Genomic DNA, 55354 nt, shown 5'->3' with positions numbered 1-55354 from the left:
GGTCGCCGTCCAGGCGGGCGACTACGGCTCCCTCACCGTCTCCCTGGGCTCCGTCGCCACCGCCAGCACCGCGGCCCTCGGCCTGGTCTCCAACGGGACCACCGGCGACAACCTCGCCAGCTCCACCGCCGCCGGCAGCGTCGTCAGCAAGCTCGCCGCCGCCCTGGAATCCGTCAGCGGCATGCGCGCCAGCATCGGCGCCAACGAGGCCCAGCTCAACGCCACCTCCGACATCCTCGGTGTCCAGGTGCAGAACTTCACCGCCGCCAGCAGCCAGATCATGGATGCCAACATCGCGGACGAAGTGGTCAACCTCACCAAGTTCCAGATCCTCAACCAGTCCGGAACGAGCGCCCTGGCGAAGTCCAACCAGAGCTCCCAGCAGATCCTGGCCCTCCTTCAGTAAGTACTGACTCCATCGGATAGCTAACATGGGGGGAGGGCCGCAAGGTCCTCCTCCCATGCCCATGGAAATCCAGGAGGAATCCATGTCTGATCCCATCAGTCCCACCGGAAGTCCGGGTCCAAGCCCTCCAGCCGCGGCCTACGCGGCGGCCCAGGCGGAGTCCGTCCAGGGCGCAGTCAGGCCCACCACCACCACCGCCACGCCCACCACCGTCGCCTCCGCTTCCGGCAAGGCCATCCAGGAGGCCGCCGCGACGGCCCAGGCGGCCACCAAGCTGGAACTCTCCACCGCCTCGGGGGTATCCAACAAGCAGGTCTCCCCGGAAATGACCATGGAGGAGGCGGCCCAGGCCTTCCAGTCCTATCTGAAGAGCCTGCCCTCCAACCTCCAGTTCCAGCCCGACTACCAGGCCGGCATCGTCGTGTTCAGGGTCGTCAACCCGGTCACCAACAAGGTGATTCGCCAGCTCCCGCCCGAAGAGGTGGTGCAGCAGGCCCGGAACCTCCGCATGGCCGAGAAGCAGGGTCACTCTGGCATTCTTCTTGATAAGAGTCTCTGAGGCAGCAGTTTTTGCCCCGCACCGGGAAAGGAGGGTCCAGTGGCATCCGGAATCAGCTTCCAAGGCTTGTCGACCAACCTGCCCACCGACCAGCTCATCGCCGCGATCATCAATCAGCAGAGCCAGCCGATGGTCCGGATGCAGACCCAGCAGACCGTCAACAACTCCAAAACGGCCGCCCTGCAGACCCTCTCCACCGACCTGACCAGCCTCTCCATCTCCATGGCCACCCTGGGCACGAGCGGCTTCCAGAGCAACAAGGTGACCAGCACGGACTCCACCGGCGCCTACGTCACCGCCACGGCCAGCGGGGCCGCCCCGGGCCAGTACGACGTCATCGTCAAGAGCCTGGCCACCCGGGCCAGGCTCGTGATGCCCACCACCATGCTCCCCAACGCGGCCATCGGGGTCGGCGACTACACGCTCACGGACATGGACGGCAAAGCCTTCACGGTGACCGTCAGCGCCGGCAACGACAGCCTTGCCGGACTGGCGGCGGCCATCAACAACGCCAAGGACGCCAACGGCACGGCCATCAATGTCAACGCAGCGGTCATCCAGACCGGCGCCGACGGTTCCAGCCAGCTCGTGCTGAGCGCCAACAACACCGGCCAGGGGGCCTCAGGGGCCACCTCCTTCTCCTTCACGGCCCCCGCCGGCAGCACGCTGGGCGCGGGGACGTCGACCTCCCAGGCCGCCACCAACTCCGACTTCATCCTCAACGGGGTGGAGCTCCACCGGTCCTCCAATTCCGTCAGCGACGCGGTGCAGGGCGTCACCTTCAACCTGAACCAGGCCCAGACGGACCTCACCAAGGCCACGACCCTCTCCGTCACCCAGGACCAGGACGCCGCCGCCAAGGCCATGCAGGACGTGGTGGACAAGTTCAACACCTTCTACAACGACTACAAGTCCAAGACCACCTTCACCCAGAACTCGGATGGATCCTATACCAAGGGCCTGTTCAACATGGACATGGGCCTGCGCCAGATGGTGGCCCAGGTCTCCAGCACCCTCATGGGGGCCCCCTCGGGCCTGCCCGGCACGGCCACCTTCACCACCGCGGCGGGCGTGGGCCTCAAGACCAACCAGGACGGCACCATCAGCCTGGACACGACCGCCTTCAAGGCCGCCCTCACCAAGGACCCCGCGGGCGTCAGCAACCTCTTCGCCAACTCCGCCACCTCGACCAGCCCCCTCCTGACGTTCGTCGGATCCGGCAGCAACACGACGAAGTCCCCCATCTCCTTCAACGTGGCCACCGTGAACGGGGTCCTCACCGGTACCTTCCAGAACCAAAAGGCCGACGGGACGACCGAGACGAACACCCTGACCAGCACCGACGGCTACTTCTACGGCGTGACCGGCACCTCCCTGGAGGGCCTTGTGGTCAAGGCCTCCAGCGGGGCCTCGGGCACCCTCGGCGTCTCCACCGGAATCTCGAGGCTGCTCCAGGACCTGGACACCAGCCTCACCTCCGTGACCTCGGGCAACATCGGCGGCATCATCCAGGACCTGAGCGCGTCCAACTATACGCTTTCCCAGCAGATACTCCAGCAGCAGGACTTCCTGGCCCGAAGCAAGGCCAGCCTGGAGAAGCTCTATTCGAACCTCGAAGCCACCGTGGGACAATTGAACGCGGCAGGACAAAGTCTCTCGGGGATCTAGCCATCACCTCCGGAAGACGAAACTCAAGTGGGGGATCCCGATGAACCCGAACTACGGCGGTGCTGTCGCCAACCAGTACCTCATGCAGCAGATCAACGGCGCCACCCCCGAGCACATCATGTTCATGCTCCTGGAAGGGGCCCAGAAGTTCCTCATCCAGGCGGTGGCGGCCATCCGCCGCCGGGACATCGCCACCCGGGCGCGCATGGTGAACCGGGTCTCCTCCATCGTCGAGGAGCTGGCCATCCGCCTCGACCACGAGGGCGGCGGCGAGCTGGTCGTGAACCTCACCCGCATCTACGACTGGTGGCTGAAGGAGCTCTTCGACGCCAGCCAGAAGAACCAGGCCGAGCGCCTCGAGGTCCTGGAGCGCCAGATCGGCGAGATGAAGGCCGCCTGGGCCGAGCTGGACCAGCGCCAGGGCACGGCCCAGCCTCCCGCCTTCTCCCCCCAGGGCATGGTGGGATGAGCGACAGCAGGATAGCGGCTTCGCTGGACGACCTGGAACGGCTCCTGGCGACCCTCATCGACGACCCCGACCCGGCCAAGGTGGCCGGGTGGCACGCCGCCTTCCAGGAGGCCCTGGCCGGCGCCGAGAAGGGCCCCCGGTGGCCCGACATCCTCGCCCGCGCCCAGGAGCTGGGCCGGCGCCTGGAGACCCAGGTGAACCACCTCAACGCCATCCGCGGGGCCGTCCGGGACGAACTCCTGGCCCGCAGCAAGGGCAGCCGGGCCCTGAGCGGCTACAAGCCTGCCCGGGGTTGATTGCCAGGATTTTTTCAATCCTTTCCCATCCCCGTCCATCCCCGGCCAATTGAGGCCTGGGCTCCCGCGGCGCGCCAGAGCGTTGCGCCGCGGGTCGCGTCGGCCCCTTGCCGGGGGTGGACGGGGATGAAAAGGGAAGGAAGCCGGGCTTGGTTCCGGCGCCGGAATGGCCCTGCCCTCACCCTGGAAGGCCCCCAGGAGCCCTCCGGGGAGGCTGCCATGGCATCGGTGCCCGGAAGCCCCCCCCGGGCTTCCTAGAGCGTCCCGAAGAGGCGGTCCCCGGCGTCGCCGAGGCCCGGGAGGATGTACGCCTTGTCGTTGAGCTCGCGATCCAGCGCGGCGACGAAGATGCGGATGTCGGGGTGGTCCTGCTGGAGGCGGGCGACGCCCTCGGGCGCCGCGAGCACCGAGGCGAGGGTGATGCGCTGGGCGCCGGCGACCTTCAGCTGCCTCACGGCCTCCGAGGCGCTGCCGCCGGTGGCGAGCATCGGGTCGAGGATGAAGACGTACCTCTGGTCGAGGAGGGGCGGGAAGTTGCGGTAGTAGGGCACGGGCACCAGCGAATCGTGGTCGCGGTAGAGGCCGAGGTGCCCGACCTTCGCCGTGGGCAGGAGCTGGAGGAACGGGGGCAGCAGCCCGAGTCCGGCGCGGAGGACGGGTACCACCACGGGATCGAGGGACGTGAGGCGGCGCCCCTGGGTCCGCTCCAGGGGCGTCTCTACGGCGACGGGCTCGGTCGGCAGATGGCGCGTGCACTCCACCGCGAGGATGAGGCCGAGCTCTTCGAGAACCCGCCGGAACAGGATTCCAGGCGTCTTCCGGTCCCTCAGCAGAGAGATCTTGTGGTCGCAAAGTGGGTGGTCGAGAACGGTGGCTTCCATGGGCGCGCTCCTGTATGCCCCTAGTTTGGGGCATCCGGAGCGATTCCGAAAATGGTCCTTCGATGAAAAAATCTCGGGCGCAATCGCGAAAAGAATTCACAATTCTGTTGACCTCTTTAGGAACGCTGGTTTAGTGGTTTGTAGTAAGAACATTCTCATGAGGCTCCTGGTACAAAAACGTGTCTGGAAGCAGTGAGATCCGGGGGTTGTAAATGTTGAAAAAAGTCCAGATATTTAAGGCGCTGGACATCGAGATCAAAAAGCAAAAAGGCCCTGCAGCGGTGAAGGACGCCTACAAGGGGCACCACTCCCTCAAGGAGGAGTTGAGCCAGCCCGGCATTTCCATCATCGCCGAGACCGCCGGAGGCAACCCGCTCCGTGGCCAGGTGAGGGAAGCCTACAGGGCCTCCACCCACGCCAAGAGCCTCGTGGAGAACGGCGCCAGGGCCATCTCGGTCGCCACCGACCGCTTCCTCTTCTTCGGCGAGGACAAGCACCTGTCCGAGGTGCGGTCCGCCGTGAAGGTGCCCCTCATCCGGCACGACTTCATCTTCGAGGAGTACCAGATCGAGGAGAGCAAGATCCTGGGAGCCGACGCCGTGATGCTCATGGCCGCCCTCCTGGAGCCGGACCGCCTCGCGGCCCTCTCGAAGCTCGCCCGGGCCAAGAGCCTGGACGTGATCGTGGAGGTGGCCAGCGAGGCCGACCTGAAGCGGGCCCTGGAGGCCGATGCCGATATCGTGTGTGTGCTGGGCCGTGACCTCGACACATGGGAGCCCCGGTGGGAGGAGGCGCTCACCCTGATGAAGAAGGTCCCTCAGAGCAGATGCCTGCGAATCCTGGAAGCCGGCGTCTGTACCCTCCAGCAGATCCAGCAGCTGGAGGGGATGGGAGTACATGGCGTCATCGTCGGGGACGCCCTGCTGGATGAGTTCTATCCCGGCAAGCGACTGGCGCAGATCCTGGCCGGTGTCGAGGTGATCAAGAAGCCCGTCAAGTCCAAGGGCAAGCAGGAAGCGCAGCAAGGCCCCGCGGCCAAGGGCACCAGGCCCGCCAAGGCCGCGGCGGGTGTCGTCGAAAGCGACAAACCGAAGGCGGGTGGTTCGGTTCCAACCGGCAAACCACAGTCAACCACCCAATCCCCCCAACCCGCCCGCAAGGGCAAAAAGGAGTTCCCAATGGAACACATCAATCAGCCCGACGAGACCACCGCTCCCGTCGAAACGGCCGCCGAGCCGGTCGCCGCCAAGAAGCCGGCCGCCAAGAAGGCCGCCGCCAAGAAGCCCGCGGCGAAGAAGCCCGCCGTGAAGAAGGCCGCGGCCAAGAAGCCCGCCGCCAAGAAGCCCGCGGCCAAGAAGCCCGCCGCCAAGAAGCCCGCGGCCAAGAAGCCCGCCGTGAAGAAGGCCGCCCCCAAGAAGGTCGTCGCCAAGAAGGCCGCCCCCAAGAAGGCCGTCGCCAAGAAGGCCGCCCCCAAGAAGGTCGTCGCCAAGAAGGCCGCCCCCAAGAAGGTCGTCGCCAAGAAGGCCGCCCCCAAGAAGGTCGTCGCCAAGAAGGCCGCCCCCAAGAAGGTCGTCGCCAAGAAGGCCGCCCCCAAGAAGGTCGTCGCCAAGAAGGCCGCTCCCAAGAAGGTCGTCGCCAAGAAGGCCGCCCCCAAGAAGGTCGTCGCCAAGAAGGCCGCCCCCAAGAAGGCCGTCGCCAAGAAGCCGGCCGTCAAGAAGGCCGTCGCCAAGAAGCCGGCCGCCAAGAAGGCCGTCAAGAAGTAATAATGTCCCTACTTTAAGCTAGTTAGGACATTCCTCCCCGTCTTAAACCCCGTACGAAAGCAGACCCGGATAAAGCCATGAAATTGATAGATCGAATTTCCGCCCTCGAAGTCCTGGATAGTCGAGGAAATCCGACGATATTGGCCCGGGTCAGACTGAATGATGGAACCATCGGCCAGGCGATGGTTCCGTCCGGGGCCTCCACCGGCAGCCGCGAGGCCCTCGAACTCCGGGACGGCGACAAGAAGCGCTACCTCGGCAAGGGCGTCCTGGGCGCCGTGCAGGCCATCAACACCGAGATCAACGACGCCCTCGAGGGCATGGATCCCTTCCAGCAGTCCGAACTGGACGAGCTCCTCCTGGACCTGGACGGCACCGAGAACAAGTCCAACCTGGGGGCCAACGCGCTCCTGGGCACCTCCATGGCCATCGCCTGCGCCGCGGCCAACGCCTGCGGCCAGCCCCTGTACCGCTACCTGGGCGGCGCCTCGGCCCGCACCCTCCCCGTCCCGATGATGAACATCCTCAACGGCGGGGCCCACGCCGACAACAACGTCGACATCCAGGAGTTCATGATCCTCCCCGTGGGCGCCCCCTCCTTCCGGGAGTGCGTCCGCTGGTGCGCCGAGGTCTACCACAACCTCAAGGGCGTGCTCAAGGCCAAGAAGCTCTCCACGGGCGTGGGCGACGAGGGCGGCTTCGCCCCCAACCTCGGCAGCAACGAGGAGGCCCTCACCCTCATCGAGGAGGCCATCAAGAAGGCCGGCTACAAGCCCGGCAAGGACTTCTACCTGGGCCTGGACTGCGCTTCCAGCGAGTTCTACAAGGACAAGGGCTACGAGATCGACGGGAGCCGGAAGACCGGGCCCCAGCTCGTGGACTACTACGCGGGCCTCGTGGACCGGCACCCGGTCCTCACCATCGAGGACGGCTGCGACGAGAGCGACTGGAAGAACTGGAAGCTCCTCACCACCAAGCTCGCCGACAAGATCCAGCTGGTGGGCGACGATCTCTTCGTCACCAACCCGGCCATCCTTGCCCGGGGCATCAAGGAGGGCATCTCCAACGCCATCCTCATCAAGCTCAACCAGATCGGCACCGTCACCGAGACCCTGAAGGCCGTGGACATGGCCCACAAGGCCGGCTTCCGCGCCGTCATCAGCCACCGCTCCGGCGAGACCGAGGACACCTTCATCGCCGACCTGGTGGTCGCCACCGGGGCCGGGCAGCTGAAGACCGGCGCCCCCTGCCGCTCCGACCGGGTGGCCAAGTACAACCGCCTTCTCCAGATCGAATGGGAGCTGGGCGCCGCCGCGCGCTACGCGGGGGCGGAAGCCTTCGGCGCCTTCGTCGGCAAATAGGACCCCCATGAACACGTCGCTCCTCCTGAAGTCCAGCACGCTCTGGGGCGTCCTGGCCTTCTCGGGGCTGGCGTCCACGGGGATCCTGCTCTTCTCGCCCAGCGGCATCGGGAGCCTCCACAAGCGCCAGGCCGAGCTCCTCGACCAGCAGCGCCAGCTCCTGAAGATGCGCAGGGCCAACCTCGAACTGGGCGAGGAGGTCAAGCGGCTCGCCGCCCGGGACCCCGAGCTCTACGAGGCCCTGGCCCGCCAGCAGGGCCTCGCCCGCCCCGGCGAGACCATCTACACCTTCCGCGAGCGGGGCGCCCGGCGCTGATGTTCACCGTCGCCTCCGCTTCGGGCAACACCTTCGCCTACGCCTGGGACGAGCTCCCGCCCGGGGGCGACGGCCCCGCGTGGGCCCGCGCCCTCTGCCCCGGCCGGAAGCTGGACGGCCTCTTCCTCCTGGCCCGGCCCCTCCCGGGCCGGCCCTGGGGCATGGAGCACTGGGACGCCGACGGCGCCGCCACCTTCTGCTCCAACGGCACCCGCGCGGCCCTGGCCCTTCCCGGCGCCCCCCCGGGCAGCGAGATCGCCGTGGTCTCCAGCGGCGAGCCTGTCCGCCTCCGCCGGGAAGGCGACGCGGTGGCGATCCTCATGCCGTCGGGCCCCGGCACCGGGTTCCGCCCCTTCCCCGCCCCCCTCGAAGGCCCCCACGCCTTCGGCTGGGTGGGCAACCCGCAGCTGGTCCTGGAGCGTCCCGGCGTGGCGACCCTCGACCTGGGCCTCCTGGCCGTGCCCCTGCGGCGCCACCCGGCCCTTCCGGGTGGCACCAACGTCAACGTCCTCGAGGTGCTCGGGCCCGGAGCGGCCCGCATCCGCAGCTGGGAGCGCGGGGTGGAGGGCGAGACCCTCTGCTGCGGCACGGGGTGCGCGGTGGCCGGAGCCTGGCTGGCGCGGCGCACCGGCATCCGCACCTGGCGCCTCCTGCCCCGGGGCGGGGAGGTCACCGTGACCGCCAGCCCCGAGGGCGAAGGCTGGCGCGAGCTCTGGCTCTCGGGGCCCGTGGCCGTGATGGGGGCCTTCGCCGCCGACCCTTCGTTGCTATCCTGAAGCCCGGAGGCGCCCCCATGGAGGAACCCAGGCCGGAAATCATCTCCTGGCTCCAGGAGGCCCTGGCCAAACAGCGTTCCGGCAACCTGGGCGGGGCCCTGCTGACCTACAGGCGGGTCATCAGCCGGGATCCCTCCCTGGCCGACGCCTGGTGCAACATGGGGTCCATCCTCCACGCCCTCGGGCGCGACGAGGAGGCCCTGGAGGCCTGCCGCAGATCCCTGGACCTGGTCCCCGCCAACCCGGCGGCCCACACAGGCCTGGGCAGCGTCCTGGACGCCACGGGGGACCTGGAGGGCGCCCTGGGCCACTTCCGCCAGGCCCTGGCCCTCGACCCCGGGAACCTCGTGGCCACCTCCAACCAGGCTGGCGTCCTGGCCCGCCTGGGGCGCCTGGACGAGGCCCTTGAGGCCGACCGCGCCGCCCGGGCCATGCGCCCGGAAAGCCCGGAGCTGAATCTCAACCTGGGCTTTACCCTCATGCGCCTGGGCCGGTTCGGGGAGGCCGAGGCCCTGCTCCTGGAGTCCCTCCGCCTGGACCCGGGCATGCCCAAGGCCCGGTGGAACCTCGCCTACCTGCGCCTCCTCCAGGGCCGCTACCGGGAGGCCTGGCCCGACTTCCACGCGAGGCTCGACGTGCCCCAGGGCATGGACAACCAGCGCGGGTTCCACGAGCCGGCCTGGGACGGGGGCCCCTTCCCCGGAAGGACGCTCCTGGTCTGGGTGGAGCAGGGCCTGGGCGACACCCTGCAGTTCGCGCGGTACCTGCCCATGGCCCGGGCCCTGGGCGGCCGCGTCCTGTTCCAGACGTACGCCTGCCTCATGGGCCTGCTCGGGGCCGTCCCCGGCGCGGACCAGGTGCTGGCCGAAGACGACGAACTCCCCCCCTTCGACCTCCACGCGCCCCTCCTGGACCTGCCCGCGATCTTCGGAAGCACGCCGGGGGACCTGCCGCCCCCCGCGCCCATGGGCCCCCCGGCGGGCCACGTCCCCCCGGAGGCCCTTCGCCTGAAGCTCCAGGGCCCCGGGCTCAAGGCCGGGCTCGTGTGGGCCGGCAGCCCCGCCCACAAGGACGACGCCCGCCGCAGCCTGGACCCGGCGCTCCTGGCGCCCCTTGCCGCGGTGCCCGGCACCCGCTGGCTGAGCCTGCAGATGGACCCCCGCGCCTTGCCGCCCCTGCCGGGCCTGGCCGACCTGGCCGCCGAGTTCAGGAACTTCTCCGACACCGCGTGGGCCCTGGCCCAGCTGGACCTCGTGGTCACGGTGGACACCGCCGTGGCCCACCTGGCCGGATCCATGGGCGTGCGGACGCACCTGCTCCTGCCCTTCTTCCCCGACTGGCGGTGGCTCATGTCGGGTTCGGCCTGCCCGTGGTACCCCTCCGTGCGGATCCACCGGCAGCCTTCCCCCGGCGCCTGGGCCCCGGTCCTCGCCAACCTCGCCCGGGAGCTCGCCGATGGATCCTGAAACCCAGGCCAGCCTCCAGGAAGCGAGGCGGCTCGACCGGGAGGGACAGCCCGGCCGCGCGGCCCTGGCCTACAAGCTGGTCCTCCGCACGGATCCGGGATGCCTGGAGGCCAAGGTCGACCTCGCCGGCCTCCTGCTCCAGATGGGACGCTACCCCGAGGCCCTGGACCTCTGCACCGAGGCCCTGGAGGCCCGGCCCGGACACCGGGGCGCTTTGCAGAACCTCGCCGGGACGCTCCTGGCCCTGGAGCGCTACGACGATGCCGAGCGCCACTGCCGGGGCCTGCTCCAGCTCGATCCCCGCTGCGCATGGGCCTGCCAGGGCCTCGGCCTCTGCGCGGCGGCGCGCGGGGAGACCCTCGAGGCCGAGGCCCTGTTCCGGAAGGCCCGGGAGTTCGATCCGGAGGATCCCGGAATCCGCATCGCCCTTCTGCGGTCCCTGTACCAGCGGAGGGCCTGGTCCGAAGTCCGGCCCCTGTGGCTGGAGGTCATCGAACGGACCATGGAGGGCCCCTTGGCGCTCTTCGAGAAGGCCATCCTCCATCTCACCTACGGGAACCTGGAAGAGGGCTGGACCTGCTACGAAAGCCGCTTCACCCCGCCGAACCGCGCGGCGCCGAGGCTCGAACCGACGGTGCCCCTCTGGGACGGCTCCCCCTTCGAGGGCAGGACCCTCCTCCTCCACTACGAGCAGGGTTTCGGCGACACCCTCATGTGCATCCGCTATGCCTCGCTGGCCCGGGCCAAGGGCGGGCGGGTGGCGGCCCTGGTCCAGCCCGAGCTCCTGCCGGTGCTCCGATCGTGCCCGGGCGTGGACCACTGGTTCACCCTCGCCGATCCCGTTCCTCCCTTCGACCTCCACCTGCCGCTCATGTCCCTCCCCCGGGTCTTCGGCACCCGCCTGGCGTCCATTCCGGCCCCCATCCCCTACCTCCGGGCACCCCGGGGGGCCTCCCCGGCGGACGGCGCCGTCGAGCCTTCGCCCAACCTGAAGGTCGGCCTGGTGTGGGCCGGGAATCGGATCCACACCCTCGACTTCCTCAGGACCCTGCCCCTCACCGGGCTGGAAGCCCTGGCCGGAGTCCCCGGCGTGGACTGGTACGGCCTGCAGGTCGGCTACGAGGGCGGCCTCCCCTTCGAGGGGTTGCGCGACCTGGCGCCACGGCTGCGGGACTTCGGGGATACGGCGCGCGTCCTGGAGCAGCTGGACCTCCTGGTCACCGTGGACACCGCCGTGGCCCATCTCGCCGGCGCCATGGGCCTCCCCGTCTGGTTGATGCTTCCGCTCCTGCCGGATTGGCGCTGGCTTCTCGAAGGGGAGGACACCCCCTGGTACCCCACCCTGCGCCTGTTCCGTCAGCAGAACGGCAGCCGGTGGGATGATGTGGTGGCGAGAATCGTAGAATCCCTCAACCGCCTCGCGAGCGAACGCCATGGATCCTGATTCCGCCCTCAAGGAAGCGCGCCGCCTGGACCGGGAGGGGGCGTCCGGCAGGGCCGTTCTCGCCTACAAGCTCCTGCTCCGCACCGATCCCGGGCGCATCGACGTCAAGGTCGACCTCTCCAGCCTCCTGGTCCGCCTGGGCCGGCACGAGGAGGCCCTCGCCCTCGGCGGGGAGGTCCTGGAGGCCTGTCCCCGCCATCCGGCGGCCCTCCAGAACGTCGCCGGCGCCTGCCTGGGCCTTGGGCGCTACGCCCAAGCCCAGGCCTACGCCAGCGCCCTCCTCGAGCTGGAACCCGGGAACGCCTCCGGCCACCTGGCCCTGGGCCTGAGCCTCGCCGGTCAGGGCGCCTCGGCGGACGACCATTTCCGCAGGGCCAGGGCCCTGGATCCCCGGGATCCCGGGATCCGCCACTACCTCATCGACCAGCTGCTCCCGCGCAGGGCCTGGGCCGAACTCCTGCCCCTGTGGAAGGAAGTGATCGACCAGGAGATGACCGGGCCCAAGGCCCGCATGGAGATGGCCTTCCTCCAGCTCACGTACGGCAACTTCCAGGAGGGCTGGGACGGCTATGAAAGCCGCTTCGAGCCTCCCAACGAGGTCTTCCCCCGGGTCGAGACCCCGGCGCCCCTGTGGGACGGCTCCCCCTTCCCGGGGCGGACCCTGCTCCTTCATTACGAGCAGGGCTTCGGCGACACGCTGATGTTCATCCGCTACGCGGCCCGGATCCGGGCCCTCGGCGGCCGGGTGGCGGCCCTGGTCCAGCCCCAGCTCGTCTCCGTCCTGGCGTCGGTCCAGGGCGTGGACACCTGGTTCACCCTCGCGGACCCCGTGCCGCGCTATGACCTCCACCTGCCCCTGCTCTCCGTCCCCCGGGTGCTGGGCACGCGCCTGGACTCCATTCCCGCCGAAGTGCCCTACGTCTTCGCGCCCCCCGAGCCCTCCCCCGCGTCCGACGCGGTGCTCCCCTCCCCGAACCTGAAGGTGGGCCTCGTGTGGGCCGGAACCCGGGACCATTCCCTGGATGCCCTGCGCACCCTGCCCCTCGCCAGCCTGGAAGCCCTCGGCCGGGTCCCCGGCGTGGACTGGTACAGCCTCCAGGTGGGCTACGAGGGCGGCCTCCCCTTCGACAACCTGCGCGACCTGGCCCCGCTGTTGCGGGACTTCGGCGACACGGCCCGCGTCCTGGCGAAGCTCGACCTCCTGATCACGGTGGATACCGCCGTGGCCCACCTGGCGGGCGCCATGGGGGTGCCCGCCTGGCTTCTCCTGCCTCTGGTGCCGGACTGGCGCTGGCTCCTGGACCGGGAAGATTCCCCCTGGTACCCGACCTTCCGCCTTTTCCGCCAGCTGGACGGCCACACCTGGGACGGCGTGCTGGCCCGGGTCGAGGAATCCCTTAACGACCTAATGAACACCCGCCGTGGAACCTGCTAGACTTTTCGTTGTTCCACGCAGAGGTTTCCCAGGTGCCCCCAATCCCGAACCCCGCCGCCGAGGTCCTGTCATGACCGCCAGGATCATCGCGTTGGCCAATCAGAAGGGCGGCGTCGGCAAGACGACGTCCGCCATCAATCTGGCCGCATCCCTGGCCATGATGGAAAAGCTCGTGCTCCTGGTGGACTTCGACCCCCAGGGCCACAGCACCACGGGTCTGGGCTTCCCCAAACCCGACCACCGCGCGGGTTCGTACGCCCTCATGAAGGGCGCGCCGGTTGAGGCCCTGGTCCTGACCACCGAGGTGCCCATGCTCCAGGTGGTGCCCGCGGGCAAGGACCTGGCCCAGCTGGAATTCGAGCTCTTCGAGCTGCCCGAGCTGCAGGTGCTGCGCCGGGCCCTGAAGCCCGTCCTCGGGAAGTACGACTACATCCTCATCGATCCCCCGCCCAGCCTCGGCATGATCACCCTCAACGCGCTGACGGCCGCGGACGAGGTGATCATCCCCATGCCCTGCGAGTTCCTCGCCATGGACGGGCTGGCCGAGCTGGTGGAGACCATCCGCCGCATCCAGGCCGGGCCCAACCCCGCCCTCAAGCTGGGCGGCATCCTCCTTACCATGGCCGAGGAGCGCACCAACCTGGGCTCGGCGGTCGCCTCGGAAGTGCGCGCAGCCTTCCCCGGCAAGGTCTTCCAGACCCAGATCCCCCGCAACATCCGCCTGGCCGAGGCGCCCAGCCACGGCAAGCCCGTGGCCTTCTACGACCTCCGTTCCAAGGGGGCGCAGGCCTACCTGAATCTGGCCAAGGAGTGGCTGGGGATCGAAGAACCCCTCATCCCGCGAGGACCCGCATGACCACCCCCAAACGACCCGCCCTGGGCCGGGGCCTCACCTCCCTCATGAGCCAGCTGGCTCCCGAGGACACCAGCAACCGCGAGGTGCCCGTGGGCTCCCTGGTGGCCAACCGCCACCAGCCCCGCCTCCACTTCGACGAGGCGCTGCTCGACGATCTGGCGGCCAGCCTCAAGACGCACGGCATGGTGCAGCCCATCGTCGCCCGCAAGGTGGGCGACCGCTACGAGATCATCGCCGGCGAGCGCCGGTGGCGCGCCGCCAAGAGGGCCGGCCTGGCCACCGTCCCGGTGGTCATCAAGGACGTCCCCGACGACCGCCTGCTGGAATTCGCCCTGGTGGAGAACATCCAGCGCCAGGAACTGAATCCCATCGAGGAGGCCAAGGCCTACTTCCAGCTGGGCGAGCACCTTCGCCTCACCCAGGAGCAAGTGGCCGACCGGGTGGGCAAATCCCGCCCCCAGGTGGCCAACACCCTGCGCCTCCTGCGCCTGCCCACGCGCATCCAGGAAATGGTGTCCTTCGCCAAGCTCTCCACCGGCCACGCCAAGGTGCTGCTGGGCGTCGACGACGCCCGGGTCCTGGACCAGCTCGCCGACGAGATCGTGGACAAGCAGCTCAGCGTCCGGGCCCTGGAGGCCCGGGTGCACAAGCTCGCCCGCACCGTGAAGGGCAAGGCCCGGCGGCACCACCATCCTCATGCCGTATTCATCAAAGCCGCGGCCGAGGAGCTCACCCAGGCCTGGCGCACCCGCGTGGAGATCAAGCCCAGGGGCAAGGGCGGATCGCTCCAGATCCACTACGGCAGCGAAGCGGAGCTGGACCGCATCTTCGAAGGCTTGAAAAAGGGGCCGGGAAGCCGTTAAGGTTCTCGTCCGGGGGTGCGATGTCCTGGTTCATCAAGAAGCGTCAGCAGAAGACCGCGGTCGAGGAGCGCACCGTCCGGGTTCCCGAAGGGCTGTGGATCAAGTGCGACGCCTGCCGTGAGCTGATCTACCGCGCCGAACTCGCCAACACCCGCAACGTCTGCCCCAAGTGCGGCTACCACTTCCGCATCGGCGTCGCCGAGCGCCTTGAGTCCGTCATGGACCCCGGCTACGAGGAGCTTTTCGGGGAACTCCGCAGCGGCGACCCCCTGAAATTCTCCGCCGCCAAGCCCTACGCCGACCAGCTCAAGAAGCTCCACGGCCTGGGCCACGACCACGACGCCGTGCTCGTGGTGGAGGGGACCCTCAAGGGCCACCCCGTCGTCATGGGCGTCATGGACTGGGACTTCCTCGCCGCCAGCATGGGCAGCGTGGTGGGCGAGAAGCTCCGCCTGGGCGCGGAACGGGCCCTCGGGAAGCGCTGCGCCTTCATCATCGTCAGCTGTTCGGGCGGGGCCCGCATGCAGGAGGGGGCCCTCTCCCTCATGCAGATGGCCAAGGTGAGCGCGGCCCTGGCCCGGCTGGACTCCGCGGGCCTGCCCTACCTCTCCATCCTCACCGACCCCACCACCGGCGGCGTCAGCGCCAGCTACGCCATGCTGGGCGACCTGAACATCGCCGAGCCCAAGGCCCTCATCGGGTTCGCAGGCCCGCGGGTCATCGAACAGACCATCAAGCAGACCCTCCCCGAAGGCTTCCAGCGCTCCGAGTTCCTCCAGGCCCACGGCATGGTGGACAAGGTGGTGCCCCGGGACCGCCTGCGGGAATTCGTGGCCACGGCCCTGGACTGGATGACCGATCCTCATGGGTGACCTGGCCCGCCTGCGGATGCTCGAGGCTCGCGGGCACTGGGGCATCAAGTGCGGCCTGGAGAATCCGAGGGGCCTGCTGGCCCGCCTGGGCCGCCCCGAGCGGTGCTGCCCCGTGATCCTGGTGGCCGGCACCAACGGCAAGGGCTCCACCGGCGCCTTCCTGGTCAACGCGCTGCGCGCCTGCGGCCTGCGGGCCGGGTGGACCACCTCCCCCCACCTGGTGTCCCCGGGTGAGCGCATCTGGATCGATGGCGCCGGTCTGGAAGCCGCCCACCTGGACGCGCTCCTGACCGACGCTTTCAAGGCCGAAGCGGCCCTGGGCATCCAGGCGACCTATTTCGAGCTGATGATTGCGTCCGCCTTCCTGGCCTTCCGGGAGGCCGCCGTGGACATCGCCGTGGTGGAGGTGGGCATGGGCGGCCGCTGGGACGCCACCAACGCGTCCGATCCCCTGATCACCGTGCTGACCAACGTCGAGCTGGATCACATGCAGTACCTGGGTCCCACCCGGGAGGCCATCGCCCGGGAGAAGCTCTGCGCAGCCCGCCAAGGCCGCCCCCTGGTCCTCGGTCCGCGCCTGGATCCCGCATGGGTGTGGCCCCTGCTGGAATGCCGCCCCATCCTGTACCCCGCCCCGGCCATGGCCGCCCAGACCCTGGCCTGGGACCACAGCCTCGTGGAGGGCCACCGCATCCCGCTGGCCGGCGCCCACCAGCTGGAGAACCTCGCCACCGCCTGGGAGGTGCTCCGCCGCCTCGGCCTGCCCGAGGCCAGGGCCTGGGAGGGCATCGGCCGCACCGCCTGGCCCGGCCGGCTCTGGGCCGTGCCCGGCCTGCCCGGCGTGACCATGGACGGCGCCCACAACCTGGACGGCGCCAGGCGCCTGGCCGACCACGCGGTGGCCACCGGGGTAAGCCCCCACCTCTACTTCAGCGCCATGGGCGACAAGGACCTGGCCGGCATGCGGGACGAGCTGGCCCGCATGCGCCCGGCCCGGGTCACCCTCGTGCGCGGAGAGAACCCCCGCTACGCAACCTCCCAGGCCCTTCGCGCCGTGTGGGGCGAAGGCTGCGAGGTGCTGGACATCGCCCAGGCCGCGGCCCGGCTCAGGGCCCCCGAAGCCATTCCCCGCCTGGTTTCGGGCTCCCTCTATTTCATCGGCGACCTGCTCCAGTCATTGGGGATCGACCCGCGTTTGCTGGTAGATTGAAGCTCCTCCCATGAGCCTCCCGCCCGGAACCCTCCTCGGTCCCTACGAACTGCTCGCCCCCATCGGCGCCGGCGGCATGGGCGAGGTCTACCGGGCCCGGGATCCGCGCCTGGAGCGGGACGTGGCCATCAAGGTGCTCCAGCCCGCCTTCGCCGCCGACCCGGACCAGCTCCGGCGCTTCGAGCAGGAGGCCCGCTCCGTGGCCCTGCTCAACCACCCCAACATCCTCCAGGTGTACGACACCGGCATGGTGGACGGCGCCCCGTACATCGTCATGGAGCTTCTTTCCGGCCGGAATCTGCGGGACCTCCTGGACGGCCCGCCCCTTGGCGTCCGCCGGGCGCTGGCCATCGCCGTGCAGGTGGCGCGGGGCCTGGCGGTTGCCCACGAGAAGAAGATCATCCACCGGGACCTGAAGCCCGAGAACATCTTCGTGGACCCCGACGGCCTCGTGAAGATCCTCGATTTCGGCCTGGCCAAGCTCCTGGCCCACCCCTCCGGCGATCCGGACGAGACCCGTGAATGGCGCGCCTCCCAGGCCTTCACCCAGGCAGGCACCTTGATGGGCACCGCCGGGTACATGTCCCCCGAGCAGGTCAACGGCTGGTCCGTGGACCACCGGTCCGATCTCTTCTCCTTCGGCATCATCCTCTTCGAGCTGGTCACCGGCACGCCCCCCTTCCGCCGCCCCTCCATGGTGGAGACCATGCACGCCATCCTGAAGGAGGACCCCCCGGCCCTGGGTTCCGGCCTGCCCCCCGTGCTGGAGCGTACGCTCCTCCGCTGTCTGGAAAAGGATCCACGGCGGCGCTTCCAGTCCGCCACGGACCTGGTCTTCGCCCTGGAGGGCGCCTCGCTTCCGCAATCGGCCATCCTCCTCCGGCCGCGCCTTCGGCCCCTGCCCCCCTGGGCCCTCCGCACGGCCCTGGCCGCCGGCGTCCTGGCCCTGGCGGCCCTGGCGTTCGCCGCCGGCCGCCGCGGCACCGCGGCCGAACCCGTGGTCTACCACCGCCTCACCTATCGCCGGGGCGTCATGGAGGGGGCACGCTTCTCTCCCGACGGCCAGACCTTCGTATTCGGGCTGGCCAACGACGGCCAGCCCGCCCAGCTCATGGTGGGCCGAACCGACGGCGTGGGCGCGCGCCCGCTGGGGCTGCCTCCCGGCACCCGCATCCTCTCCATCTCCGCCACCGGCGAGATGGCCCTGCTCTTCCGCAAACAGGGCGCAGCCGAGGGCACCCTGGCCCTGGCCCCCCTCTCCGGCGGCGCTCCCCGCGAACTGCTGGAGAACGTCTTCGCAGCGGACTGGGGCCCCGACGGCCAGTCCATGGCGGTGGTGCGGGCGGGCCCCAAGGGCCAGTTCGTCCTGGACTACCCCATCGGCCACCGGCTCTATGACGGCCCCCCCGTCACCCCCTACATCCTCGACTGCCCCAGGGTCAGTCCCAGGGGCGACCGGGTGGCCTTCCTGGAACACCTGGGCATCGGCCGGGAATCGCTGTCCGTGGTGGATCTGGAGGGGCACCGAACGGTCCTCGTGGAGGGCGGGTGCGACTCCCTCCAGTGGTCCCCGGACGGCCGGCGCATCTTCTTCACCTACCGGCACCCCGATGACCGCCGGGACCTGCGCTCGGTGACCCTGGGCGGCCGGCAGCGCATCCTGGACACCGTCCTGGGACGCATGAACGTCCAGGACATCTCCCGCACCGGCCGCCTGCTGGTGGACCAGTCCGTGGACAAGACCACCCTCCTGTTCCGGGGCCCCGGCGACCGCGTGGACCGCGACCTTTCCTGGCTGCACACCTCCATCCTGGCGGACCTCTCCCCGGACGGCAGCCGTGTGCTCATCGGGGAGACCCTGGAGGGCTCCGGTCCCGGCGGGGCCTACCTGCGGCGAACCGACGGCGCGGATGCCGTGCGCCTGGGCGACGGGGACCCCCTGAGCCTTTCCCGGGACGGCCGCTGGGCCACCGTCCTTTCCAATGACGCCGGAAAGACTCTCGCCCTCCTCCCCGCCGGCCCTGGCGCCCCCAGGCCCCTGGCCCGCGACATCCGGGCCGACTGGGCCGTGTTCGTGGACGGGGACCGCCAGGTGCTCATGGGCGGCACCGGGCCCGATGGGGTCTTCCGGGGCTACATCCAGGACGTGGCCGGCGGTCCGGCGCGGCCCTGGCCCGGCGCCCTCGCCCCGGAGGCCTTCTGCGTGGTCGCCCCCGACGGCGCCAAGGTGGCCCTGGGTCCCCTGAAGGGCCACCTGGTCATATCCTCGCTGGACGGCCGCCGCCTCCAGGACCTGGGCGGCCTCGGCGAGGCCGACGTTCCCATCCAGTGGCACGCCTCGGGCGATTCCATCTTCCTTGCGGACCTCTCGGCCCTTCCGGCGCGCATCGTCCGTCTGGACTTGGCGACCGGCCGCCGGACCCCATGGACGGACGCCGGTCCCTCGGACCGCTCCGGTGTGGGGCAGCTGAAGGGGGTGGCCATCACCCCCGACGGCCGTTCCCTGGCCTACTCCTTCGTCAGAGTGCTGACTTCGGACCTCTACGTCACGGACCCCGTGAACTGAACGAACGAAAGGCCCCTGGTTGCGCAGGGGCCTTTTTCCTGTTCTCTCGGGCAACGGGTCCATTCCTTCCGCGGCTGGGAGCCAGTCAGCCGTTTTCCGGGTGGAACCCGTGTCAAAAGGAAAGGTGTCCGGGATCCCGGGAAGGTTCCCGGAGTTCCCCGACGAATTTATTTCCTGCCGATTTATTCCATACCGAAGGGTCGTGAATACGTATCCAGGGGGAAATGGGATGATTCCCTAATAAAAATTGGCCAAAGTGCTTGAATAAATATAAAAGTTCCCGTGTTTTTAACTTTTTTTCGATCGCCCCCTTGCCAATGACCGCGGTCGGATTCATTTTAGCTTCGTTTTTTACATATGCATTCGATGCATTGGCTCCCCATCCCTGTCCCCGCCCTCACCGGTCATCCCTGTCCCCTCGGGGCAGGGATCCTTCCATGTCGAGAGGAAGGTGTTTCAGCACACGTTTTCTCGACGGCGCTTCCGCCACCCTGGAGACCATCGCCATGAGCGCACTCCCCCGTTACATACGTTTCGCCGCCCTGGCGCTCGTCGCCGGCGCCCCCCTCCTTGCCCAGCAGGCCACCGGCGCCCTGAAGGGCCGGGTCGCCGACACCAAGGGCAACCCGAAGTCGGGCGTGATCGTCACCATCACGAACCCCCGGACCTCCTTCGTGAGGTCCGGCGCCACCGACGCCAGCGGTCTCTTCGCATTCGTGGCCCTTCCCCTGGGCGAGTACCAGATCACCTACGCCCAGGGCGGCCAGTCCTACAGGAGCCAGGCCACCGTCGTCCTGGGCCAGGACACCTTCGCCAACTTCCTCAAGTGGCCGACGGCCCAGGCCGGAGCCACGGTGGAGATCCTCGCCACCTCCGCCCAGGCCGAAGCCATCGACACCTCCTCCGCCCAGATGGGCACCACGGTGGGCCAGGACGTCATCAGCTCCCTGCCCATCGTGAGCCGGGACATCAACCAGGCCGCCCTGCTGGCCCCGGGCGTGCAGATCGTCTCCGGGTCGCAGGTGGACCCCACCAAGAAGGCCTTCTCCTACATCACCACCGGCGACGGCATGGGCCGCGGCACCAGTTTCGCGGTCGACGGCGCCGACAACAACTCCACCGACGTGGGCGGCTACGTTCTGTCGGTTCCCATCGACGCCATCGCCGAGTTCCAGGTGGTGACCAACCAGTACAAGGCCGAATTCGGCCGGTCCACCGCCGGCTTCTTCAACGTGGTGACCAAGTCCGGCACCAACGACTTCACCGGCCTGCTCTCGGCCCAGTACACCAACCAGTCCATGCGGGCCCGGGTCACCGACGAGGGCACCAAGAACGACAACACCAAGGGCAGCTACGCCTTCACGGTCTCCGGCCCCATCCTCAAGGACAAGCTCTTCTACATGGTCTCGGCCGAGCGCCAGCAGTCCACGGACGCCTCCTTCCCCTTCCAGCCCTACGCCCTGAGCCTCTACCCCGAGCTGGGCGGCACCCGGCAGGAGAGCCTGAAGCGCACCGTCTACGCCAAGCTGGACTGGAACATCTCCCAGGACCAGAACCTCAGCCTCAACTACGGCACCAGCCAGGACAAGATCGCCCACCAGGGCTTCCCCCGCACCACCTCCTTCGCCGGCAACATCGCCCCCTCGGCCCTGGGCACCGACCGGGACCTCACCTGGGCCGCCGGCGCGCGGTGGACCTGGAACATCAATTCCAACCTGGTGCTGGAGAGCCACTACAGCTACTTCAGCTACGCCAACTTCATCTCGCCCGACTCCCAGGGCGCGCCGGGCAACGGCTCGCCCGCGGCCGTCCTGGACTACGTGAACAGCGGCAGCTACAGCGCCGTGATCCCCGCCGGCTTCCCGGGGCACCGCACCGACGCCCAGAACTGGGGCTGGGGCGGCATCGACCCCAACGCCCTGCAGAACACCGGCATCAAGCGCGGGGAATGGAAGAACGAGCTCACCTGGATCACGGGGTCCCACACGATCAAGGGCGGCATCGACTACCAGCGCACCACCTACGCGGACCAGCAGCTGTTCTTCGGCGAGACCGGCCTCTACCGCATGGTGGTGGAGGGCGTGGACCCGGTCACGGGCCAGGTCATCAACTACAAGACCGGCTGGAACAGCACCGTCTCCGCCAACCAGAACGTGGTGGCCGTCGCCTTCGTGGCCAACGGCCTCCAGAAGGGCATCGACTACAAGCAGTATGGCATCTACCTGCAGGACGACTGGACCATCAACCCGAACTGGAGCGTCTATTTCGGCGCCCGCCTGGACTGGGACACCCAGCTGGACTACCTGAAGGACCGGTATTCCGACATCTACTCCTACATCCACCAGTACAACCCGATCCTGTCCGGCATGGACGGCAGCGCCCCCACGGGCAAGAAATACTTCGAGCCCCGCCTCCAGGCCCTCTACCGCCCCTACGGCGATGACAAGCTCGTGATCAAGTTCGGCGCCGGGCGTTTCGTCGCCCAGGTGATCGACAACGTCACCGGCTTCAGCCGGGGCCTCTCCAACCTGTCCAACGGCCTTCCCATCCGCGCCCGGAACTCCGCCGCCTTCGCCTACAACCACATCACGCCCTTCAGTTCGGGCAACGTGACGAACTTCAGCGCGGGCAGCGTCATCGGGCAGGTCAACGGCCACAACATCGTCCTGCCCGTGGACCTGACGCCCTACAACTACGCGAACAACGTGGGCGGGCTCCGGGACTACTTCCGGAACACCGTGAACGGCTGGCTCGCCACGGCCACCCCGGAGACCGGCGGCAAGAGCCTGCTCTCCAGCGACTTCCAGTACCCCACCACGGACGCCTTCAATGTCGGATTCGCCTACCGCATCAACGACCGCAGCGGCGTGGACGTCACCCTCGTCTACTCCAAGAGCCGCCACCTCACCACGCAGCTGGCCGGCCCCGACGGGTCCGCACCCAACCTCGTGGAGCTGGATGCCAACGGCAACGACCTGGGCGACACCATCTTCTTCTCCAACCAGACCGCCAGCATGAAGCAGCTGCAGGCCAAGTATTCCTACGCCGACGCCAACAACAGCTTCATCTTCTCCATCACCTTCAAGGAGGCCAAGTCCTCGGAGGGCGGCGCCGGAGGCGCCTTCGACGCCTCGGGCAACACCGGCGGCCTCTACGGCGAGGGCGCCCAGTACAACTGGAAGACCAGCTCCGAGCGCATCAGCGCCGGCACCGACCGCATCGAGGGGTCCTTCAGCTACTCCCACAGGTTCGACTTCGGCACCATGATCTCGTTCCTGGGCTCCTGGCACAGCGGCAAGGCCTATGACGTGACCCAGCAGTACAACAACGAGCTGGGCACGGCCGGGGGCTTCGACCAGTCCCATCCCATCGAATACATAGGGACGGAGTACGGCCGCTGGAACCTGGACATCAGCGCCAAGGTGGCCCACCGGTTCAAGATCACCAAGGCCGTGACCATCGAACCCTACCTGGCGGTCCAGAACCTGCTGAACAACTACGACTACGGCGCCAACTACGACGGGATCAAGATCAACAGCGACGGCTCCCCCAACACCAGCCCGTCGCCCTTCTCGGGCTTCGGCAAGCGCGGCCAGGCCTTCCAGGCCAACCAGCCCCGGAACTACGCCATCGGCGCCCGGGTGACCTTCTAGTTATTTCCTTGCCGCCTTCCAGGCGGCAAGGAGCTTCGCTTCCGCTTCAGGGCTGGGCCCGGCCAGACGGGTCCGGCCCTTTTCCACCTTTTCCTGGGTCTTGTACCAGGCCAGGGTGTCCTTGGCGGTCTCCTCGCACGGCCTGAAGCGCAGGCCCGCCGCCACGGCCCGGGCGTTGCTCCAGGTGTGGAAGCCCTTGGTCTCGCCCGCATAGGGGGCCCAGATGGGGAACTCGATGCCCTCCTGCTTGGCGAGGAATTCCGTGGGGATCCACGTGAGGGTGGACTTGGCGGGCGTGGCCTGGACGCAGGCGGCCACCAGGCGGCCCCAGGGCAGCTTGCGCTCGGGACCGCAGGCGTTGAAGAGGCCCGTGGTTCCATCTTCGGCCAGCCGCACGAGCCAGGCGCCCAGGTCCCGCACATCGATGATCTGGACCGGGTCGTCCGCGGAACCGGGCACGGCGATCTCCCCGCCCCGGTCCATGCGCACCGGCCAGTAGGCGAAGCGCCCGGAGGCGTCGTCCGGCCCCACGATGTAGCCCGGGCGCACAACGGCCACACGGCCGGGCATCGCCTTTTCGGCAGCCTGCTCACACAGCGCCTTGAGGCCTCCGTAGTTCTGGTACTCCTTGCCCATCTCCTCCACGGCCGGGTCGGCCAGGACAGCCAGGGGCGCCGTTTCGGTGCCGTTCTCGGGATTGGGCTCCTTGTAGGCCGAGATGCTGGAGATGATGATGTAGCTCTTGCAGCGCTTGGCCAGGAGCGAGGCCGAGGCGGCCACGTGGCGGGGATAGTAGGCCGAGTTGTCGATGACCACGTCCCACTCCCCTTTTTCCAGGGACGTGAGCCCCTCGCCCTTCTTCGGGTCCCGGTCGCCCTGCAGGCGGGCCACGGCGGGGAAGAGGTCGGGCCGCGTCTTGCCGCGGTTGAACATGGTGACCTGGTGCCCCCGGCCCAGGGCCGCCTCGATGGTGGCGGGGCCCAGGAAGCCCGTGCCGCCCAGGATGAGGATCCGGAGGGGCTTGGGCAGCTTCTTGTCGGCCTTGGCGGGCGCGGGTGCCGCGAGGGCGTCCGTTCCCAGGGCGGCGGCGGCCGCGGCGGCGGCGGTGGTCTGAAGGAAGGTGCGGCGAGTCAGAACCATGGAGGCCCCCGTGATGATCAATAAACGTTCAAGACTATACCTCGTTTAGCTATATAGTAGCGAATCCGACTTTCGAGGCCCCATGGCACCCTCCCTCCCCCAGCGCATCCTGGCCCGCCTCGTCCTGGTACGCCCCGGCGAGGGCGCGGTCCTCTTCTTCTCCACCGCCTACTTCTTCCTCCTCCTCTTCGGCTACTACCTCCTGCGCCCCATGCGGGAGGCCTTCGGCATCGCCCGGGGCGCCGACAAGCTGCCCTGGCTCATGACCGGGACCATGGCCTTCATGTTCCTGGCCAACCCCGCCTTCTCGGCCCTGGTTTCGCGCTTCCCCCGGCGCCGGTCCATTCCCATGGCCTACCGGTTCTGCGGCGCCACGCTGGCCGTGTTCTACGTCCTGTTCCGGTTCCTGCCCGGCCACGGCGGCGCCGGCCTGGGCTACGCCTTCTACATCTGGCTCAGCGTGTTCAACCTCTTCGCCGTGTCCGTATTCTGGGCCTTCATGACCGACGGGCTGGACCAGGACCAGGGCAAGCGCCTCTTCGGCTTCATCGCCATGGGCGGCACCCTGGGGGCCATCGCCGGCGCCTCGGCCACCGCGGCCCTCACGACCCTGAAGGTGGATGCCGGCACCCTGCTCCTGGTCACCATCCTCTGCCTGGAGCTGGCCATCCTGTGCGTACGAACCCTGGCCACCCGGTTCGGCATGGGCGCCGGCGCCCCATCCACCCGGGAACCGGGCCCGGGCCTCTTCCAGGGCCTGCGGCTCCTGGCCGGCTCCCCCTACCTGGCCCTCATCGGCCTCTACATCCTGCTCTATACCATCACCTCCACCTTCCTCTACATGCAGCAGGGCCAGATCGTGGCCCGGGCCTTCACCGGCTCCGCCGCCCGCACCGCCGCCTTCGCCCGCCTGGACGTGTGGGTGAACGTCCTCACCCTCTTCACCCAGGTCTTCCTCTCCAGCCGCCTCATCAAGGCCGCCGGCATGCGCGTCGTGCTCTGCATCATGCCCGTCCTCACCCTCGTCGGCTTCGGCGCCCTGTGGGCCCTGCCCACCTTCGGCACCCTGGCCCTCTTCCAGGTGCTGCGCCGGGGCCTCCATTACGCCGTGGACCGCCCCGCCCGGGAGATCCTCTACATCCCCCTGGGCCCCGGAGAGAAGTACAAGGCCAAGCCCTTCATCGACACCTTCATCTACCGCGCCGGCGATCTCCTGGGCACCTGGACCCCGACCCTGATGGCCGCCGTCTCCCTCCCCCTGGCCGGCGCCGCCCTGGCCGTGTCCGGAGCCTGGCTCTGGGGCGGCGTGGCCCTGGGCCGCCTGCAGCGGAACCTCTCAGCCTGAATCCATTCCATCCTTGTTCAGACCCCGTCCGTGATCAGGATGCCCGGCTCGAACCCCAGCCCCGCGGCCTCGCCAGGGGTCTTCATTCCCCACAGCGCCAATCGTTTCGCGTAGGCCTTCCAGAACTCCGGCCGCTTCCTCACCGACGCCAGCGGCACATGGAAGGTGAGCTTCTCCGGCAGATCGTCCAGGGACTCCGCGTCCAGGTCGTCCGCCTCGTCCGTCTCCCACAGGAACCCACAGCGGGCCTCCTGGCAGGCCGCCCAAAGCTGCAGCACCTCGCTGTGCTCGAAGCTGCTGAAGAGGACCCGGTCCAAAGCCTCGGCCGCCTCCACCGCCGCCAGCGCCTGCTTCCACCCCGGTTCGCCCTTCAGCTCCACGTTCACCAGCTTCGCATCCAGCTCAAGAACGTCCGAGAGGCGGGGCACCGGTTCGCCGTTTCGCAGCGGCGGCAGCTCCGATGCGCGCAGCTTGCGGAGCACGCCGCCGGCCTTGGCGGTGCGCCCCAGGTCGTCGTCGTGCAGGACGCAGCACACGCCGTCGGTGGTGGGCTGCACGTCCAGCTCGAAGCCGTCCATGCCGGCCTGCAGGGCGGCCCGGAAGGCCGTCATGGAGTTCTCCAGGTGCGTGGAGGAGAGGCCGCGGTGGCCGAGGATGAGGGTCATGGCAGGACCACCTTTCCGGGATTGAAGATGCCGACGGGATCCAGGGCCCGTTTGATCGAGCGCAGGGCCGCTATCTGGAAGGGATCGGCGAAGTGCTGGAACGCGTCGCGCTTGGCGAGCCCGATGCCGTGCTCGCCGCTGAGGGTGCCCCCCAGCCGCACGCACAGGCCGAACAGCTCCATGAGCTGGCGGTCCAGTTCGGGACGCGGCGTCTCGCCGGCGGCCAGGAGGTTCACGTGCAGGTTGCCGTCGCCCAGGTGGCCGTAGGTGACCGTGGGCAGCCCCAGGGCCTCCAGCGCCTCGAAGAACTCCCGGATGCGGCTCCGGGGCACCACGATGTCCTCGCTGACCTTTTTCGGGAACCGCTCCTTGAGGTGGGAGGAGGTGGTGCGCCGAACCGCCCACAGGGCCTCCCGCTGGCGCGCGTCCGTGGCGGACTGGAGGTGCTCGGCCAGATCGCCCAGCGCCTCGACCAGGCCCTCCAGGAAGGCCTCGGACCCGCAGTCCCGGTCGTCGAACTCCAGCAGGGCCAGGGCCTCGCCCGGCATCCGGCGCGCGGCCTCGGGGCCGTGCTCACGCAGGTCCCGCAGCACCGCCGGGTCCCAGAACTCGAAGGCCGACGGCAGGTACCCGGCCTCCACCAGGCGCCCCGGCAGGTCCAGCAGCTCGTGCCAGCGCTCCATGGGCAGCAGCAGGGTGAGCCGCTCCCGGGGGGCGGGCACCAGGCGCACCGCGGCCCCCGTGATGATCCCGAAGATCCCCTCGCTGCCCACCAGCAGCTGCCCCAGGCTGGGCCCCACGTTGCACTTCACGCTGGGGATCCCGAAGGTGTGCACCTCCCCGTCCTCCATGAGCGCGTCGACGGCCAGCACCCAGTGGCGGGTCATGCCGTACTTGCAGGCCCCCGGCCCTCCCGCGTTGGTGGCGAGGCTGCCCCCAAAGGCGCACTGCTCCCAGGAATTGGGATCCGGCGGGTAGAAGAGGCCCTCGGCCAGGGCCGCGGCCTTCACGTCCCGGAGCATCGCGCTGGCCGGCGCCCACAGCGCCAGGTCCGGCCTCGACACCCGGATGCTCCCCGGGAATTCCCCCATGTCCACCACGACCGCGCGCCCCAGGGGCACGCATCCCCCCGCCTTCCCCGTCCCCGCGCCCCGGGGCACCAGGGCGAACCCTTCCGCCTTGGCCAGCCTCACCAGCTCCCGCAGGGCCGCGGCGCTGCGGGGCCTGGCCACCGCCAGGGGCGGGTCCCCCACCACGTGGGACTCGTCGCGCCGGTAGCCCTCGGTGAGGTCGGCGCCGGTGAGGACGGAGGTGTCGGGAAGGCCGGCGAAGAGGTCCATGGCTACCCCACGAGCGTGCCCACCACGTCCCCGTTGACCGCGGCCAGCAGGTTCCCCGGCACGTTCATGTTGAACACCAGGATGGGCAGGTGGTTGTCCCGGCACAGCGAGATGGCCGCGGCGTCCATGACCTTGAGGTTCTTCTCCAGGACCTCCTGGAAGGAGATGTGCTCGTACTTGGTGGCCGATGCGTCCTTCTTGGGATCGGCGGTGTAGATGCCGTCCACGTTGGTGGCCTTCATCACCACCTCGGCGTCGATCTCGTTGGCCCGCAAGGCGGCTGCGGTATCGGTGGAGAAGTAGGGGTTGCCCGTGCCGGCCCCGAAGATCACGACCCGGCCCTTCTCCATGTGCCGCATGGCCCGGCGGCGGATGTAGCTCTCGGCCACCTTGGGCACGTCGATGCCCGACATGACCCGGGTCTCCACGCCGTGCTGCTCCAGGGCGTCCTGGAGGGCCAGGGCGTTGATCATGGTGGCGAGCATGCCCATGTGGTCGGCGGTGACCCGGTCCATGCCCTTGGTGGCACCGGCCACCCCCCGGAAGATGTTGCCGCCGCCGATGACCAGGCCCACCTCCACCCCCAGGCCCTGGATGGTCTTCACCTGGTCGGCGATCATGGCCACCACCTCGGGGTCGATGCCGTGACCCTGTTCGCCCATGAGGGCCTCGCCGGAGAGCTTCAGGAGGATGCGCTTGTATTTCATGGGGGCTCCAACGGTGCGGACGTGCGGAAAATGCGCTCCCGAATGCGGGCGACATCCGGGAGCGCGGTTCTGTCCAGGGGGGGACCCCTGCCTCAGGATGTCTCTTGGGTGCCAGCCTGGGACATGAGCCGTCCCAGGGTCTCCTGGATGTGGTCGTTCACGCCGTGCTCGCAGGCCATGAGCGCGGCGCGGATGGCGCTGTGCACGGCCTTGGAGTTGGAACGGCCGTGGCCGATGATGGAGATGCCCTTCACGCCCAGCAGCGGCGCGCCGCCGTACTCGGCGTAGTCCAGCCTGGCCGCGAAGCGCTTCAGGCCGTTCATGGTCAGCAGCGCGCCCAGCTTGGTGAGGAGGTTCTCCTTGAAGACCCCCTTCATGCCCTGGATGAGCCCCTCGGCCAGGGCCTCGGCGGACTTCAGGAGGGCGTTGCCCACGAAGCCGTCGCAGGCGATGACATCGAACTTGCCGTTCCAGATGTCGCGCCCCTCGGCGTTGCCGGTGAAGTTGAGGTCCATGTCCTTGAGGGCCTGGGCCGCCTCCCGGGTGGTGGTGGAGCCCTTGCCCTCCTCCTCGCCCACGCTCAGGACGCCCACGCGGGGCCGGGCGATGCCAAGCACCTCCTCGGCGTAGACCGATCCCATGACCGCGAACTGGGCGATGTGCTCCGGCCGGCAGTCGATGTTCGCCCCGACGTCCAGGAGGACGGTGGGACGGCCTGTCATGTTGGGAAGGATGGTCGCCAGGCAGGGCCGGTCCACCCCCGGGAGGGTGCCCAGGACCATCTTGGACGCGACCATGGCGGCGCCGGTGTGCCCCATGGACACCACGCCGTCCGCCTTGCCCTCCCGCACGAGCTGAGCCGCGACGCGGATGCTCGAGTCCTTCTTCTCCTTCAGGATGGACGTCGCCTTGTCGTCCATGTCCACGACGCTGGCGGCGTGGACGATGGCAAACCGGGACGAGAGGTCCCCCTTGAGGCCGAAGTGGCCCAGCAGGGGGCGCAGCCGGTCCTCATCCCCCACGAGGTGGAGGAAGAGTTCGGGATGCGCATTCAGCGCCGCCCGGGCCCCTTCGAGAAGGGCGACGGGGGCGTTGTCCCCGCCCATCACGTCCAGGGCGATCCGGTAGATGGCGGGAGCGTCCACCCTGGCCTCAGACGGTCTGGGCGGGACGCACGGTCAGTTTGCCGCGGTAGAAGCCGCAGGAGGGGCAGACACGGTGGGGCATCTTGGGCACGCCGCAGTTGGGGCAGGTGCTCGAGCTCATGGTGTCGAGGGAATCGTGGGTGCGGCGGCGGTCGCGGCGGGCGCGGGAATGGCGGCGCTTGGGATTCGGCATGGTTGACTCCTCGGAGAGTGGTCGGTTTGGGAAAAGGGAGGAAGCCGGGTCAGGCGTCTTCCAGGTTGAGTTTCAGGCCCGAAAGGGCCTTGGCCAGGGCGCCCGGTTCCTTCACCAGCTCGGGGTGGCAGGAGCAGGGACCCTTGTTCCAGTTCTTGCCGCACTGCGGGCAGAGGCCCTTGCAGTCCTCCCGGCAGAGCGGATGCATGGGGGCGTGGAGCAGGAAGTGCTCGCGGGCGAGGGCCTCCTCGTCCAGGACCGGCTCGGGCAGGAAGACCACGTCCAGGTCCTGGCTGCCCAGCGCGTGGGACCCGCCCACGGCGAGCTCCTTGTCGCGGCTGCCCAGGAACTGGCTCTCCACCTCGATGCCCAGGTCCAGGGGTTCGAGGCACCGGGAGCAGCCCCCTTCCCAGGTGGCCTCGCCCTTGACCTCGAGGAAGAAATCCGCGTCCGAAGGCATCACCCGCACCTGCCAGGTGGCTTCGCGCAGGCGCGTGCCGTCCCCCAGGTCCAGGGCGCCGGTCACGCCGTCCACACTCACGCCCTCGGGGGGCAGCTGGGAAAGATCAATCATTTCGCGGGTTCCTTCTCGGGACCTGCGGGCGCTGCGCCGGAGGGGCCGGTGTTCTTGCCGGGTTCGGCGGTGAAGGGAGGCCGGTCGGCGGAGCCGCCCGGGTCGCCCGCGCACTTCAGCTCGTAGCCGCCCTTGCCGGACTTCCCTTCGAAGGGGTTGCCCCAGGGGTCCGTCGAAGCCACGTTCACGGGAATGTTGTTCTCCTTCACCAGCACCGAGTTGGGTTCCACCATCGCTTCGAAGCTTGTGAAGTCAGGATACTTCCCATGCTTGAGGTAGTAGAAGTCCAACCCCTCGGACACCGTCTTCACGGTGTCGTGGGCCTTGATGTAGCGCGCATTGGCGGAGAACTCCTGGTACTTCCGGATACCGATGGTGGCGAGGACGGCCATGATCATCATGGCGACCAGCAGTTCCATCAGCGAGAAGCCAGCTTGTTTGTTCTTTTTCATGTCTCTTTCCGGGGAAGGGAGGTCCAGGGTAGAGATAAGTATGGGTAACCCGGACGACCTTGTCCAAGCATCCCAGTGTGCCACAGGTCAAGGATTTTACAAGAAATCATTGGGAATGTCGCCCTTGGCGTCGCCTTCCGCGGCCTCCGCGGGGGGGAAGGATTCGGGTACCGGGAAGGCCGGGGCGGGCGTCCCCTTGCCTCCCATTTCCTGCAGCCAGTACCGGTAGGCACGGAAGCTCATGCCCAGGAGCCGGGCGGCCTTGGTCTTGTTGCCCTCCGCCCGCTCCAGGGCACCGAGCATGAAGTGCCCCTTCAGGGCGCCCAGGTAGCCCTCCAGGTCGAACCCCCCCGGGGGAATGTCCAGGGCCCCGGCCACCATGGGGCCTCCGCCCGCGTTGCGGGACATCAGGTCGTCGGGGAAGAGGTCCACGCCGATGGGCCCCCCGGAGTTCAGGGCGACGCACCGTTCCATGAGATTCTCAAGCTCCCGCACATTGCCCGGGAACCGGCAGGCCCGCAGGACCGCCATGGCCTCCTCCCCCAGCCCCATGGTCGGCTTGTTGAGCTTCCGGCAGAACTTGGCCAGGAAGTGCTCGACCAGGACCGGCAGGTCCTCCTGGCGCTCCCGCAGCGGGGGCAGCTCGATGTGGAGGATGTTCAGGCGGTAGTAGAGGTCCTGGCGGAAGAGCCCCTTCTCGGCCCGGTCCCGCAGATCCCGGTTCGTGGCGCCGATGACCCGGACGTCCACCGCCCGCTCCTCGTTGGCCCCCACGCGCCGGATCCGCCGCTCCTGGAGGACGCGCAGGAGCTTGACCTGCAGGGGCAGCGGAATCTCGCCGATCTCGTCCAGGAAGATGACGCCCCCCTCCGCCTCCTCGAACAGGCCCCGCTTGGTGAGGTTGGCTCCCGTGAAGGCCCCCTTCTCGTAGCCGAAGAGCTCGGATTCCAGCAGCGCCTCGGGAAGGGCCCCGCAGTTCACCGGCACGAAGGGCCCCTTGGCCCGGTCCGAGTAGCGGTGCACGAGCCGGGCCACGATCTCCTTGCCCGTGCCGCTCTCCCCCGTGACCAGCACGGTGGTGTCGGCCCGGGCGATCTTGCCCACGAGGGCCTGGACCTTGCGGATGGTGGGCCCCACCCCCACCAGGTCCCCGATGTCCCGCACGTCGGGCCCGGGGGAGACCGAGACCGAGAAGATCCCCTTCAGGACCTTGGACAGCTCCTGGATGTCGTTCTTGGTCTTGGTGAGGAAGTCCACCGCGCCCAGGTTGAGGGCCCGCACCGTGGTCTCGGTGGTGGCGAAGGCGGTCATGATCACCACCGGGATGTCCAGGTCCCGCTCCTTCATCCAGGTGAGCAGGTCGATGCCGCTGCCGTCCTTGAGCCGCAGGTCCGAGACCACCGCGTCGAAGGGGCGGGCCTCCAGGGCCGCCCGGGCCTCGGCCAGCCCCGCGGCGGTGACGGTCTCGAACCCCTGGGGGGCCAGTCCCATCTGGAGGACGTCCCGGAAACTGGCCTCATCCTCGACCAGCAGGATGGTTTTGGGGGAAATGGGAGGGCGCATGGGCTCGCTTTTCGGGGGGCGGAGGCTCGGGCCCAGTATCTCAGCGTTGACCAGCCTTGGGGAATGAGGAACCATCCAATCATGCGCTTTCTTCTCGGCAGGACGGACGCCCTCGGCGATGTGGTCATCTCGCTCCCCGTGATGGAGCGCATCCTCTCGCGCATGCCGGAGGCCGAGGTGCACTGGCTGGTGTCCCCCTATGCGGCCCCGCTCCTGGAGGGCCTCCCGGGCGTCCACATCCGGGAGGCGGACGCCGACCTGGCCGCCCTCATGCGGGAGATCGCCCCCGACGCCGTCCTCAACCTCGGCCACCGGGACGTGGCCGTCATCACCGCGGCCAGGGCCGCCGGCGTCCCGGTGCGGGTGGCCCGCAGCCGGGGCCGCCAGATCCTCGACGCCACCCACGTCCTCTGGAGGGGCCGCAACGGCACGGGCCGCCACGAGGCCCAGAACGTCCTGGACTTCCTCCGCCCCTGGGGCTGGGAGGGGGGCTTCCCGGCGCCGCCCCGGATCCGGCTCCGGCAGGAGGAGCGGGACCTGGGCCTGGCCGAGTTCGCCACCCTGCCCCGGCCCCTGCTCGGCATCGCCACCCGCAGTTCGGGCTCCTCGGCCTACCCCTCCGAAGCCTGGTGGGCCCGGGCCCTGCCGGTGCTGAAGGCCGCCGGCTGGCACCCCGTGATCCTCGCCCCGCCCGAGGACTCGAAGCTGGGGAAGACCGACCTCCGGGGCCTCCTGGGCCGCATCGCGGCCTGCGACGCCTTCCTGGGGCCCTCCACCGGTCCCACCCAGCTGGCCGCGGCCCTGGATGTGCCGGTGCTCGCCCTCATGGGCCTCAGCTCCAACCGCGGCCCCAGCCGCTGGGCCCCCCTGGGGCGCCGGGTCCAGGTGGTCCAGTATCCCGGCCCCGAGGCCGACCTGAAGGGCGGCATGGACCGGCTGGACCCCGCCTCCATGCTGCCCCACCTGGAACGCCTGCGGGGGCCCGCGTGATCCCCCAGGGCGCCACCTGGGTGCGCTTCCCCCGGTTCGTGGGGGACGCGGCCATGCAGCTCCCCGTGCTCCGCGTCCTTCGGACCGTCGGCGCAGGCCCCATCGTGGTCTGGGGTCCCAACCCCGCCGTCTCCCTGGTGGAGGGCCACGAGCTGGCCGATGCCGTGGTGCCCGACCGGGGCAAGCCCGGCCCCTTCGCCATGGCCGCCCTCCTCCGGGAACACCGGGCCGCCAGGAGCATCCACTTCCCCAAATCCCTGCGCCCCGCCCTGGCGGCCTGGATCGCCCGCGTGCCCGAGCGCATCGGCGTGGACGAGAGCCTCGCAGGGATCTTCAACACCCACAGCGGCCCCTTCTGGGACGCCCAGGGCCCCTTCCTGGAGCGCTACCACGCCGTGCTGGCCCGGCGCTGGCCGGACCTGCCCCCCATGCCCTTCGCGGACTACGCCCCGGCCGTCACCGTGGAACTGCCCGCCGAGCCCTACATCTGCCTCATGCCCGGCTCCACCTGGCCCTCCAAGGCCTGGCCACGGGAGCACTTCCGTGACCTGGCCCGCCTGGCCCGCCTGGATGGGTTCGCCGTGGCCGTCCTGGGCACCCCCGACGAGCGCGACGTGTGCGACTTCGTCGCCCAGGACGCCACCCACAACCTCTGCGGCCGCACGTCCCTGGTCCAGGCCGCCGCCTGGCTCCGGGGCGCCCGGGCCGCCCTGGGCAACGACTCGGGCCTGAGCCATCTGGCCGCCGCCTGCTCCACCCCGACCCTGGCCCTCTACGGAGCCACGGACCCCGGAGGCAGCACGCCCTGGGGCCCGAAGACCGCCGGCATCCGCCTGGACGGCATCCCCTGCGCCCCCTGTTTCAAGCCCGTGTGCGCGGTGGAAGGGCACCCCTGCCTGGCCGGCATTACCCCCGAGCGGGCCTGGAGGACGCTCATGGACCTGGTTTCAGCTTAGAATGGGTCAGTCCGCCCGAGGTTGCTTATGCGTCCCTTCCTTTTGAGCCTGATGGTCCCGGCCCTGTGCCTGGCCCAGGCCCCATCCATTTCCGTGGACCAGCCCCACTTCGACTTCGGCAAGCTGTACGGGGACGCCAAGGCCGTGCACCGCTTCAAGGTCTCCAACAAGGGCAACGCCGCACTCAACATCAGCCGGCTCAATCCTTCCTGCGGCTGCACCTCCACCGTCATCGGCCAGTGGACCCTCAACCCGGGCCAGAGCACCGAGGTCGAGGCCACGTTCAACCCCGTGGGTTTCCGGGGCCCGGTGCACAAGTCCATCCAGGTGGTCTCCAACGACCCCGCCAACCCCACCGTGGACCTCACGTTCGAGGCCGAGGTTCTCCGGGAGATCATGCCCTCCAGCGAGGCGGTCTTCCTGCAGGACGTCCAGAGGACCTCCCCCCGCAAGGTGTCCGTGCGGCTCGTCTCCGGCAACGGCAAGCCGGTGCACGTCACCGACGCCAGGTCCCCGGGCGCCCCCTACCTCAGCTGCTCCGTGCGCCCCGAAGGCAACGACGCCTGGGTGGACATCCTCCTGGAAGGCACGAAGATCCCCGCCTCCCGCCAGTCGGGCACCGACGCGGTGGTGGTGAAGACCGACAATCCCCGGGCCGCCGTCATCAACGTGACCGTCCAGTGGGAGCTGCGCGCCTCCGTGGTGGCCGAGCCCGGGCGCGTGGCCTGGGTCGAGCCCGCCGGCAAGGAGCAGCGCTCCAAGGTCGTCCTCAAGCAGGTGGACGGCAAGCCCTTCCGCATCCTCTCCGCCCGCACCACGAACCCGGTGCTCAGGGTCGAGGGTGGCGGCAAGGGCGCCGCCAGCCGCCACGACCTGCAGGTGGTCCTGTCCGCCAATGCCAAGGCCGGCATGTACAGCGAAAAAATCCTCGTGACCACCGACAGCCCCGACCAGCCGGAAGTGGAAATCCGCGTCGCCGCCTCCCTGCGCTGACGCCGTGCCGGATTCCAGAGGTCTGAAACACACGTCCGCCGTGGTGGGGACGCTCCTGATCGCCGTGGTGTGGGGCGCGAGCTTCGCCGGCATGAAGTACGCCCTCCAGGCCGGCCTGAGCGTGGGGGCCATGCTCAGCCTGCGCTTCCTCATCGGCACCACCTGCCTGGGGATCCTCCTCCTGGCCCTCAAGGTGCCCCTGGAGCGGCGCTCGGTGACCGACGGCCTGTGGCTGGGCCTCCTTCTCACCGCCATCTTCTGGCTCCAGGCCAGCGGCCTCGAGACCACCACGACCACCAAGTCCGGCTTCATCACCGGCCTCTACGTGCTCTTCACCCCCATGGCCAGCGTGCTCCTGGGGCACCGCCTCAAGGTCGCCCACGGCCTGGGCGCCCTGGTGGCCACCGTCGGCCTGTTCCTGCTGGTGCACACCCCGGGCGTAAGCTTCGGCGGCTGGAACCGCGGGGACTCCCTGACCCTGGTGTGCGCCGTGGGCTGCGGATTCCATATCGCCCTCACCGGCATCTTCAGCCGCCGCTCCAACGGCTGGGTGCTGGCCTTCATGCAGGTGGCCACCATCGCCGCGGTCTCCCTCGCCATCACGTCCCTCCTTCCCGCGCCCCACGGTTTCCAGACGGCCCGCAAGGCCCTGGCCGCCCCGGGCGTATGGGTGGCCCTGGCCTACCTCGGCATCCTCGCCACCGCCCTGGCGTTCTACCTCATGTCCACCCTCCAGGCCCACCTGGGCAGCACCGAGGCCGCCATCCTCTACTCCCTGGAGCCCGTGTTCACGGCCCTCCTGGCCATGACCGGGTGGGTGCCCGGGATCCGGGAACGCCTCTCGGCCCTCCAGCTGGCGGGAGGCGGCATCATCCTGGGCGCCATGATCCTGGCCGAGGTCGGCCCCACCTGGATGGCCCGCTTCGGGGATTCCAGCCCCGAACGCGACGGCTGAGCGATAATCCATACAAGGAGGACCCCGTGATCATCGTTACCGGAGGCGCCGGGTTCATCGGCAGCAACGTCGTCAAGGAGCTCAACCGGAGGGGCCGCACCGATATCCTGGTGGTGGACAACCTCGAACGCTCCGAGAAGTTCCGGAACCTCTCGGACCTGGTCATCCAGGACTACATGGACAAGCGGGCCTTCCGGTCCCGCCTCGACGCCGGCACCTTCGACCTCCAGGCCGACGCCATCCTCCACAACGGCGCCTGCTCCGACACCATGGGCGGCGACGGCCGCTACATGCTCGAGAACAACTTCGGGGACTCCAAGGCCCTCCTGAACTACGCCCTCTCCAAGGCCATCCCCTTCGTGTACGCCTCCAGCGCCGCCACCTACGGCCCCGGCCCCGCCTTCGTCCCGGACCCCGCCAACGAGCGCCCCCTCAACGTCTACGGCTACTCGAAGCTCCTGTTCGACCAGCACGTCCGCCACCTTCTGCCCCAGGTGCGGAGCACGGTGGTGGGCCTTCGCTACTTCAACGTCTACGGCCCCCGGGAGGACCACAAGGGCCGCATGATGTCCGTGCTCCACCAGCTCCTCCGGCAGCTGCGCGAGGAGGGCGCCTGCCGCCTCTTCACCGGCACCGGCGGCTACGGCGACGGCGAGCAGGTGCGGGACTTCGTGTTCGTGGGGGACATCGTCGACATCGGCCTCCACTTCGCCCAGGGCCCCGTGGCCCAGGGCATCTTCAACGCCGGCACCGGCAAGGCGAGGAGCTTCAACGCCATCGCCCAGGCCCTCATCGCCCACCTGGGCAAGGGCCGCGTCGACTACATCCCCTTCCCCCAGGAACTGGCCGGGAAGTACCAGAGCTTCACCCAGGCCGACCTGACCAGCCTGCGTGCCGCGGGCTACGCGAAGCCCATGACGGAGCTGGAGGAGGGCATCCGCCTGACCCTGGCCGAGCTGGGCTAGTCCGGACCCGTTTGCCCGGAAAGCAAGGTCCGCCTGAGGGTCTCGAAAAGCCACTGTTCGTAGGCATCCGAAGTCCAGGCCCGCTCCACGACCAGCATGCGGTACAGGTCCCTTCCCGTGACCATCCACATGATGTCCCGGGCCTGATCCAGGCCCAGGCCGGGCCTGGCGAAGCCTTCCTCCAGGACCCGCCGCACCCGGGCCGCCTGGAGGTCGTACCGGAGTTGTTCGAAACGCTGCTCGACAGCCCGGAGTTCAGGGGAAAAGGCCGCGGCCCCGCGGACGAGGCCGAGCTGCTCTTTTTCACCGTCGTAGATGGTGCGTGCGATGGAGGCGGTCACCCGCATCACGTCCACCGGGTCCCCTGCGGAATCCGCCTTCTCCGCCAAGGCCCGATATCGGTCATTGAACATGGACGCCTCCATCAAGGCTCCCAGCAGCCCCGCCTTCGACTTGAATTGCGCGTAGATGGTGGCGGGCGACACCTGCGCCTCGGCGGCGACCGCTTCAAGGGTCACCCGGTCCAGTCCCCGCTCGGCGAAGAGCCTCCGGGCGGCCTCCAGGACCCTCGCGCGGGTCAGAGCCGCCTGCCCGGCCCGGGAGGTGTTGTCGTAGTTTCGTCGGACCCTCTTGACCATTTGGATATGGTAAACCATATTTGAATCGCCATCCGAATTGAGAGGAGGTCTCAAATGGCAGCCACCCGGATCTGGACAGGGCGCCTTCTGAGCGGAGTCGCGCTGCTATTCCTGTTGATGGACGGCCTGACGAAGATCGCGCGCGCCAACCCTGCCGTCCAGGCGACCGTGGGGCTTGGGTTTGCGGAGACCAGCGTTCCGGTCATCGGGTTCCTGGTCCTGGGCGGCGCCCTGCTCTACGTCTGGCCGGCGACCGCCGGCCTGGGCGCCCTCTGGTTGACGGCCTTCCTGGGCGGAGCGGCATCGGCCCAGTTCCGCCTCGGAGCGCCTTGGATCAGCCACACCCTGTTCCCGGCCTATCTGGGCGTGGCGCTCTGGGCGGGACTGGTGCTCCGGCGTCCCGAATGGTGGGCTCTGGTCCGACCCGGCCGTCCGGCCAAGGGAGACCGCTCCGGATAGGGATGCCCACCGTTGGAGGTGCCTGCTATCCCAGCCTGTCCAACACCACGAGGGTCACGTCGTCCGAGAAGGGCGTGGAGTCGTTGAAGGTCACCGCCCGGTGCACGATGTGGTCCGCTGCCGCCTCCTCGTCGGCGGGCAGGTCGGAGCAGATCTCCAGGAGACCCTCGTCCCCCAGGAACGACCGGTCCTCCCGCTCCACCTCCACCAGACCATCCGTGTAGACGATGAGCCGGTCGCCCTTCATGAAGGGGCAGGTCTGCTGGTGGAACTGGAGGCCCTCGTCGATGCCCAGCATGAAGCCCCGCTCCCCCAGGACCGTGGGGATCCGCGGACCGCCGGAAGCACCCTGGGAGATGAGCATCGGCGCCACATGGCCCGCGGCAACGTACTGCAGGATATCGGAGGCCGGGTCCAGGCGCGCCAGGAAGGCCGTCGCGAACTGCTCCGCCAGCGTGCTGCGCGCCAGGTCCCGGTTCATGGCCTGGGCCCAGGCCAGGGGTCCGTGGCCGAAGCGCACCTGGTTCTCGAAGCAGGTCTTCACCATGGCGGAGATGAGGGCGGCGGTCACGCCGTGCCCGCTCACGTCGGCAATCATCAGGGCCACGCTGTCGTCGGGCAGGTTGAGGATGGCGTAGATGTCCCCACCGATGCCCTCCGCGGGCAGATAGCGGTGGGTGTAGCGGATGTTTCCCGCCTGCCCCGGGATGGGCGGCAGCAGGCCCACCTGGAGGCGCGCCGCGAGACTCAACTCGGCGGTCATCCGTTCCTGGAAACGGGTCAGTTCCAGGTTCTGGCGCTTGATCTCCTTCTGCATGCCGATGATGCGGAAGGCCGATTCCACCTTCGCCATCACCTCCTGGGCGTGGAAGGGCTTGGAGATCATGTCGTCGGCGCCCAGGTTCAGCCCGCCGATCTTGGAGGCCGTGCCGTCCAGGGCCGACACGAGCACGAAGAACGTGTCCCGGGTGCGGGGGTTCCCCTTCACCGCCTGGCAGAGCTCATCCCCGGCCATCTCCGGCATCCGGAGGTCCGAAAGGATGAGGTCGGGCTGCAGCTTCGCCATCTCGTCCAGGGCCACCCGGCCGTTTTCGGCCAGGAGGACCGTGTAGCCGGCGCGCTTGAGGTAGAAGCTGAGGATATCCCGTATGGGCGCTTCGTCATCGACGACCAGCACGACGCCTTTTTGCATGCCTCAGGCCCCGCGAAGCGCGTCCTGCTCCGTCGTGAAGATGGAGAAGTAGTTCGTGAGGTTCGTCTGGTCGAAGGTCTTCTTCACCTGGGGCGGAAGGGCGCAGAGGTGGAGCTTGCCGTTGTTCTTGTCCACGCTGTTCCGGGCGGCCACGAGAAGCCCCAACCCCGAGGAATCGATGAAGGACACGCTCTCGAGGTTGATGACGAGCAGCTTGGGCTGGAGCGTGGTCACGGTGTCCCGGATCACGTCCCGCAGCTGGGCCGTCACCTCGAAGTTGACCTTGCCCTGGATGGTAACGACGGATGCGTTGCCTTCCTGGCGGGTCTGAATGTTCAACATGGGGCCTCCATATTCGAATATTGAAGACAACCTCACCGCCAATTGCCGTGGAGGATTGTACTGCGAAAAAAACGACGAAAGCTAAGGATTTCTTTGAATAAAAACCGGGACGGGGCGCGGGCCCCGTCCCGGTGGACTCCGGTCTACTTGACGGCGAAGGCGGCCACGAGCACGTAGATCACCAGGGCCTCGATGAGGGCCAGGCCGATGATCATGGTCGTGCGGATGTTGCCGGCGGCCTGGGGGTTGCGCGCGATGCCCTCGCAGGCGGCGACCACGGCCTTGCCCTGGGCCATGCCGCAGCCGGCGGCCGCGATGGCGAGAGCGATGTGGGCCAGGAACTTGCCTTCGAAGATGCCGGGGGCGGCGGCGCCGGGGACCTGGGCGAAGGCGGCGACGGCCAGGGTGAACAGGAAGGCGGTGACGAAGAACTTCTTCATGGGAAACCTCGGAAAAGGGGGGCGCGGGGTTCGGAATCCCGACGTCCGGTTGGAAACGGGGCTAGTGCTCGTGCGCGACGGCTCCGGACACGTAGATCGTGGCGAGCATGATGAACACGAAGGTCTGGATCAGGCCGAAGAACAGGCCCATGATCGCCAGGGGCACCGGCACCACCAGGGGGGCCAGGCCGAAGAAGATGCCGGTCACCACGTGCTCGCCGGCGATGTTGCCGAACAGGCGCAGGCTGTGGCTGAGAATCCGGGAGAACAGGCCCAGGACCTCGAGCGGCCACATGAGGATCCACAGGAACCACACCGGGCCCGCGAAGTGGCCCAGGTACTTCCCGACGCCGTGCTCGCGCATGCCGTGGAAGTTGTAGTAGAGGAACACCACCAGGGCGCAGCCCAGGGTCACGTTGTAGTTGGCCGTGCCCGAGCCCAGGCCGGGGATCAGGCCGAAGAGGTTGTTCAGCAGGACGAAGACGCCCAGGGTGCCGATGAGGGGCACGTAGCGGTCCGGATGGTGCGCCACGTTGTCCGACACCAGGGTGCGCACGAAGCTCACCAGGTATTCCATGGTCTGCTGCAGGGGGCCCGGGACGCGCACCAGCTTCGCCCGCACCATCAGCACCAGGATGACCGTCACCAGGGCCGCCAGGACCGAGATGAGGAGGTGGTCGTAGCGCTCCAGGACCGAGAGGGCCTCGCCGTGGGCGAAGGCGCCCCACGGGTGCCTGGCCAGCCCCAGGAGGTTGGTCAGCAGGACCGCGAGAAAAGACGCATGGTGTTCCATGGTGGGGACCTCGGGTGCTCAGTCAGGCCGGAAGATCAACCATAACGCTTCCAGCACGATGGAAACGCTGAAAAGGAGAATCCCGGTGACGAAGGGTAGGACTTCCGAAGGGAAGCAGACCATCATCCCACGCAGGAGAAGCACGATCAACGCCAGTTTGGCCAGTACCAGGAACCCGAAGAGCCACCTCCGCCTCACGGAAGGGGTCAGCATGCCCGTCACCACCCACCGGTGGAGGTTCCAGAACAGGAGGCTGGCCGCTCCGCCCGCCGCGAACACCAGGGCCCCCCGCCAGGACCGCGCGAGACCCCACCCCGCCGCGCCCAGGGGCACCAGGGCCAGCTGGATCCGGTTGATGCGGACCAGGTGGTGGGTCCCCCCGTCCTCAGCCGCCATGGGAATCGTCCTTCTCCTTTTTTTCGGCCTCGTCATAGCGGTCCAGCCGCACGGTGGTCTTGTACAGCTCCCAGAAACCCGTGGCCACGCCCCACGCCAGGCCCACCCACATGCCGGCCCGGGGGTGCCCGAAGAGCCCTCCGATCCAGCGCCCCAGGAAGAAGCCCGCGACGATGGCGATGGGAAACACCATGCCCAGCCCCATGAGATCGCCCCACAGGGCCCGTTCACGGGGATCGACCCCCTTGTCCTTGCGCTGGAACAGCATGCCGGCACCCGCCTCTGGTCTGATTATCGCCTATTCTAACGGCCATCGCCGGCAGTCCCCCGGGGGGAGGCTGCCGGCGACGGGACCAGGTGCTCTAGAGGATCGTGGCGGCCCAGTCCAGCAGGTAGGCCCCGAAGAGGGTCCCCACCAGCACCAGGGCGCAGGAGACGCCCACCACCAGGCCGGTGATCCCGCCCATGGGCTTGACTTCGCCTTCGGCGGGCTCCTTGAAGTACATCGCCGCCACCACGGCCAGGTAGTAGTAGGCCGCCACGGCGCTGGTGAGCAGCGCGATGACCGTGAGGGTGACGTGGCCCTGCTCGATGGCCAGCTTGAACAGGTAGAACTTGCTGAAGAAGCCCACCAGGGGCGGTATGCCCGCCAGGCTCAGCAGGATGACCATCATGGCGAAGGCCAGCACCGGCCGGGTGCGGGACAGCCCCCGGAAGTCCTCGATGCGCTCCCCTTCGCCCTTGCCTTGGAGGTAGATGATGATCCCGAAGGCCCCGCTCTGCATGAGCAGGTAGGTGAGCATGTAGAGCCAGATGGCCTGCACCCCGCCCGGCACGTTGGAGCTGAGCACGCCCAGCAGCATGTAGCCCACGTGGGCGATGCTGGAATAGGCCAGCAGCCGCTTCATGGTCTGCTGACGGAGGGCGGCGATGTTGCCCAGGATCATGCTGGCTCCGGCCACGAAGGCCAGGGGCGCCATCCACTCGCCGTGGAGGCCGCCGAAGCCCGATCCGAAGACCCGCGCGAAGGCCGCCAGGGAGGCCGCCTTGGGGGCCATGGACATGAACGCGGTGATGGCCGTGGGGGCGCCGTCATAGGCGTCCGGGCTCCACATGTGGAAGGGGACGGCGGCCACCTTGAAGCAGAAGCCCACCAGCACCATGAGGATTCCCAGGAACACCAGCAGGTTGCTGGACATGGGCAGAAGGGCCAGCTTCTCGTTGAGGTCCGCGAGGTTGGTGGTGACGCCGCCCGTGGCGGCGAACAGGAGGCTGATCCCGAACAGGAGGATGCCGCTGGAGAAGGCCCCCAGCAGGAAGTACTTCACCCCCGCCTCGATGCTCCGCTCCTGTTCGCGGAAGTACGCCACCAGGATGTAGATGCAGAGCGCCATGAGCTCCAGGGAGAAGTAGATGGACACCAGGTCGGTGGCCCCCACCAGGAACAGCATGCCCGTCACCGAGAAGAGGATCAGGGAGTAGTACTCCACGGACTGGTCCTTGTGCAGGTCCAGCTGAAGCTGGCTCAGGAGCACGGTGATCACGCCCGCGGCGAGGCACAGGTACTGGAAGCCCCGGGTGATGCCGTCCACCTGATACATGCGGGAGAAGCCCGCGCCCGGAGGCGTACGGCTGACGAGGAACCCCGCGGCCACGAGGACCAGGACGGTGATGAAGGCCCACTGGCTCTTCCCGCCCTTGGGCACGAACATGTCGCCCGGCCAGAGCATGACCGTGGCGGCCACCAGGATGAGGAGCTGCGGGTAGATGAGCGGAAGATCCCTGACCAGGGTCCCCCACAAGCCGGCGGCGAAGGACATTACTCACCCCCTCCATGGCTGGTCTCGGCGTGCCCTTCGGCGGATCCCTCGGCATGGGCCGGGGCGGCCATGGCGGCCATGCCGCGCCTGGCGGCCTCGCGCTGGGCGGCCGTGAGGGGCTGCTGCTTGTAGAAGGAGGGGTTCACCTGGGTCACCAGCTTCTCGACGGGCTTGTCCAGGATGGCCAGGAGCGGCTTGGGATAGAGGCCGATCCAGAAGGCCGCGATGAGCAGGGGCACGAAGTAGGCGATCTCGCGCAGGTTCAGGTCGGCCATCTTGGTGTTGGTCTCGTTGATGGGCCCGAACATGGCCCGCTGGTAGAGCCAGAGCATGTAGGCGGCGCCCAGGATGATGCCCGTGGTGGCCACCACCGCGATCCAGGGCGCGGCCTGGAAGGCGCCCTGCAGGATGGCGAACTCCCCGATGAAGCCGTTGAGGCCCGGGAGCCCGATGCTGCTCATGGTCATGATCAGGAAGACCGTCGCGTAGATGGGCATGGTCTTGGACAGCCCGCCGTATTCCGCGATGAGCCGGGTGTGGCGGCGCTCGTAGACGATGCCCACGATGAGGAAGAGCGCGGACGTGGAGATGCCGTGGTTGAGCATCTGGAGGATGCCGCCGGTGATGCCGTTGGGGTTCAGGGCGAAGATGCCCAGCATGCACAGGCCCAGGTGGCTCACGGAGGAGTAGGCCACGAGCTTTTTCATGTCCTTCTGGATCATGGCCACGAGCGCGCCGTAGATGACGCCGATGATGGCCAGGGTCATGAACCAGGGCATCAGCTCCTTGGTGGCGTCCGGGGCGATGGGCAGCAGGAAGCGCAGGAAGCCGTAGGTGCCCATCTTCAGGAGCACGCCGGCCAGCACCACGGAGCCCGCGGTGGGGGCCTCCACGTGGGCGTCAGGCAGCCAGGTGTGGAAGGGGAACATGGGCACCTTGATGGCGAAGCCCAGGAAGAAGGCCACCGCCAGGAGCGTCTGGAAGGTGTGGGACTGCGCGCCGACCGTCGCCGCCATGGCCTGGAACGAGGCGATGGACATGTCGTAGTGGCCGGTGGTCTTGAACTGGAGGAAGTAGATGGCCAGGATGGCCACCAGCATCAGCACCGAGCCCGCCAGGGTGTAGAGGAAGAGCTTGATGGCCGCGTAGAGCTTCTGGGGCCCGCCCCAGATGGCGATCAGGAAGTACATGGGCACCAGCATCAGTTCCCAGAAGAGGTAGAACTGGAACATGTCCTGGGTGATGAAGACCCCCAGCATGCTGAACTGCATGACCAGCAGCCAGATGTAGTACTCCTTGTGGCGCTCCAGGATGGCCGTGAACGAGCACCACACCACGATGAACCCCAGGAGGGTGGTGAGCAGCAGCAGCACCAGGCTGATGCCGTCCATGCCCACGCTGAACTTGACCCCGATGCTCGGAATCCAGTCGCAGGAATAGGCCCACTGGACCGCGGCGCTGGAGCGGTCGTACTGGAACCAGAGCGGGATGCTCAGGAGGAAGTCGGCCACCGTGAAGGCCAGGGCCCCCAGTTCAAAGGTCCTTCGACTCTCCTTCGGCACGAAGAGGAGGAAGAGGGCCCCGAGGAGGGGGAGGACGGTGACCCACAACGGGAGGTTTTGCCAGGGACTCATGGTGACTCCAGAGATCGTCTAACGGTCGAACGGAACAAGCGAAAGCAGGAAGGGCTAGGCCAGGAACTTCCAGAAGGCGAAAACCAGGAAGCCCAGGAACATGACGAAGGCGTAGTTCTGGACCCGGCCGCTCTGGAGCTTGCGGAAGCCCCCGGCGACCTGCTGGAGCACCCACGCCACCAGGTTCACGAGGCCGTCGATGATCCTGGCGTCGAACCAGTGCAGGGCGTGGCTGCTGACGAGGGTGAAGCGCGCCGCGCCGTTCACCATGCCGTCCACCGCCCAGGTGTCGAAGGCCCACAGCTGGGCCCCCAGCTGCTTGCAGGGGCCGATGAAGGCGGCTTCGTAGAACTCGTCGATGTAGTACTTGGCGTTCACCCACTCGAACAGCTCGGGGAACCGCTTCACGAAGGCCCTGGGCTTGGACCAGGTGGGATCCGCGCCGTAGAACCACCAGGCCAGGGCCATGGCGGCCGGGGCCCACACGACGGTGGCCACGAACATCAGGATGTATTCCATGGCCGGGACGGCGCCGTGGGCCTCGTGGGCGTGGGTCTGGTAGAGCAGCGGGGCGATCCACTCGCTGAAGTGGCCGCTGCCGATCCAGTGGAGGCTGTGGGGAATGTTCAGGAAGCCGCCCACCAGGGCCAGGAGCGCCAGCAGCGCAACGGGGACCCACATGTTCCAGGGCACCTCGTGCGGGGCGTGCGCGTGGCCGGCATGGGCGTCATGGCCCGCGTGGTCGTCGTGCCCGGCATGGTCATCGGCGGCGTGGTGGACCTCGGAGGGGACGGTGAGGTGGTGGGGGTCATGCCCCGCGCCCCGGTACTCGCCGAAGAAGGTCATGGCCATCAGCCGGACCATGTAGAAGGCCGTCATGAAGGCCGCAATCATGCCCATGCACCACGCCACGAGGCTGAGGGTGGAGCCCTGGTAGGTGCCGCCCGCGAACCAGCCCTCGAACACCTTCCAGAGGATCTCGTCCTTGGAGAAGAAGCCCGAGAAGGGGAAGATGCCGGCGATGGCAATGGTCGCGATGCCCATGGACGCGAAGGTCCACGGCATGTATTTTCTCAAACCGCCCATGTTGCGCATGTCCTGCTCGTGGTGGCAGGCCATGATCACGGAGCCGGACCCGAGGAAGAGGGCGGCCTTGAAGAAGGCGTGGGTGAAGACATGGAACATGCCGGCCGAGAAGGCCCCCGCGCCCATGCCCATGAACATGAAGCCCAGCTGGCTCACCGTGGAGTAGGCCAGCACCTTCTTGATGTCGTACTGCGCCAGGCCCATGCTGGCCGCGACCAGCGCCGTGAGGGCGCCGATGAACAGCACCAGGGAGAGGGCCGCCGGCGCGTTGACGTAGATGAAGTTCAGCCGGGCGATCATGTAGAGGCCCGAGGTGACCATGGTGGCCGCGTGGATCAGGGCGCTGACCGGGGTCGGGCCCGCCATGGCGTCCGGAAGCCAGACGTAGAGGGGAATCTGGGCGCTCTTGCCGCAGGCGCCCAGGAACAGGCAGCAGCCGATGAGGTTGAACCACCAGGTGGGGGCATGGGAGACGCCGAAGAGGGTGATCTCGGGCCGGGCCAGGATGTCCCGGGTCATGCCCATGAGCGTGTCGAAGTCCACCGAGCCGTAGATCATGAAGATCAGGAAGAACCCGATGAGGAACCCGAAGTCGCCGATGCGGTTGGTGACGAAGGCCTTCTTGCCCGCCACCGCCGCGTACTCGCGGTCGAAGTAGAAGCCGATCAGCAGGTAGCTGCAAAGCCCCACCCCTTCCCAGCCCAGGAACATGATGATCATGTTCGCGCCCAGCACCAGGTTGAGCATGGAGAAGATGAAGAGGTTCAGGTAGGCCATGAACCGGTAGTACTCGCCGTTCTTGCGCTCATCGGCCATGTACCCCGTGGAGAACAGGTGGATGAGGAAGCCCACCCCGGTCACCAGCAGGCCCATGCAGGCCGAGAGGGGATCCACCTTGTAGGCCCAGGCCATGGTGTTGTGGGTCAGCCCGCCCAGCACCTGGGCGTCGCCCAGGCTCAGCCAGGTCCACACCGTCTGGGTCACGGACCGGTTCGCCGGCTCCATGCCCATGAGCTGGATGAAGGTCCAGCACACCAGCAGGAAGGACGCCGCCACGGAACCCAGGGCGATGAGGTCCACCAGCTTGTTGTTCTTCAGGGTGCGCCCCGTGGCGCCGTTCAGGATGGCGCCGAACAGCGGCAGGAAGGGGATGAGCCAGAGCACGGAACTGTGGAGTGGCGTGCTCAGGACTGCGTGTTCCATGATCATGCGTTCACCTGGGTCAAAGTCGTCAAAGGAGGGGTCATGCTCAGCCCTTGAGAAGGTTGATCTGGTCCACCTGGATGGTGTCCTTCTTGCGGTAGAGGGCCACCACCAGCGCGAGGCCGATGGCCACCTCCGCCGCGGCCAGGCCCATCACCAGAAGGGCGAAGGCCTGTCCCGCCACGGTGCCAGCGTGGCGCGCGAAGGCCACGAGGTTCAGGTTGGCGGCGTTGAGCATGAGCTCCACGCACATGAGGATCACCAGGGCGTTGCGGCGCACGAGCACCCCGGCCACGCCCACCGAGAACAGCAGGAAGGAGATGAAGAGGACGGTATTCATGGATGCCATTGGTCTACACCCTTTCCTTCTTGGCCAGCGTCACGGCGCCGATCAGGGCCACCAGCAGGATCACCGAGAGGATCTCGAAGGGCAGCAGGTAGCCCGCGAAGAGCCCTCGGCTCACGGCCTGGGAGTTCTCCTTGGCCACGTCCAGGCCCCGGGCGAGGTCCGGGTCGAGCGTAAGCGCAACCTCCGCGCCCTTGGTGAAGAAGGTGCTCACGAAAACGCCGACGATGGCCGCGGCGCCGACGGCCACCGCCACCAGCGCGTAGGGCGTCTGGGACTGGAACAGGCCCTTTTCCTTGTACTTGGTCATCTCCACCAGCATGACCACGAAGAGGAACAGCACAACGATGCCCCCCGCGTAGACCAGGAGCTGGGCCACCGCCAGGAACTCGGCGCTCATGCAGAGGTAGCAGCCCGCGATGGAGAGCATGGCGAAGAGGAAGCCCACCACGCTGTGCACCGCGTTCTTGGAAAAGACGAGGGCCAGGGCCCCGCCCACGGCCATGAGGCCGAAGAGCAGGAACATGTTGTGTCCGATGAAGGCCAGGAAGGTTTCGACCATGGGTTCAGTCCTCGTCCGAATAGGAGAACTTGCCGACCGGGGTCAGCCCGAACATGTTCTGGGACTCGCCCAGCATGCCGATGGAGAAGTCCTCGCGGTTGTAGGCCGCCAGTTCGAACTGGTGGTTAAGGATGATGGAGTCGAACCCGCAGCTCTCCACGCAGAACTCGCAGAAGATGCAGCGCTCCATCTCGAAGTCGTAGCGGGTGGGGATCTTGGTCTTGCGCCCCTCCTTCTTCCCGCTCTCGATGGTGATCACCTGGGTCGGGCAGATCTTCTCGCAGGCCAGGCAGCACACGCACTTGATCTCGCCCTGCTCGTCCTTGAGCATGGTGAGCCGCCCGCGGAACCGGGGCGCCAGCTTCACGGGCACCTCCGGGTACTCCTCGGTGACGTGCATCTTCACCTTGCGCCGGTTCGCCGTGGCGAACACCTTCGCGAAGTGCGTGCCCGTCAGCTTCATGCCCTTGAAGATGTCGACCGGGAACAATGTCTTTAGGAACTTGCGCATACTCACTCCCCTAGGCCGCGTAGCGCACGGCCGCAGCCAGCACCACAAGGACAAGCGTGAAAGGAATCAGATATTTCCACGCCACTGCCATGACCTGGTCGTACCGGTAGCGGGGAATGGTCCCCCGCACCCAGATGAAGACGAACAGCAGGAAGATCATCTTCACGACGTACCAAAGCGCGTTGGGCGCGCCGACGAGGGGCCAGTTCTGGACGAAGCGGTGCAGCCCGAAGGGCACCAGGTAGGGTCCGCCCAGGAAGAAGGCGCTGGCCAGGGCCGCCACGACCACCATGTTGATGTACTCGGCCAGGTAGAAGAACCCGAAGCGCATGCCCGAGTATTCCGTATGGAACCCGGCCACCAGCTCGTTCTCGGCCTCTGGCATGTCGAAGGGCATGCGGTTGGTCTCGGCGAAGCCGCAGGTGAAGTAGACCAGGAAGCCCACCGCCATGAGCGGCGCGGCGATGGGGGACGTCTCCAGGGCCAGCTTTCGGGTCATCTCGTTGAAGTTCAGGGTCCCGGTGAGCACCACCGGCACCAGCAGGCTGAGCGTCAGGGGCACTTCGTAGCTGACGATCTGGGCGCCGGATCGCAGGCCGCCCAGGAGGGGGTACTTGGAATTGGAGGCCCAGGCGCCCAGCACGATCCCGTAGACGCCCACCGAGGCGATACCCAGGATGAACAGCAGGCCCACGTTCATGTCGGTGATGAAGCCGTTGAAGGGCACGCCCCCGAGGATCGGCACGAACTTCGGGAAGGTGAACAGCGCGCCGGGGTAGAAGCTCACCGCCGCGAACACCACCACCGACGCGATCAGCGAAAGGGCGGGAGCGACCAGGAAGATGGCCCGGTCGGCCTTGGTGGGGACGATGTCCTCCTTGAGGAACAGCTTGGCGATGTCGCCCACCAGCATCGGCAGCCCGCGCCAGTAGGACAGGAAGGGCACCTTGCCCATGCGCCACATGCCGCGGTTCAGCCAGCCCGTGAGCCCGACGCGGTGGCCCGCGATGCGGGTCGCGCCCAGGCGGTCCTGGGCGTGGCCCAGCACCTTGCGTTCCGCGTAGATGGTCAGCGGCACGATGATGAAGATGAAGAGGACCACGCACACGGCCTGGATGACGGCCATCACGGAGGTCTGGAGGAGGGTCAGCTCGGGGGTTGCGTTCATCGGTCGATCTCTCCCAGGACCACGTCAAGCGTTCCGATCGTGGCGATCACGTCGGCCACCAGGCCACCCTCGATCATCATGGGCAGGGCCTGGAGGTTGATGAAGCCCGGGGCCCGCACGTGGAAGCGGTAGGGGTTCAGCGAACCCTTCTCGCCCACCAGGTAGTAGCCCAGTTCGCCCTTGGGGGCCTCGGTGGCGTGGTAGACCTCGTTCACCTCGGAGCGGAGCACCTTGGGGAGCTTGGCCATCACGGGACCTTCCGGCAGCCCGTCGATGCACTGCTGGATGATCCGCGCGCTCTGGCGCATCTCTTCCAGGCGGACAAGATACCTGGCGTAGGTATCGGCCTCGGTGCGGGTGGGCACCTCGAAGTCCATCTCCGCGTAGGCCGCGTAGGGGAAGGCCTTGCGGATGTCGTAGGACACCCCGGCCGCCCTCAGCACCGGCCCGGTCACGCCCATGGCGATGGCGTCCTCGGCCTTCAGGATACCCACGCCGATGGTGCGCTTCTTCCAGATGCGGTTCTCCGTGAGGAGGGTCTCGTATTCGTTGATGCAGTCGGGGAACTTGGCCAGGAAGTCCCGCACCTTCTTCTCGAACCCGGGCGGCAGGTCCTCGCGCAGCCCGCCGATGCGGAAGGCCGTGGTGGTGAGCCGCGACCCGCAGAAGGCGTCGAAGATGTCCAGGATCGCCTCCCGCTCGCGGAAGGTGTAGATGAACACCGTCATGGCGCCGATGTCGAGGCCGTGGGTGGCCAGCCAGATCAGGTGGGAGGCCAGCCGGTTGAACTCGTTGAGCATGGTCCGGATGTACACCGCGCGCCGCGGCACCGTGATGCCGAAGAGCTTCTCGATGGACTCCGCCCAGCCCAGGTTGTTGGCGATGGCGGACGTGTAGTCCATGCGGTCCGTCCACACCTGGCCCTGGAAGAAGCTCTTGTTCTCGCAGATCTTCTCGACCCCGCGGTGGAGGTAGCCGATGCAGGGGGTGCACTTCTTGACGACCTCCCCGTCCAGTCTCAGCTTCAGGCGCAGCACCCCGTGCGTTGACGGGTGCTGCGGTCCCATGTTTATTTCCATCTCCTCGTTCTTGAACACAAGGAACTCCTATTCTGCTTTGGGCGGATGGAGGTTGATGCCCAGGTTCCCGGCCTTCTCCATCGCGAGGCGCATCAGCACGCCGCTCCGGTCCTCGCGGAAATCGATGTCCCGCTGGCCGAGGCCGGGGGTCGGATATTCCTTGCGGAGGGCGTGGCCCTCCCAGTCCTCGGGGCAGAGGATGCGGGTCATGTCGGGGTGTTCCTGGAACCGGATGCCCAGCATGTCCCAGATCTCCCGCTCCAGCCAGTTGGCCGTGGGATAGACGGGGACGGCGCTGGCGGGCTCGTAGCCCTCCGGCACCAGGATGCGCAGGCGCAGGCGCTTGTGCCGGCGGATGCTGGTGAGATGGTAGACCACCGCGAAGGCCCAGCCCTGGGCCGCCGGATAGTGGGTCGCCGTCTCGTCCGCGAGCATCTCGTAGCGCAGCGCCGGATCCTCGCGGCAGAGCTCGAGGGCCTCCCGGATGGCGTCCCGGTGGACCTGGCAGGTCATTTCGCCGCCCTGCTGGTAGGCCTCCTCCACCTTGTCGCCCAGGACCTCCATGAGCCTCAGGAGATCGGGATCCGTGGGCGCCTGGGGCGCGGGGAACTTCATGTCATTGGCGTCGGGCCTGGGCACGGGGCGCACCGGCGCCTTGGGGGCGTCCTTGCCCTCGGCCTCGGCCTTGGCCTTGGCGGTCTCGTAGTCGGCGAGGGTCTTCTTCCACTTGGCCTCGTCGGCGGCGGCCAGGGCGGCCTGCTCCTCCAGGTAGGTCCTGAGGCTCGGGAGCGGCACGGTCTTGGGCATCACGACCTGACGGTTGGGCGCGGCCTTGAGGTCATAGACATAGGCCGCCGGGGCCTCCGGAGCCGCCGGCGCTTCCGGGGCGGGCGCGGGGGGGGGTTCGACGGCAACCGGTTCCGGAGCCTTGACGGGCGCCGGCGCGGGCTCGGGGGCCTTCACCGGTTCTGGCGCGGCCTGCACCGGGGCGGCCGGCGCAGGGGCCTCGACGGCAACCGGTTCCGGAGCCTTGACGGGCGCGGGCGCCTCGGGGGCGGCATCGGCCACCTGCTCGAACTTGATGACGGTCACCGGGCACCCGGCGGCCGCGGCGACGATGCCGGCCTCCAGGCTCTTCTGCAGGTCCGCCTTGAGGGGCGCCATCTCGGCCCGGTTCTCGGTGGTCTGGCCATCGGCCCTCACCGCCGCGTTGATCACACAGGTATCGTCCGTGACGTGGAAAACATCCGCGCACTCCGCCTCGCAGGCGTTGCAGACGATACAACCTTCGTCGATCCAGACTTTGATAATTGCCATGGTCAGCCCACCGCCTCGAAGATTTCCTTGTAGCGGTCAGCCATGCTGCTCGCCATGATCTTGTCCTGGAGCTTCATGAACCCGTAGAGGAGCCCCTCGGGCCGGGGCGGGCAGCCAGGAATGTAGACGTCCACGGGGATGACCTTGTCCACGCCCTGGATGGTGTGATAGCTGTCGAAGGGCCCGCCCGCCGTGGCGCAGCTGCCCATCGCGATCACCCACTTGGGCTCGGGCATCTGGTCATAGAGCTGCTTGATGATGGGCGCCATCTTGTAGGTGACGGTGCCGGCCACGATCATCAGGTCGGCCTGCCGGGGGGAGGCGCGGAAGATGCCGCAGCCGAACCGGTCGAAGTCGAACCGCGCCGCACCGGCGGCCATCATCTCGATGGCGCAGCAGGCCAGGCCGAAGGTCATGGGCCAGACGCTGGTGGCGCGGGACCAGTTGATGACTTTCTCAACCTTGGTGGTGATGAGGATGTTCTCCAAGGTGGAGGGTTGATTCATCATTCCCATGTGAGGGCTCCTTTGGACCAGATGTACCCGTAACCGAAAAGAAGCAGGAACAGGAAGATGCCCATCTCGACGAGGCCGAAGACGGCGAGTTCCTTCATCTGGATGGCCCAGGGCATGAGAAAGACCGTTTCCACGTCGAACACCAGGAACATGACGGCCACCAGGTAGTAGCGCACCGAGAACTTCTCCCGGGCCTCGGCGACGGTCTTGATGCCGCATTCGTAGGTCGAGTATTTCGCAGCTGTAGGTAAATGCGGACGAACGACTCTGGAAATTCCCCAGATCACCACCGGCAAAGCGATGGCGACCAGTATCAGCAATAAAACTGGAACATAACTGCGCATGGCACCTCCCGGGGGAGCAATCGTTTGGAATTCCATTGTGGTATCCAGGCCCGAGGCCGGTCAATGAAGGATACCCGGGGAATTTAGTCAATAAGACCGTTTGAACCCCTGGGCAAACCGACACACTATTAAGCATGGTACCCCCACCCGCCCCCCAATCCGATCCCGGAAACCCTCTTCTGGCCGGCGAGATGACCACGGTCTTGGCAGCAGAGGAACTTACCAAGACCGAGTACCGCCCGGCCTCCCTCTACCCCACCCTGGACCTGACCCGGGAACCGGTGGACTTCGCCCTCTTCCAGGCCATCCCCCTGGATTTGATGTTGAAACACCGATTTGTCCCCGTGCACGAGCGGGACGGCGCCCTCTGGCTGGCCATGGCCGACCCCCTCGACGTGGTGGCCCAGGATCTCCTCCGCATGCACCTGAAGCGCCCGCTCCGCTTCGCCGCGGCCCCCTTCGCCCAGATCCAGGTGGTGCTCAAGAAGTCCGAATCGGGCCAGAAGGTCATGGAGGAGGCCGGCGAGGCCCTCCGCGTCCAGGTTCTCCGGGAGGAGGACATCGACGAGGACGTCCTGGACCTGGAGAACCTCACCGACAAGGAAGAGGCCCCCATCATCCGGCTGGTGGACACCACCATCTTCAACGCCCTTCAGCGCCGCGCCTCGGACATCCACCTGGAGACCACCAGCACCGGGTTCCAGATCAAGTACCGCATCGACGGCAGCCTGTACGCGGCGGCCGACCCCATCGACCGCCGCTTCGCGTCCCCCATCATCAGCCGCATCAAGGTCATGTCCGAACTGGACATCGCGGAAAAGCGGAAACCCCAGGACGGGCGCTTCAAGCTCAAGGTCCGGGGCCGGGCCATCGACTTCCGGGTGAGCATCATGCCCACCATCCACGGCGAGGACTCGGTCATCCGCATCCTGGACAAGGAGAACCTCAGCGAGGAGTTCAAGAGCCTGAGCCTGGACATCCTGGGCTTCTCCCCCGCGGAGCTTACCCGCCTGCGCCGCTTCGCCCGCGAGCCCTACGGCATGTTCCTGGTCACGGGCCCCACCGGCAGCGGCAAGACCACCACGCTGTACGCCGTCCTCAGCGAGATCCGCAGCCCCGAGGACAAGCTGATCACCATCGAGGATCCCGTCGAATACCAGCTGGAAGGGGTCACCCAGATCCCCGTGAACGAGAAGAAGGGCCTCACCTTCGCCGTGGGCCTGCGGTCCATCCTGCGCCACGACCCGGACAAGATCCTCGTGGGCGAGATCCGGGACTCCGAGACCGCCCAGATCGCCATCCAGTCCGCCCTCACCGGCCACCTGGTGTTCACCACGGTCCACGCCAACCACACCCTGGACGTGCTGAGCCGCTTCCAGCACATGGGCGTGGAGGTCTACAACTTCGTGTCCGCCCTGAACTGCATCCTGGCCCAGCGCCTGGTGCGCACCCTCTGCACGAAGTGCAAGCGCCCCATCGCGGCGCCCGATGCCCAGGAGCTCAAGGAGAACGGCCTCACCGAGGCCTGGGCCCGGACCGCCACCTTCTTCGAGAAGGTCGGCTGCATCGAGTGCAGCGGCACCGGATTCCGCGGCCGGCAGGCCATCATCGAGTTCATGGGCCTCAACGACGATCTGCGCGAACTCATCACCCGCCGGGCTTCGGTGCGCGAGATCAAGGAGGCCGCCCGCGGCTACGGCATGCAGAGCCTCCGGGAGAGCGCCGTGGAGAAGGTGCGCCAGGGCGTCACGACCCTGGCCGAGATCAACAAGGTGACCTTCCGGGAAAGCGAATGAATTAATTTTACAAATGGTTCCGTTCCATCATAAGGGAAAGAAAGAGAGACTCGAGCCTCAATCCGGCTCCCGAGCCCCTTCCCCGAGGAACCATGAACAAGCTCTCCTGCCTCCTTGCCATCACCGCCCTAACGGCGCTTCCGGCCTCCGCCTGGGGCGACCAGGGCCATCGCCTGGCTGCCGCCGGCGCCCTGAGGGACCTCCCTCCGGACCTGGCCCTCTGGTTCCGCGGGCTGGAGGCGGCCCTGCCCGACCACGCCAGCGACCCCGACGAATGGAAATGGGACGACCCGACCGAACGCCCCCGGCACTATCTGGAATGCGAGCCCTACGGAGGCCCGGGCAGCGTCCCCCTGGAAGAGAACGCCGCCATGAACAAGGTGGGCCCCGAACGGTTCCGGACCTCGGGCCAGCTGACCTGGACCATCCTCGACCGGGTCCGCGACCTCACCCAGGCGTTCTCCTCGGCCGACCCGCATGAGGTCGCCTACCGGTCCTCCATCCTCAGCCACTACGTGGCCGACCTCCAGGTGCCCCTGCACACCACCACCAACCATGACGGGGACGAGACCCGCCAGCACGGGGTCCACCACCGCTGGGAGGAGGGCCTGGTCAAGCGCCTCGTCGAGGCCCAGGCCTGGGAGCCCGAGGTCCGGCCCGCGGTCCTGGACCCGGAGCCGGCCCAGGCACCCTGGGCCTGGCTTCGGCAGTCCAACAACCTTGTGGCGGGCCTCCTTCGCGACGACAAGGATGCCCGGCTGGGCCCCCCCATTCCCCTCGAGACCATGGACGCCTCCTACTGGACCGCCTTCAGGCAGCTGCAGGAACCCCACGTGAAGGAACAGCTCACCTTGGCCGCCCAGCGCACCG

Annotated in this window: 55 protein-coding genes (2 of these 55 running past the window's edge); 27 read left to right on the top strand and 28 right to left on the bottom strand. The window is 68.0% G+C overall.

The genetic code is table 11. The annotated features are described in order from the left end of the window. The 5 genes from ACZ5MC_RS00760 to ACZ5MC_RS00740 form a co-directional block, all read left to right on the top strand. Window positions 1-406, top strand: the final stretch of a protein-coding gene (locus ACZ5MC_RS00760) for a flagellin (protein WP_306598349.1). 437 nt of this gene lie to the left of the window's left edge; only the last 406 of its 843 coding nucleotides appear in the window; its start codon lies off the left edge, out of view; the stop codon is at window positions 404-406. Between the two features lie 82 nt (window positions 407-488). Next, a complete protein-coding gene (locus ACZ5MC_RS00755; protein WP_306598347.1) occupies window positions 489-965 on the top strand; it encodes a flagellar protein FlaG in 477 nt (158 codons plus the stop codon). Between the two features lie 39 nt (window positions 966-1004). Then, window positions 1005-2633 (top strand): flagellar filament capping protein FliD, encoded by a 1629-nt coding sequence (fliD, locus tag ACZ5MC_RS00750; RefSeq protein ID WP_464516841.1) that lies wholly within the window; start codon window positions 1005-1007, stop codon window positions 2631-2633. A 40-nt stretch (window positions 2634-2673) separates the two neighbouring features. Beyond that, window positions 2674-3102 (top strand): flagellar export chaperone FliS, encoded by a 429-nt coding sequence (gene fliS / locus ACZ5MC_RS00745; RefSeq protein WP_306598345.1) that lies wholly within the window; start codon window positions 2674-2676, stop codon window positions 3100-3102. Further along, window positions 3099-3398 carry a hypothetical protein gene (locus ACZ5MC_RS00740; protein ID WP_464516840.1) on the top strand — a complete coding sequence of 100 codons (300 nt, stop codon included), beginning with the start codon at window positions 3099-3101 and terminating at the stop codon, window positions 3396-3398. The genes fliS and ACZ5MC_RS00740 overlap by 4 nt, the downstream gene beginning before the upstream one ends. Window positions 3399-3652: 254 nt before the next feature. On the opposite strand, the gene upp is transcribed toward ACZ5MC_RS00740, so the two are convergent. Further along, on the bottom strand, window positions 3653-4279 hold the full coding sequence (gene upp, locus ACZ5MC_RS00735) for a uracil phosphoribosyltransferase (RefSeq protein WP_306598343.1): 627 nt from the start codon (window positions 4277-4279) through the stop codon (window positions 3653-3655). Between the two features lie 212 nt (window positions 4280-4491). Here upp and ACZ5MC_RS00730 point away from each other — a divergent pair, with 212 nt between their 5' ends. The 13 genes from ACZ5MC_RS00730 (at window position 4492) to ACZ5MC_RS00670 (ending at window position 22860) form a co-directional block, all read left to right on the top strand. After that, window positions 4492-6042, top strand: a complete 1551-nt coding sequence (locus ACZ5MC_RS00730) for an indole-3-glycerol phosphate synthase TrpC (protein ID WP_464516839.1) — start codon at window positions 4492-4494, stop codon at window positions 6040-6042. 77 nt (window positions 6043-6119) lie between these two features. Continuing rightward, on the top strand, window positions 6120-7403 hold the full coding sequence (gene eno, locus ACZ5MC_RS00725; RefSeq protein WP_306598341.1) for a phosphopyruvate hydratase: 1284 nt from the start codon (window positions 6120-6122) through the stop codon (window positions 7401-7403). A 7-nt stretch (window positions 7404-7410) separates the two neighbouring features. Then, complete coding sequence (locus tag ACZ5MC_RS00720) at window positions 7411-7719, top strand: FtsB family cell division protein (protein WP_306598340.1); 309 nt, start codon at window positions 7411-7413, stop codon at window positions 7717-7719. Further along, a complete protein-coding gene (locus ACZ5MC_RS00715) occupies window positions 7719-8495 on the top strand; it encodes a diaminopimelate epimerase (RefSeq protein WP_306598339.1) in 777 nt (258 codons plus the stop codon). The genes ACZ5MC_RS00720 and ACZ5MC_RS00715 overlap by 1 nt, the downstream gene beginning before the upstream one ends. A 17-nt stretch (window positions 8496-8512) precedes the next feature. Beyond that, window positions 8513-9961 carry a tetratricopeptide repeat protein gene (locus tag ACZ5MC_RS00710; RefSeq protein WP_306598338.1) on the top strand — a complete coding sequence of 483 codons (1449 nt, stop codon included), beginning with the start codon at window positions 8513-8515 and terminating at the stop codon, window positions 9959-9961. Further along, window positions 9951-11405 (top strand): tetratricopeptide repeat-containing glycosyltransferase family protein, encoded by a 1455-nt coding sequence (locus tag ACZ5MC_RS00705; RefSeq protein ID WP_306598337.1) that lies wholly within the window; start codon window positions 9951-9953, stop codon window positions 11403-11405. Before ACZ5MC_RS00710 ends, ACZ5MC_RS00705 begins: the two co-directional genes overlap by 11 nt. Further along, entirely contained in the window at window positions 11395-12840 is a 1446-nt protein-coding gene (locus ACZ5MC_RS00700) for a glycosyltransferase family 9 protein (protein ID WP_464516838.1), read from the top strand. Before ACZ5MC_RS00705 ends, ACZ5MC_RS00700 begins: the two co-directional genes overlap by 11 nt. Window positions 12841-12910: 70 nt before the next feature. Continuing rightward, entirely contained in the window at window positions 12911-13696 is a 786-nt protein-coding gene (locus tag ACZ5MC_RS00695) for a ParA family protein (RefSeq protein ID WP_306598335.1), read from the top strand. Then, window positions 13693-14559, top strand: coding sequence for a ParB/RepB/Spo0J family partition protein (locus ACZ5MC_RS00690; RefSeq protein ID WP_306598334.1), 867 nt, complete (start codon window positions 13693-13695; stop codon window positions 14557-14559). The genes ACZ5MC_RS00695 and ACZ5MC_RS00690 overlap by 4 nt, the downstream gene beginning before the upstream one ends. Window positions 14560-14579: 20 nt before the next feature. Further along, on the top strand, window positions 14580-15431 hold the full coding sequence (gene accD / locus ACZ5MC_RS00685) for an acetyl-CoA carboxylase, carboxyltransferase subunit beta (RefSeq protein ID WP_306598333.1): 852 nt from the start codon (window positions 14580-14582) through the stop codon (window positions 15429-15431). Continuing rightward, window positions 15424-16641 carry a bifunctional folylpolyglutamate synthase/dihydrofolate synthase gene (locus ACZ5MC_RS00680; protein ID WP_464516837.1) on the top strand — a complete coding sequence of 406 codons (1218 nt, stop codon included), beginning with the start codon at window positions 15424-15426 and terminating at the stop codon, window positions 16639-16641. The genes accD and ACZ5MC_RS00680 overlap by 8 nt, the downstream gene beginning before the upstream one ends. A 10-nt stretch (window positions 16642-16651) precedes the next feature. Beyond that, on the top strand, window positions 16652-19207 hold the full coding sequence (locus tag ACZ5MC_RS00675) for a protein kinase domain-containing protein (RefSeq protein WP_464516836.1): 2556 nt from the start codon (window positions 16652-16654) through the stop codon (window positions 19205-19207). A gap of 506 nt (window positions 19208-19713) precedes the next feature. Next, window positions 19714-22860 (top strand): TonB-dependent receptor, encoded by a 3147-nt coding sequence (locus ACZ5MC_RS00670; protein WP_306598330.1) that lies wholly within the window; start codon window positions 19714-19716, stop codon window positions 22858-22860. Here the strand turns inward: ACZ5MC_RS00670 and ACZ5MC_RS00665 are convergent, their stop codons facing one another. Then, window positions 22861-24000, bottom strand: coding sequence for an NAD-dependent epimerase/dehydratase family protein (locus ACZ5MC_RS00665; protein ID WP_464516835.1), 1140 nt, complete (start codon window positions 23998-24000; stop codon window positions 22861-22863). Between the two features lie 82 nt (window positions 24001-24082). On the opposite strand from ACZ5MC_RS00665, the gene ACZ5MC_RS00660 reads away from it, so the two are divergent. Next, window positions 24083-25345, top strand: coding sequence for an NTP/NDP exchange transporter (locus ACZ5MC_RS00660; protein WP_306598328.1), 1263 nt, complete (start codon window positions 24083-24085; stop codon window positions 25343-25345). A 17-nt stretch (window positions 25346-25362) separates the two neighbouring features. Here the strand turns inward: ACZ5MC_RS00660 and ACZ5MC_RS00655 are convergent, their stop codons facing one another. The 8 genes from ACZ5MC_RS00655 to ACZ5MC_RS00620 all read right to left on the bottom strand — a co-directional run bounded on the left by ACZ5MC_RS00655 (window position 25363) and on the right by ACZ5MC_RS00620 (window position 31984). Then, the gene (locus tag ACZ5MC_RS00655) at window positions 25363-26010 is read right to left on the bottom strand and encodes a glycerophosphodiester phosphodiesterase (RefSeq protein WP_306598327.1); all 648 of its coding nucleotides are present in this window, start codon (window positions 26008-26010) and stop codon (window positions 25363-25365) included. Continuing rightward, entirely contained in the window at window positions 26007-27350 is a 1344-nt protein-coding gene (locus ACZ5MC_RS00650; protein WP_464516834.1) for an FAD-binding oxidoreductase, read from the bottom strand. Before ACZ5MC_RS00650 ends, ACZ5MC_RS00655 begins: the two co-directional genes overlap by 4 nt. A gap of 2 nt (window positions 27351-27352) precedes the next feature. Next, window positions 27353-28057, bottom strand: coding sequence for a UMP kinase (pyrH, locus tag ACZ5MC_RS00645; protein ID WP_306598325.1), 705 nt, complete (start codon window positions 28055-28057; stop codon window positions 27353-27355). Window positions 28058-28149: 92 nt separating this feature from the next. Next, a complete protein-coding gene (plsX, locus tag ACZ5MC_RS00640; protein WP_306598324.1) occupies window positions 28150-29202 on the bottom strand; it encodes a phosphate acyltransferase PlsX in 1053 nt (350 codons plus the stop codon). Between the two features lie 7 nt (window positions 29203-29209). After that, complete coding sequence (gene rpmF / locus ACZ5MC_RS00635) at window positions 29210-29395, bottom strand: 50S ribosomal protein L32 (RefSeq protein WP_306598323.1); 186 nt, start codon at window positions 29393-29395, stop codon at window positions 29210-29212. 49 nt (window positions 29396-29444) lie between these two features. Beyond that, window positions 29445-29969, bottom strand: a complete 525-nt coding sequence (locus ACZ5MC_RS00630) for a YceD family protein (RefSeq protein ID WP_306598322.1) — start codon at window positions 29967-29969, stop codon at window positions 29445-29447. Continuing rightward, on the bottom strand, window positions 29966-30421 hold the full coding sequence (locus tag ACZ5MC_RS00625; RefSeq protein WP_306598321.1) for a type II secretion system protein: 456 nt from the start codon (window positions 30419-30421) through the stop codon (window positions 29966-29968). The genes ACZ5MC_RS00630 and ACZ5MC_RS00625 overlap by 4 nt, the downstream gene beginning before the upstream one ends. Window positions 30422-30517: 96 nt before the next feature. Next, the gene (locus ACZ5MC_RS00620; RefSeq protein ID WP_306598320.1) at window positions 30518-31984 is read right to left on the bottom strand and encodes a sigma-54-dependent transcriptional regulator; all 1467 of its coding nucleotides are present in this window, start codon (window positions 31982-31984) and stop codon (window positions 30518-30520) included. A gap of 81 nt (window positions 31985-32065) precedes the next feature. Here ACZ5MC_RS00620 and ACZ5MC_RS00615 point away from each other — a divergent pair, with 81 nt between their 5' ends. Genes ACZ5MC_RS00615 through rfaD form a run of 5 tightly spaced genes read left to right on the top strand, consistent with a single transcriptional unit; the run spans window position 32066 to window position 36843 of the window. Beyond that, complete coding sequence (locus ACZ5MC_RS00615) at window positions 32066-32974, top strand: glycosyltransferase family 9 protein (protein ID WP_464516833.1); 909 nt, start codon at window positions 32066-32068, stop codon at window positions 32972-32974. After that, window positions 32971-33930, top strand: a complete 960-nt coding sequence (locus tag ACZ5MC_RS00610; RefSeq protein WP_306598318.1) for a glycosyltransferase family 9 protein — start codon at window positions 32971-32973, stop codon at window positions 33928-33930. Before ACZ5MC_RS00615 ends, ACZ5MC_RS00610 begins: the two co-directional genes overlap by 4 nt. Before the next feature lie 27 nt (window positions 33931-33957). Next, on the top strand, window positions 33958-34923 hold the full coding sequence (locus ACZ5MC_RS00605) for a DUF1573 domain-containing protein (protein WP_464516832.1): 966 nt from the start codon (window positions 33958-33960) through the stop codon (window positions 34921-34923). 40 nt (window positions 34924-34963) lie between these two features. Then, on the top strand, window positions 34964-35878 hold the full coding sequence (locus ACZ5MC_RS00600) for a DMT family transporter (protein ID WP_306598315.1): 915 nt from the start codon (window positions 34964-34966) through the stop codon (window positions 35876-35878). Window positions 35879-35904: 26 nt separating this feature from the next. After that, complete coding sequence (rfaD, locus tag ACZ5MC_RS00595; protein ID WP_306598314.1) at window positions 35905-36843, top strand: ADP-glyceromanno-heptose 6-epimerase; 939 nt, start codon at window positions 35905-35907, stop codon at window positions 36841-36843. Here the strand turns inward: rfaD and ACZ5MC_RS00590 are convergent. After that, window positions 36840-37481 (bottom strand): TetR/AcrR family transcriptional regulator, encoded by a 642-nt coding sequence (locus ACZ5MC_RS00590; RefSeq protein WP_464516831.1) that lies wholly within the window; start codon window positions 37479-37481, stop codon window positions 36840-36842. The two genes, rfaD and ACZ5MC_RS00590, sit on opposite strands and share 4 nt — an antisense overlap. A gap of 54 nt (window positions 37482-37535) precedes the next feature. Here ACZ5MC_RS00590 and ACZ5MC_RS00585 point away from each other — a divergent pair, with 54 nt between their 5' ends. Continuing rightward, on the top strand, window positions 37536-37940 hold the full coding sequence (locus ACZ5MC_RS00585; RefSeq protein WP_464516830.1) for a DoxX family protein: 405 nt from the start codon (window positions 37536-37538) through the stop codon (window positions 37938-37940). Between the two features lie 25 nt (window positions 37941-37965). On the opposite strand, the gene ACZ5MC_RS00580 is transcribed toward ACZ5MC_RS00585, so the two are convergent. The 17 genes from ACZ5MC_RS00580 to ACZ5MC_RS00500 all read right to left on the bottom strand — a co-directional run bounded on the left by ACZ5MC_RS00580 (window position 37966) and on the right by ACZ5MC_RS00500 (window position 52688). Then, window positions 37966-39132 (bottom strand): PP2C family protein-serine/threonine phosphatase, encoded by a 1167-nt coding sequence (locus ACZ5MC_RS00580; protein WP_306598310.1) that lies wholly within the window; start codon window positions 39130-39132, stop codon window positions 37966-37968. 3 nt (window positions 39133-39135) lie between these two features. After that, on the bottom strand, window positions 39136-39474 hold the full coding sequence (locus tag ACZ5MC_RS00575; RefSeq protein WP_306598308.1) for an STAS domain-containing protein: 339 nt from the start codon (window positions 39472-39474) through the stop codon (window positions 39136-39138). Window positions 39475-39617: 143 nt separating this feature from the next. Continuing rightward, window positions 39618-39914, bottom strand: coding sequence for an ATP synthase F0 subunit C (locus ACZ5MC_RS00570; protein ID WP_306598306.1), 297 nt, complete (start codon window positions 39912-39914; stop codon window positions 39618-39620). Between the two features lie 61 nt (window positions 39915-39975). Then, entirely contained in the window at window positions 39976-40707 is a 732-nt protein-coding gene (gene atpB / locus ACZ5MC_RS00565) for a F0F1 ATP synthase subunit A (RefSeq protein WP_306598305.1), read from the bottom strand. 18 nt (window positions 40708-40725) lie between these two features. Continuing rightward, window positions 40726-41103, bottom strand: coding sequence for an ATP synthase subunit I (locus tag ACZ5MC_RS00560; RefSeq protein WP_306598304.1), 378 nt, complete (start codon window positions 41101-41103; stop codon window positions 40726-40728). Continuing rightward, window positions 41093-41371: an AtpZ/AtpI family protein gene (locus ACZ5MC_RS00555; RefSeq protein WP_464516829.1), complete on the bottom strand. Its 279-nt coding sequence runs from the start codon at window positions 41369-41371 to the stop codon at window positions 41093-41095. Before ACZ5MC_RS00555 ends, ACZ5MC_RS00560 begins: the two co-directional genes overlap by 11 nt. Before the next feature lie 94 nt (window positions 41372-41465). Continuing rightward, complete coding sequence (locus ACZ5MC_RS00550) at window positions 41466-42923, bottom strand: NADH-quinone oxidoreductase subunit N (protein WP_306598302.1); 1458 nt, start codon at window positions 42921-42923, stop codon at window positions 41466-41468. Beyond that, window positions 42923-44557 (bottom strand): complex I subunit 4 family protein, encoded by a 1635-nt coding sequence (locus ACZ5MC_RS00545; RefSeq protein WP_464516828.1) that lies wholly within the window; start codon window positions 44555-44557, stop codon window positions 42923-42925. The genes ACZ5MC_RS00550 and ACZ5MC_RS00545 overlap by 1 nt, the downstream gene beginning before the upstream one ends. A gap of 54 nt (window positions 44558-44611) precedes the next feature. Then, on the bottom strand, window positions 44612-46852 hold the full coding sequence (gene nuoL, locus ACZ5MC_RS00540; protein ID WP_306598300.1) for an NADH-quinone oxidoreductase subunit L: 2241 nt from the start codon (window positions 46850-46852) through the stop codon (window positions 44612-44614). Window positions 46853-46892: 40 nt separating this feature from the next. Then, complete coding sequence (gene nuoK, locus ACZ5MC_RS00535; RefSeq protein WP_306598299.1) at window positions 46893-47195, bottom strand: NADH-quinone oxidoreductase subunit NuoK; 303 nt, start codon at window positions 47193-47195, stop codon at window positions 46893-46895. A 4-nt stretch (window positions 47196-47199) separates the two neighbouring features. After that, window positions 47200-47754: an NADH-quinone oxidoreductase subunit J family protein gene (locus tag ACZ5MC_RS00530; RefSeq protein ID WP_306598298.1), complete on the bottom strand. Its 555-nt coding sequence runs from the start codon at window positions 47752-47754 to the stop codon at window positions 47200-47202. 4 nt (window positions 47755-47758) lie between these two features. Beyond that, window positions 47759-48265, bottom strand: coding sequence for a NuoI/complex I 23 kDa subunit family protein (locus ACZ5MC_RS00525; RefSeq protein ID WP_306598297.1), 507 nt, complete (start codon window positions 48263-48265; stop codon window positions 47759-47761). Between the two features lie 10 nt (window positions 48266-48275). Continuing rightward, window positions 48276-49433, bottom strand: a complete 1158-nt coding sequence (locus ACZ5MC_RS00520; RefSeq protein ID WP_306598296.1) for a complex I subunit 1/NuoH family protein — start codon at window positions 49431-49433, stop codon at window positions 48276-48278. Continuing rightward, complete coding sequence (locus ACZ5MC_RS00515) at window positions 49430-50500, bottom strand: NADH-quinone oxidoreductase subunit D (RefSeq protein WP_464516827.1); 1071 nt, start codon at window positions 50498-50500, stop codon at window positions 49430-49432. Before ACZ5MC_RS00515 ends, ACZ5MC_RS00520 begins: the two co-directional genes overlap by 4 nt. 39 nt (window positions 50501-50539) lie before the next feature. Further along, complete coding sequence (locus ACZ5MC_RS00510; protein ID WP_464516826.1) at window positions 50540-51829, bottom strand: NADH-quinone oxidoreductase subunit C; 1290 nt, start codon at window positions 51827-51829, stop codon at window positions 50540-50542. Window positions 51830-51831: 2 nt separating this feature from the next. Next, window positions 51832-52335 (bottom strand): NADH-quinone oxidoreductase subunit B, encoded by a 504-nt coding sequence (locus tag ACZ5MC_RS00505; protein ID WP_306602303.1) that lies wholly within the window; start codon window positions 52333-52335, stop codon window positions 51832-51834. Next, on the bottom strand, window positions 52335-52688 hold the full coding sequence (locus tag ACZ5MC_RS00500; protein ID WP_464516825.1) for an NADH-quinone oxidoreductase subunit A: 354 nt from the start codon (window positions 52686-52688) through the stop codon (window positions 52335-52337). Before ACZ5MC_RS00500 ends, ACZ5MC_RS00505 begins: the two co-directional genes overlap by 1 nt. Before the next feature lie 191 nt (window positions 52689-52879). Here ACZ5MC_RS00500 and ACZ5MC_RS00495 point away from each other — a divergent pair, with 191 nt between their 5' ends. After that, window positions 52880-54484 (top strand): GspE/PulE family protein, encoded by a 1605-nt coding sequence (locus tag ACZ5MC_RS00495; RefSeq protein WP_306598292.1) that lies wholly within the window; start codon window positions 52880-52882, stop codon window positions 54482-54484. Between the two features lie 92 nt (window positions 54485-54576). After that, window positions 54577-55354, top strand: partial view of a phospholipase C/P1 nuclease family protein gene (locus ACZ5MC_RS00490; RefSeq protein ID WP_306598291.1) — the 5' portion only. The gene runs 107 nt beyond the window's last position; 778 of the gene's 885 nt are visible here — the first part of the coding sequence; the start codon lies at window positions 54577-54579; its stop codon lies off the right edge, out of view.

Source organism: Mesoterricola sp. JemC181 (assembly GCF_055384585.1).
The sequence above is the reverse complement of the archived record's forward strand: the minus strand, read 5'-3'. Positions and strand labels throughout refer to the sequence as shown.

Bases quoted from the DNA above. Each gene is read 5' to 3' on its own strand.
- ACZ5MC_RS00585 (WP_464516830.1), top strand. From the start codon at position 37,536: ATGGCAGCCACCCGGATCTGGACAGGGCGCCTTCTGAGCGGAGTCGCG.
- ACZ5MC_RS00715 (WP_306598339.1), top strand. From the start codon at position 7,719: ATGTTCACCGTCGCCTCCGCTTCGGGCAACACCTTCGCCTACGCCTGG.
- rpmF (WP_306598323.1), bottom strand. From the start codon at position 29,395: ATGCCGAATCCCAAGCGCCGCCATTCCCGCGCCCGCCGCGACCGCCGC.
- ACZ5MC_RS00755 (WP_306598347.1), top strand. From the start codon at position 489: ATGTCTGATCCCATCAGTCCCACCGGAAGTCCGGGTCCAAGCCCTCCA.
- ACZ5MC_RS00630 (WP_306598322.1), bottom strand. From the start codon at position 29,969: ATGATTGATCTTTCCCAGCTGCCCCCCGAGGGCGTGAGTGTGGACGGC.
- ACZ5MC_RS00510 (WP_464516826.1), bottom strand. From the start codon at position 51,829: ATGGCAATTATCAAAGTCTGGATCGACGAAGGTTGTATCGTCTGCAAC.
- ACZ5MC_RS00555 (WP_464516829.1), bottom strand. From the start codon at position 41,371: ATGCTGTTCCAGCGCAAGGACAAGGGGGTCGATCCCCGTGAACGGGCC.
- ACZ5MC_RS00660 (WP_306598328.1), top strand. From the start codon at position 24,083: ATGGCACCCTCCCTCCCCCAGCGCATCCTGGCCCGCCTCGTCCTGGTA.
- ACZ5MC_RS00575 (WP_306598308.1), bottom strand. From the start codon at position 39,474: ATGTTGAACATTCAGACCCGCCAGGAAGGCAACGCATCCGTCGTTACC.
- nuoK (WP_306598299.1), bottom strand. From the start codon at position 47,195: ATGGCATCCATGAATACCGTCCTCTTCATCTCCTTCCTGCTGTTCTCG.
- ACZ5MC_RS00650 (WP_464516834.1), bottom strand. From the start codon at position 27,350: ATGGACCTCTTCGCCGGCCTTCCCGACACCTCCGTCCTCACCGGCGCC.
- ACZ5MC_RS00590 (WP_464516831.1), bottom strand. From the start codon at position 37,481: ATGGTCAAGAGGGTCCGACGAAACTACGACAACACCTCCCGGGCCGGG.
- ACZ5MC_RS00560 (WP_306598304.1), bottom strand. From the start codon at position 41,103: ATGGCGGCTGAGGACGGGGGGACCCACCACCTGGTCCGCATCAACCGG.
- ACZ5MC_RS00605 (WP_464516832.1), top strand. From the start codon at position 33,958: ATGCGTCCCTTCCTTTTGAGCCTGATGGTCCCGGCCCTGTGCCTGGCC.
- ACZ5MC_RS00615 (WP_464516833.1), top strand. From the start codon at position 32,066: ATGCGCTTTCTTCTCGGCAGGACGGACGCCCTCGGCGATGTGGTCATC.
- ACZ5MC_RS00720 (WP_306598340.1), top strand. From the start codon at position 7,411: ATGAACACGTCGCTCCTCCTGAAGTCCAGCACGCTCTGGGGCGTCCTG.
- ACZ5MC_RS00670 (WP_306598330.1), top strand. From the start codon at position 19,714: ATGAGCGCACTCCCCCGTTACATACGTTTCGCCGCCCTGGCGCTCGTC.
- accD (WP_306598333.1), top strand. From the start codon at position 14,580: ATGTCCTGGTTCATCAAGAAGCGTCAGCAGAAGACCGCGGTCGAGGAG.
- ACZ5MC_RS00545 (WP_464516828.1), bottom strand. From the start codon at position 44,557: ATGAGTCCCTGGCAAAACCTCCCGTTGTGGGTCACCGTCCTCCCCCTC.
- ACZ5MC_RS00500 (WP_464516825.1), bottom strand. From the start codon at position 52,688: ATGCGCAGTTATGTTCCAGTTTTATTGCTGATACTGGTCGCCATCGCT.
- ACZ5MC_RS00690 (WP_306598334.1), top strand. From the start codon at position 13,693: ATGACCACCCCCAAACGACCCGCCCTGGGCCGGGGCCTCACCTCCCTC.
- ACZ5MC_RS00620 (WP_306598320.1), bottom strand. From the start codon at position 31,984: ATGCGCCCTCCCATTTCCCCCAAAACCATCCTGCTGGTCGAGGATGAG.
- ACZ5MC_RS00655 (WP_306598327.1), bottom strand. From the start codon at position 26,010: ATGACCCTCATCCTCGGCCACCGCGGCCTCTCCTCCACGCACCTGGAG.
- atpB (WP_306598305.1), bottom strand. From the start codon at position 40,707: ATGGAACACCATGCGTCTTTTCTCGCGGTCCTGCTGACCAACCTCCTG.
- ACZ5MC_RS00665 (WP_464516835.1), bottom strand. From the start codon at position 24,000: ATGGTTCTGACTCGCCGCACCTTCCTTCAGACCACCGCCGCCGCCGCG.
- ACZ5MC_RS00520 (WP_306598296.1), bottom strand. From the start codon at position 49,433: ATGAACGCAACCCCCGAGCTGACCCTCCTCCAGACCTCCGTGATGGCC.
- ACZ5MC_RS00700 (WP_464516838.1), top strand. From the start codon at position 11,395: ATGGATCCTGATTCCGCCCTCAAGGAAGCGCGCCGCCTGGACCGGGAG.
- ACZ5MC_RS00695 (WP_306598335.1), top strand. From the start codon at position 12,911: ATGACCGCCAGGATCATCGCGTTGGCCAATCAGAAGGGCGGCGTCGGC.
- ACZ5MC_RS00625 (WP_306598321.1), bottom strand. From the start codon at position 30,421: ATGAAAAAGAACAAACAAGCTGGCTTCTCGCTGATGGAACTGCTGGTC.
- ACZ5MC_RS00710 (WP_306598338.1), top strand. From the start codon at position 8,513: ATGGAGGAACCCAGGCCGGAAATCATCTCCTGGCTCCAGGAGGCCCTG.
- ACZ5MC_RS00570 (WP_306598306.1), bottom strand. From the start codon at position 39,914: ATGAAGAAGTTCTTCGTCACCGCCTTCCTGTTCACCCTGGCCGTCGCC.
- ACZ5MC_RS00740 (WP_464516840.1), top strand. From the start codon at position 3,099: ATGAGCGACAGCAGGATAGCGGCTTCGCTGGACGACCTGGAACGGCTC.
- ACZ5MC_RS00515 (WP_464516827.1), bottom strand. From the start codon at position 50,500: ATGGGACCGCAGCACCCGTCAACGCACGGGGTGCTGCGCCTGAAGCTG.
- ACZ5MC_RS00680 (WP_464516837.1), top strand. From the start codon at position 15,424: ATGGGTGACCTGGCCCGCCTGCGGATGCTCGAGGCTCGCGGGCACTGG.
- ACZ5MC_RS00550 (WP_306598302.1), bottom strand. From the start codon at position 42,923: ATGTCCTTCGCCGCCGGCTTGTGGGGGACCCTGGTCAGGGATCTTCCG.
- eno (WP_306598341.1), top strand. From the start codon at position 6,120: ATGAAATTGATAGATCGAATTTCCGCCCTCGAAGTCCTGGATAGTCGA.
- ACZ5MC_RS00730 (WP_464516839.1), top strand. From the start codon at position 4,492: ATGTTGAAAAAAGTCCAGATATTTAAGGCGCTGGACATCGAGATCAAA.
- ACZ5MC_RS00525 (WP_306598297.1), bottom strand. From the start codon at position 48,265: ATGCGCAAGTTCCTAAAGACATTGTTCCCGGTCGACATCTTCAAGGGC.
- pyrH (WP_306598325.1), bottom strand. From the start codon at position 28,057: ATGAAATACAAGCGCATCCTCCTGAAGCTCTCCGGCGAGGCCCTCATG.
- upp (WP_306598343.1), bottom strand. From the start codon at position 4,279: ATGGAAGCCACCGTTCTCGACCACCCACTTTGCGACCACAAGATCTCT.
- ACZ5MC_RS00705 (WP_306598337.1), top strand. From the start codon at position 9,951: ATGGATCCTGAAACCCAGGCCAGCCTCCAGGAAGCGAGGCGGCTCGAC.
- ACZ5MC_RS00580 (WP_306598310.1), bottom strand. From the start codon at position 39,132: ATGCAAAAAGGCGTCGTGCTGGTCGTCGATGACGAAGCGCCCATACGG.
- ACZ5MC_RS00530 (WP_306598298.1), bottom strand. From the start codon at position 47,754: ATGGTCGAAACCTTCCTGGCCTTCATCGGACACAACATGTTCCTGCTC.
- ACZ5MC_RS00495 (WP_306598292.1), top strand. From the start codon at position 52,880: ATGACCACGGTCTTGGCAGCAGAGGAACTTACCAAGACCGAGTACCGC.
- fliS (WP_306598345.1), top strand. From the start codon at position 2,674: ATGAACCCGAACTACGGCGGTGCTGTCGCCAACCAGTACCTCATGCAG.
- ACZ5MC_RS00505 (WP_306602303.1), bottom strand. From the start codon at position 52,335: ATGAATCAACCCTCCACCTTGGAGAACATCCTCATCACCACCAAGGTT.
- ACZ5MC_RS00675 (WP_464516836.1), top strand. From the start codon at position 16,652: ATGAGCCTCCCGCCCGGAACCCTCCTCGGTCCCTACGAACTGCTCGCC.
- nuoL (WP_306598300.1), bottom strand. From the start codon at position 46,852: ATGATCATGGAACACGCAGTCCTGAGCACGCCACTCCACAGTTCCGTG.